We start from the raw sequence: 55,210 nt of genomic DNA, 5'->3' as shown, positions 1-55,210 counted from the left end.
AGGAACGGGATGCCACGCTCGCGCAACGCATCGGCGACGGGGAAGGATTCGGTGCCCGCCAGGTTCACGTCCACCACCGCGAGGTCGATCTCGTTCGCCTCCAGGTCCGTCAGTGCCTGTTCCACCGACCCGGCGCTGCCGGCCACCGCGTAGCCCAGCGTCGGCAGCAGGTCCTCCAGCAGCATCACCAGCATGAATTCGTCTTCGACAATGAAGACACGGTTGGCGTCGGCTTCCGGCGTCATGCAGCGGCTCCTTCGGTGGCAAGCGGGGCGGTGATCCGGCAGGTCACGCCGGTGGGCAGGAAATCGAGCGATACATCGCCGCCCAGGTCATGGCGCAGGCCGCGTTCGATCAGGCGCGAGCCGAAGCCGCGCCGGGTGGGGGCGACCACGGGCGGTCCGCCGCGCTCCTCCCAGCGCAACACCAGGCACTCTCCGCCGTCGCGCGTTTCGCGCGTCCAGCGGATATCCACGTGCCCGCCTTCGGTGGACAGTGCGCCGAACTTCATCGCGTTGGTGAACAGCTCGTGCAGCGCCATGGTCAGCGCCAGCGCGCGTTGCGGTTCCAGTTCCACGGGGAAGCCCTGCAGCGTGAAACGGCCGGGATCGTCCGCGCAGGGCGCGATGGCCGTGCGCACGATCGCCTCCAGCGGCGCGTGCACCCACTGCTTGACGGTCAGCATGTCGTGCGCCTGGCTCAAGGCGTGCAGGCGGGCCTCGAAGCGGTCGTACCCGGGCGACGCGTCGCCGTTGGTGCCCAGCGTCTGCAGGGCGATCGACTGAACGATGGCCAGCGTGTTCTTGACCCGGTGGTTGAGTTCGGCGAGCAGCAGGCGCTGGTGTTCCTCGTGGCGCTTGCGCTCGCTGATGTCGGTGGCCGCGCCGAACCATTCGGTGACCTGGCCGCCGATCGGGCGGATCGGTACCGCGCGCGAGGACACCCACGACCAGTCGCCGCGGTCGTTGCGGATGCGGTGCTCGGCCGCATAGGGCGTCTGCGTGGCGCGCGCATGGGCGATGGCATGGCGGACCTGTTCGCGGTCATCGGGGTGCACCAGCACCTCCAGCCAGTCGGGGGTCAGCGAGCCATGCCGGCCCAGCAGCAGGCTGCCGCCGACGATGTCCACCTCGCTCCAGTCCTCGTTGGTGCGGTAGACCAGGTCGGTGGTGGCGTCGACCATCGCGGCCAGCCGCTCCTCGCTGCGACGGCGGGCGTCCTCGTGCAGCTTGCGCTCGGTGACGTCGCGGGTGGTGCCGGCGACCGCCTCCACCTCGCCGTCCGGGCCGATCACCGGCATCAGCAGGTAGTCGTAGATGCGGCGCCCGTTGGTGCCATTGAACGGCACGTCGCCGCGCACCGGCTGACGGGTGGCGACGACCTGCTCGATCTCGCGGTCGTGCATGGCCGCATGCCACGGCTCGTAGCCGATCTCCAGGCAGTTCTTGCCGATGGCCTCGTCCCAGGTCATGCCCCACATCGCGAGCAGTGCGGCATTGGCATAGGTGAAGCGGTGTTGCAGATCCCACATGTAGACCAAGTCGGGCGTGACCTGCAGCAGCGTCTCGTACAAGCGGACGCGCTGTTCCAGGGGATCGTCCGGTCCGGCTGCCGTCATCGAGTTGTCCACGCGTATTCCTACCCAGCAGCGACGCATTCAGCTTATCGTCGGCGCGCGTGGCAATACCGTGAAAACGCGCGCGCCGCACACCTGCGGTTAATGATCGATACCCGGTTGGCGCATGCGCGTTCGCGTAGGGCGGGCTCAAGCCCGCCATCGCACGACATCACTCCGCACGGCAAACGAGCGGCAAAGACAACCTGCACGCCAGCCCCGCGACCCCATGCCGATCGATCGGCGAACGGAACCGCCGCGCAGCGACTAGACGACCGCGGCGGCCACGCGCGGCGGACGCTGCCCCGGCGGCAGGTCGGCGATGCGATAGCCCGCGCTCTGCACCGTATGCAGCAGCGGCGTATCGAACCCGCGGTCGATGGCCTTGCGCACGTTGTAGAGATGGCTGCGCAGGGCGTCCGAATCGGGCAGATCGTCGCCCCACAGTTCGCGCTCGATCTCGCGGCGGGACACCACGCGCGGCGACTCCCGCATCAGGATGGTCAGCAGCTTCGCCGACACCGGCGACAGCTCGAGTTCGCGGTCGCCGCGCCGCACGCGGTGGCAGGTGGGATCGAACGACAGATCGCCGACCTTGAGCACCTGCCTGGCCACTTCCTTGCGGTTGCGGCGGATCACCGCGCGCAGCCGCGCCTCCAGTTCCTGCGTGGCGAAGGGCTTGGTGAGGTAGTCGTCCACGCCGTCCTCCAGGCCCGCGAGCTTGTCGTCGAGCGTGTCGCGTCCGGTCGCCATGATGATCGGCGTGGAAATGCGCGCCTCGCGCCGCAGCGCCCGCACCACGTCCAGGCCATCCATGCGCGGCAGATGGCCGTCGAGGATGATGGCGTCGTAGCGGTTCTCCACGGCCAACCGGTAGCCCTCGCCGCCGTCCGCCGCGTAGTCGACCTCCATGCCGCGACTTTCCAGGTAGAAGCCCACCGATTCGGCGAGGCTCCGGTTGTCTTCGATGATGAGGACGACAGCCGACATGGACATGGCAGTACCTGTTGGAGTTCAGTTTGGTGAAGTTGCCTCAGCCGGTGTCGAGTCGGCGTGAAGGCGCGTCGCGATCACGCGATGCCGACGCGTGTTCGCGAAGATCGTCACCGGCGCCGATTCGGGCAGAAGTCGCGGCGTTCGGCCAGGACAGCGCGATGGGCCGCCCGGCGCAGCCGGAGGAACTGTCGCCGGCCTTCGTCTTCCTCGCCTCGCCGGTGATGTCGTCGTACGTCAACGGCATCGTGCTGCCGGTCATGGGCGGCCCCAAGGGCTGATCGCCTCCGGCGACGGCCTCAGCGCGGCCCGCGCTCCTCGCGCGAGCGGGCGCGATGATCGCTGAGCAGCGAACTGACGATGATGCCGCCGCCCAGCGCCACGCCCAGCAGGAACAGCACCAGCGCCACCACGGGATAGCCCCACAGCGTGTGCGATGACGGCACGCGCATCATCATCGCCGAGGCGAGGATCAGCGCGGCGGTGATGACGCCGACCGAAATGCGGTTGGCGATCTTCTGCAGGTTCTCCATCAGCCTGGATTCCTCCAGGCCGGTGACCCGCATCTGGAACCGGTTCTCGGCGACCAGCGATAGGATGTCCGACAGCTTGCGCGGGCCGTCGCGCAGCAGCGCCTGCACTTCCATCATCTCGCTGGCCAGGTTGGGCGAGGACAGCGACTTGCGCAGGCGCGCACGCATGACGTGCTGCAGCTGGTCCTCGACCACGCGCTTGGTATCGAGATCCGGCGCCAGCAGGTGGCAGGCGGTGTCCAGGTTGAGCAGCGTCTTGCCGAGCAGGCTGAGTTCCGGCGGCGGACGCAGGCCGCACTGGGTGGCGATGCGCACCAGGTCCAGCACCACCCTGCCCTCCGACATCGACGCCTGGTGCGCGCCATAGCGCGCGATCAGCTGGCCCACCTCGCGCAGGAAGCGCGGCTCGTCGTAGTCCTCCAGCCGGATGCCCAAGGCGATGCACTCTTCCGCCACCTGCTCGCCGCGCCCGTCGACGGCGGCGAACAGCAGCTTGAGCAGGCGATCGCGCTGGCGCGGCGGCACGTTGGCGACCATGCCCAGATCGAAGATCGCCAGGCGTCCGTCTTCCGTCACCCGCAGGTTGCCCGGATGCGGATCGGCATGGATCTCGCCATGCACGAACACCTGATCCAGGTAACCGCGCAGCAGATCCTCGGCGAGCGGCGTCATGCCCTGTTCGGTACGGCGCAGGCCGGAAATCTGGTCGACGCGGCGGCCGTCGGCCAGTTCCATGGTCAGCACGCGCTTGGCGGTGTAGTCCCACACCGGCGCCGGCACCCACAGCTGGCGGAACGGCGCCAGGTGTTCGCGGAAGCGTTCCAGGTTCTCCGCTTCCGCCACGTAGTCGAGTTCGGCGGTGAGCGAGCGCGAGAACTCGCCCAGCCATTCGGAGAAGCGCACATGGCGTCCCACGTCGGTGAAGCGGTCGGCGGTGCTGGTGATGCCGCGCAGCAGGTCGAGATCGGCCATCAGCTGCTGCGCCACGCCGGGCCGCTGCACCTTCACCGCCACCTCGCGGCCGTCGCGCAGCGTCGCGCGATGGACCTGCGCCAGCGAGGCGCAGCCGAGCGGCGTCTCGTCGAAGCTGGCGTAGGCCTTGCTGATGCGCACGCCGAGCGCATCCTCGACCTGGTCGCGGATCACGTCGAACGACACCGGCGTGACCTTCTCCTGCATGCGCTCGAGCGCCGTCGCATAGGGCGCAGGCACCAGGTCAGGCCGTGTCGACAGCATCTGCCCCAGCTTGACGAAGGTGGGGCCCAGCGCTTCCAGCTCGTCGGCGAACTTGTCCGGACTGCCGTCGTCGGCCAGCTCCTCGTCCAGCATCGCCGGTTCCAGCGACAGGCCGTTGAACACGCCGGATTTGCGGTAACGGAACAGGAAGCCCAGGATCGCGGCGCGGCGCGTCAGGCGGTGTTCGCCGGGCGAGGTGGACGTGGACGGTGTGGACGGGGAAGCGGCATCGGTCATGACCCTGTTTTTCGCGCGCTTCCCGTGATCGGGGAGTGAACCGCAGCACTCGTGTCTCACGCGACGATCACTGCGCGGGCGCTGGAATCGTCACTGTCCACGCTGGAGCCGACCCCATGAGCCGACCGATGACGCAGAAGCCCAACCCGCACAGTGACGGCGAGAAGGCCAATACGCCCGACAAGCATCGCAACGACAAGGCGCGCTGGAAGGACCACGACCAGCCCGACGACCCGCGGACCGGTCGTCCCGATCCCGACCAGGACTATCCGGACGCGCGCGACAGCGTGCCGCGCTGACGCCGGCGCCGCGTCAGAGCGGCGGCATGACCGGCCGTTCGCGCACCACCGTGCCCGGTGCCGCCGCATACGTGTCGGCGACGATCTGCTGGCGCTGCGCGACCGTGGCCAGCAGCTCGTTGGTCCTGCGCTGCTCCTCGATCTGCCGCCGCAGCAGGCCCTTGATGCCGAAGACCGCGAACGGCACCAGGATCCACAGGATCGAGAGCACCAGCCCGAGCGCGAGCAGGAAGAAACCAAGGAAGGTGTAGCCGGCAGTCAGGTGGTCCATGGGGATCTCCGTGTGGATGGAATCAGGTGGGCGGTCTCGACGCGCGCGAAGGCATCACGCCAGCGTGCGGACCTTTTTCTCGCGGTTCCACTGGCGCGTCCGCGCCGCGGCGAGGAATGCCTCGGTCAGGTCGGCATCGACCACGCCCGCATCGCGGCCGACGCCCGCGGCCTTCAGCAGCGCCTGCGCACCGGCATCGACACCGATCGCCTTCAGGTGGCCGAAGGCGTCGCGCACGAAATCCACGGCGGCGGCTTCCTTCGCCAGGCGCTTGCCGGCGTCGGCATCGAGCACCAGCGCCACGGCGTCGAACAGCACCGACGGCGTGCCGGCCAGCTGACCGTCGGCCGGCAGCCGCGTGCCGTCGTCGAGTGTCGCGCCGCCGACGCGCGGCGCGACGATCTTCACGGTGGCGCCTTCGCGCTCGATCGCCTTGCGCAGCGCCTTGACCCGTTTCGCGTCGGAGCCGTCGTCGACCAGCAGGCCGACCGCGCGTCCTTCCAGCGTGTCGCGCATGCGGTCGATGATGCGCAGCGCCGGCGATGGCGGCATGTCCCTGGGCGGCACCGCGGCATCGGGCGCTTCCGGCAACGCGTCCATGCCCAGGCCCTTGGCCACGCGTTCGGCCAGCGCCTGCTCGATGTGGCGCAGGTGGCCGACCACCGCCTCGCGGACATGCGGCGTCTCCACCTTCGACAGTTCGAACACCAGCGCCGAGGCGAGATGCGCCTGCTCGTGCGCGCTCTGGCTGCGGAAGAACAGGCGCGCCTGGCTGTAGTGGTCGGCGAACGATTCGGGGCGCAGCCGCTGTTTGCCGCCCGGCTCCACCGGCGTGGCATGGCTGCGGAATCCCGCGGGCGTCTCGCGCGGCGCGTCGGCCTGCAGCGAACTCGGCTCGTAGTTGACGCGTCCCTTCGGCACCGCCATCTGCATGTACCCGTCGCGCTGCAGGTTGGCGAACGGGCACTTGGGCGCGTTGACCGGGATCTGGTGGAAATTCGGGCCGCCCAGGCGCGAGAGCTGCGTGTCGAGGTAGGATAACAGCCGCCCCTGCAGCAGCGGATCGTCGCTGACATCGATGCCGGGCACGATGTTCGCCGGGCAGTACGCCACCTGTTCGGTTTCGGCGAAGAAGTTGTCCGGCCAGCGGTCCAGCACCATGCGGCCGATGACGGTCAGCGGGATGGTTTCCTCGGGGATCAGCTTGGTCGGGTCGAGATGGTCGAACGGGAATTCCGCCGCCTGTTCCTCGGTGAACAGCTGCACGGCGAGATCCCAGGCCGGATACGCGCCGGCCTGGATCGCCTCGAACAGGTCGCGGCGATGGAAGTCGTTGTCGGCCGCCTGCAGCTTCACCGCCTCGTCCCAGACCGTGGACTGGATGCCGAGCACGGGCCGCCAGTGGAACTTCACGAAGGTCGAGCGTCCCTGCGCATCGAGCAGCCGGAAGCTGTGCACGCCGAAGCCCTCGATGGTGCGCAGCGAACGCGGGATCGTGCGGTCGCTCATCGCCCACATGATCATGTGCATGGTCTCGGGCGTCAGCGACACGAAATCCCAGAACGTGTCGTGGGCGCTGCCCGCCTGCGGGAAGCCGCGGTCGGGCTCCATCTTCACCGAGTGCACCACGTCCGGGAACTTCATCGCGTCCTGGATGAAGAACACCGGGATGTTGTTGCCCACCAGGTCCCAGTTGCCCTCGCCGGTGTAGAACTTCACCGCGAAGCCGCGCACGTCGCGCGGCGTGTCGACCGAGCCCGCACCGCCGGCGACGGTGGAGAAGCGGGTGAACACCGGCGTGCGCACGCCGACCTCGGTCAGCACCTTCGCGGTGGTGTACTTGGCCAGCGACTTCTTCAGCTCGAAGTAGCCATGCGCCGCCGTGCCGCGCGCATGCACGATCCGCTCCGGGATGCGCTCGTGGTCGAAGTGGGTGATCTTCTCGCGGAGGATGAAGTCCTCCAGCAAGGTGGGGCCGCGCGGACCCGCGCGCAGCGAGTTCTGGTTGTCGGCGACCGGGATGCCCTGGTTGGTCGTCAGCGCGGGATGCTTGCCGCCCGCGCTGCCGTGGCGTTCGTCGCCCGCGCCTCGTGCGGCGGGTCGTGGCGTGCGGGCGGACTTGGCGGGCTTCTTCTGGCTGGCCATCGGAACTCCAGGGGGGACGTCGGCGAAGGGAGGCATGCGATCGACGCAGCGCGATGACGGCGCGTCGTTGCGATGCACGGCATGCACCGGATCTTCCATGCGACGCGTGACCGCGATGTGCACCGCGGGTCATGTTGGTGAACACCGTGTCGGCGGCCGTCGCGCCAGCATGAATGCGCGGCGCTCCGCATCACGTCCGCATCACCCGCTTCACCCTGGAATGCCGACTGATGGCAGTGCATGACCGCGACATCGTCCAGCTTCGCCCCGAGGGCCTGTATTGCCCGGCGGGCGATTTCCATATCGACCCCTGGCGGCCGGTCGCGACGGCGGTCATCACCCATGGCCATGGCGACCATGCCCGCATCGGCATGGGGTGCTACCACGCCGTCCACGAGTGCATGCCGGTGCTGCGCTGGCGGCTGGGCGAGCAGACGTTCCATCCGCACGCCTACGGCGAGTCTTTCAAGCTGGGATCGGCGCGTGTGTCGCTGCATTCGGCCGGCCATGTGCTGGGCTCGGCGCAGGTGCGGATCGAGGTGGACGGCAGAGTCTGGGTCGCCTCCGGCGACTACAAGCGCCAACCCGACCCCACCTGCGCGCCTTTCGAGGTGGTGCCCTGCGATGTCTTCATCACCGAAGCGACCTTCGCCCTGCCCGTCTACCGCTGGCCCGACACCGGCGCGGAAGTCGCACGCATCGTCGACTGGCGTCGCGCCTGCGCGGCGCGCGGACGCACCGCCGTGCTGTACGCGTATGCGCTGGGCAAGGCGCAGCGGATCCTGGCCGAGCTCGCGCGCTTCGACGAACCGCCGGTCTTCCTGCATGGCGCGGTCGATATCGGCGTGCAGGTGTACCGCCAGGCCGGCATCGACCTGATCGCGACCGAGCCCGTCGGCGAGCAGCCCAAGGGCAAGGATTACGCCGGCCGGTTGGTCATCGCGCCGCCGTCGGCGGCCGGCTCGACGTGGATACGCCGCTTCCGCGATGCCGAGCACGGCTTCGCCTCCGGCTGGATGCGCCTGCGCGGCAACCGGCGGCGGCGCAACTACGACCGCGGCTTCGTGCTGTCCGACCACGCCGACTGGCCCGCGCTGCTGGACACCATCGAACAGACCGGTGCGCGGCGCGTGATCGCCACCCATGGCAGCACCGATGCGCTGATCCGCTACCTGCGCGAGCGCGGCCACGACGCGCACGCGTTCTCCACCGATTTCGGTGCCGAGGGATGAAGGCCTTCGCCGCGCTCTACCAGACGCTGGAGCACAGCACCGGCACGCTGGACAAGCGCGCCGCCATCGCCGCGTACGTGCGGACCACGCCACGCGCCGATGCCGCGTGGGGCCTGTGGCTGCTGGCCGGCAACAAGCTGCGCCGCATCGCCGCCAGCGGCGAACTGCGGAGCTGGTGCGGCGAGGTGGCCGGCTTGCCTGCCTGGCTGGTCGACGACAGCTATTCGCACGTGGGCGATCTTGCCGAGACGCTGGCGTTGCTGCTCCCACCGACCCCGTCGCCCGCGGCCGACGTGCCGCTGCATGCCTGGATCGAACAGCGGCTGCTGCCGGTGGCGGGCGCGGACGTGGACACGCGACGGCGCATGGTGGTCGACGCCTGGATGCAGCTGCCCGAGGGCGAGCGCCTGGTGTTCACCAAGCTGCTGACCGGTGCGCTGCGCATCGGCGTGTCGCTGCGGCTGGTGCAGCAGGCGCTGGCCGATCTCTCCGGGGTTCCCATCGCCCTGCTCGCGCAGCGCATGCTCGGCGACTGGCCGCCGACGCCGGCGTTCCTCGACGCGCTGCTGTCCACCGAGGCGCAGGACAGCGACCGCGAACAGCCCTACCCGTTCTTCCTGGCCTCGCCGCTGGACGGCACCGTCGAGCAGCTGGGCGACATCGGCGACTGGCTGCTGGAGTGGAAGTGGGACGGCATCCGCCTGCAGATCATCCGCCGCCGCGGCGAGGTCGCGCTGTGGTCGCGCGGCGAAGAGCGGCTGGATGGCCGCTTCCCCGAGATCGAAGCCGCCGCCGGCGCCTTGCCGCGCGATGCGGTGATCGATGGCGAACTGCTCGCATGGCAGCAGGGCGACGCGCCGTTGCCCTTCTCCGCGTTGCAGACGCGCATCCAGCGCAAGCGCCCCGGCAGCAAGCACCTGGCGGCGGCGCCCGCGCGCGTGCTCGCCTACGACCTGCTCGAGCTGGACGGCGACGACCTGCGCGAGTGGCCGCTGCACGCGCGCCGGCAGCGCCTGCGCGAGTTGCTCGAGGCCACCGGCGATCCGCGGCTGGTGCTGTCGCCGGACGCCGGCGCCGCGAGCTGGGACGACGCCGCCGCGATGCGCGCGACCTCGCGTGGCCGTGGCGTGGAAGGCCTGATGGTGAAGCGGCGCGACTCGCCGTACCGCAGCGGACGCCGGCGCGGCGACTGGTGGAAGTGGAAGATCGATCCGCTCACCATCGACGCGGTACTGCTGTACGCGCAGGCCGGCCACGGGCGGCGCAGCACGCTGTACACGGACTACACGTTCGGCGTGTGGGACGAGGCCGGCGAGCTGGTGCCGGTCGCCAAGGCGTACTCCGGCCTGGACGACACCGAGATCCTCGCGCTCGACCAGTGGATCCGCACCCACACGCGCGAGCGCTTCGGTCCGGTGCGTTCGGTGGTGGCCGAACAGGTGTTCGAACTCGGCTTTGAAGGCGTCAACGTCAGCAACCGCCACAAGTCCGGCATCGCCGTGCGCTTTCCGCGCATCCTGCGCTGGCGGCGCGACAAGCCGGCCGCCGAGGCGGACCGGCTGGCGACGCTGAAGGCGCTGGCGCGGTGACGCCGCTCGCGCGCCTGCGGGACTGGTTCGCGGCGCGCGGCTGGACGCCCTTGCCGTTCCAGCGGCAGGCGTGGCGGCACTACCTGGCCGGCGAATCGGGCCTGATCCACACGCCCACCGGCAGCGGCAAGACCCTGGCGGCCTTCGGCGGCCCGCTGCTGGAGGCGCTGGCGGAGCCGCCGGTCCCGACGGGCCGGAAGCGGAATCCACCGCGACCGCTGCGCGTGCTGTGGATCACGCCCCTGCGTGCCCTGGCCTCGGACACCACGCGCGCGCTGACGGACACCGCGCTCGCGCTCGGCCTGCCGTGGACGGTGGCGCAGCGCACCGGCGACGCCAGTGCGCGCGACAAGCGGCTGGCGCGCGGCGGCAAGCTGGACGTGCTGGTCACCACGCCCGAGTCGCTGTCGCTGCTGCTGAGTTATCCCGACACCGCGCCGATGTTCGCCGCGCTGCGCTGCATCGTGGTCGACGAGTGGCACGAGCTGATGGGCAGCAAGCGCGGCGTGCAGACGCAGCTCGCGCTGGCGCGCCTGCGGCGGTGGTCGCCGCAGGTGCGCCCCTGGGGGCTGTCGGCGACGCTGGGCAACCTGGACGACGCCCGCCGTGCGCTGCTGCCCCCGGGCGTGCCGCCGCAGGTGCTGTCGGCGGCGCGTCCGCGGCCGATGACCCTGGAGACCCTGCTGCCGCCGGACATCGTCCGCTTCCCGTGGAGCGGCCATCTCGGCCTGAGCCAGCTGGCCGGCGTGATGGCGCGCGTGATGGCCGTGCGCACGACGCTGCTGTTCACCAACACGCGCGCGCATGCCGAGCTGTGGCACCAGGCGCTGGCCGCCGTGTGGCCGGAAGATGCCGGCACGCTGGCGCTGCACCACGGGTCGCTGGATCCCGCCGTACGGCAGCAGGCGGAAGCGGGCTTGCGCGAGGCGACCCTGCGCTGCGTGGTGGCGACCTCCAGCCTCGACCTGGGCGTGGACTTCCCGTCCGTGGACCAGGTGATCCAGATCGGCAGTCCCAAGGGCGTGGCGCGCCTGCTGCAGCGTGCCGGGCGCGCGCGCCACCGGCCGGGCGAAACCGGCCACGTGCTCTGCGTGTCGACGCACGCGCTGGAACTGGCGGAGTACGCCGCCACCCGCACCGCCATCGCCGACGGCGCGGTCGAAGTGCGCCACCCGCCGCGCCTGCCGCTGGACGTGCTGGCGCAGCACTGCGTCACCATCGCGCTGGGCGGCGGCTTCGTGGCGGAGGCGCTGTTCGACGAGGTCCGCACGACCGGGGCGTTCGCCGCGCTCGACGCCGCCACCTGGCAGCGGGTGCTCGATTTCGTCGTGCGTGGCGGCGACGCGCTCGAGCACTATCCCGAGTACCGCCGCGTGGTGCGCGACGACGATGGCGTGTACCGCGTGCACGACCGCACCGTCGCCCTGCGCCACCGCCTGGCCATCGGCACCATCGCCAGCGACGGCAACGTCGCGGTCAAGTTCCTGCGCGGCGGTGGACTCGGTGCGGTGGAGGAAGCGTTCGTGGGCCGGCTGCGGCCCGGCGACCGGTTCCGCTTCGCCGGCCGCCTGCTGGAGCTGGTGCGGCTGCAGGACATGACCGCCTACGTGCGCCTGGTGAAACAGGGCGATGGCGTGGTGCCGCGCTGGATGGGCGGGCGCATGCCGCTGTCCACGCGCCTGGCCGGGCAGGTCTGCGCCACGCTGGCGAACGACCGCACGTCGCCGGAGATGCGTGCGCTGCAGCCGCTGCTGGATGTGCAGGCGCGGCTGAGCCGGATGCCGTCGCCCGACCTGCTGCTGGTGGAAACGGTGCGCCGGCGCGACGGGCAGCACGTATTCGTCTTCCCGTTCGCCGGCCGGCGCACGCACGAGGGCCTCGCGGCGTTGCTGGCGTGGCGGCTGGGCCGTCGCGCGCCCAACACGTTCGCCATGTCGGCCAACGACCTGGGCTTCATGCTGTCGCCGCAACGGCCGCTGGCGCTGGACGCCGATACGCTGCGCGACCTGCTGACGCCGGACGGCCTGCTCGACGACCTCACGCAGGGCGCCAACCTGGGCGAACTGGCGCGCCGGCAGTTCCGCGGCATCGCGCGCGTGGCCGGCCTGCTGCCGCCCTCGCTGCCGGGCCGCGCGCCGCGCAGCCTGCGCCAGTTGCAGGCGTCGAGCGGCCTGCTGTTCGACGTGCTGGCGCAGCACGATCCCGGCCACCTGCTGCTGGCGCTGGCGCGGCGCGAAGCGCTGGAAGACGACCTGCAGGTGGCCGGGATCGAGGAGGCCCTGCGGCGGCTGCAGGTGCAGGCGATCGCGGTGGAACAGCCCGAGAGCCTCACGCCGTTGGCGTTCCCGCTGTGGGCGGACGGCATGCGCGGCCACCTGAGCACGGAGGACTGGCAGGTGCGCGTGCGCCGGGCGGCGGAGCAGCTGGAGCGTCGGCATGGCCGCTAGCCTGGTGCGCGAACTGGCGGGCGAGCCGATGCGGCTGCTCGCGGACCGGGCGCTGTTCTGGCCCGCAGAGGCGGTGCTGTTCATCGCCGACCTGCACCTGGGCAAGGGCGAGGCCTTGCGGCGTGGCGGCATTGCCGTGCCCCGCGGCGGCACGCGCGAGGACCTGGCGCGGCTGCATGCACTGCTCGAGGCGACGGGCGCACGCGAGCTGTGCGTGCTGGGCGACTTCCTGCACGGCGCTGCAGACGGTGGCGCGTGGCAGCAGGAATGGCAGGCCTGGCGCGCGGCGCATGCGGCCTTGCCCATTTCCGTGGTGGCGGGCAACCACGACCGCCGGCTGCACCGGCAGGCCGAGGCGTGGCACCTCGCGCTGCTGGGCGAGAACACCCCGCGCGGTCCGTTCCGGCTCTGCCATCTGCCGAGGACCGACGCGGGGCATGTGATCGCCGGCCACCTCCATCCGCGCGTGCGCTATCCCGGCCTGCCCGGCCGATGGCCTGCCTTCCTGATGCGTCCGGGCCTGACCGTGCTGCCCGCGTTCTCGCGCTTCACCGGCGGCACGGATCCCGTCGCCGCGCCCGGCGACACCTACGTCGTCTGCCTGGACGGCCAGCTCGCCGAACGGGACGCCGGGCGGGCCGCGGGTAATGCATTTCGGCGCCGCTACGGGCGGTGACCGCGTGGGCGGGTAGCGCACGGCGCGGCGGCCAACGAAAAAGGCCCCGCATCGCGGGGCCTTCGGTTTGCGCAACCGGCAGGCTCAGACCTTGGGCGGCGTCTCGTCGGCCGCACGCCGGCGGCTGAAGCGCGAGGCGAGTTCGCGGCGAGCTTCGTCGACGCCCTTGTCCTTGCCGGCGACTTTCAGGACGGCGTAGACCTCGAGGGCGGCAGCCATGATGTCGCTGCCGAGGGCGAGTTCGGTGTCGGCCATGCGCTGCATCAGGTGGGCCATGCGCGCGGCGCGGGGCCGCAGAGCATCTAGGGCCAGGTGGTCCTGGCGAAAGGCCTCGATGTCGAAGTCGCGCGGCATGAGGCCGGCGTGCTGCTGGGCGATGTCGAAGGCGGAGGCGCAGAAGGCGCGTGACTTGTTGCCCATCTTCACCAGGTCCTGGCGTTCGTCGGTGGTGAGGGCGATCAGCAGGTCGAGATCGGCTTCGAGTGCGGTAAGGGAGCCGTCGATGCGTTCCAGACGGTCGGGGCCGAAGGCCATCGCGATGCGGTTCTGTGTCATGTGATTGCATCCTTTCAGGTTGTACCGGCCGGGTCCGGCCGGCACCCGCAGCCTACCCCCGCTCACCCTCCTTCCGAGCTGTCACTTTGCAAGTGGAGTACTTCTCACACTAAGCCGACCGATTGACCGGAAAACATGGACGCGACACCGGAAAACATCCGTCATCGGACCAAACACTTCCAACGTTGACCGAAAAACATCCAACGTTGGCCATTAGTGTGAGAAGAAACACTGGAAAACATGGAACGCTCGACCAAAAACATACGACGTTGACCGTTAGTGTGAGAAGAACGGCCGGAAAACATGGAACGTTTCACCAAAAAGGGGAAACGTTGGGGCTTAGCGTGAGAAGAAACACCGGAAAACATCCAGAGATGGATGTTTGTGCGAGAAGAGAGACCGAAAGCTACCCAAGTACGGCTGCCTGTGCCGACGTATTGGAAGGTTGATCCCAACTCACACGCCGATAGCTTGGCCGCAGCTACTCAACATAACTTCCGCTAGCAGTGCCAGCGACTGAACCGCCATTTCTTCATCCGTAGCTTCTATGTCCGAGTAGTGTCCAGCCATATAGGAACCGGCTTGCCGGGGAAAGCTTCGGGCCTTATAGCGGCGGCGTTGAGGTACCTGGCCACCCTCTCAACAGGAGCACACTCAACAGCTCGCCAGGAGGCCACGATGGCCGCAAGAAAAATGCAACTGAAACCGCACCCCTTGAAGATTGGTTATCAGCACTCTGCGAGATCCAACACAAAGATGAAGAGCGCCGTTGCCGACCAATAAAAGCTCCCTTCTTGCGCTTGGGCGGCGACTGGCAACAAGCCGCGGGGTTTACGGCGAGAAAGAAAGCGCTCATGCAAGTTACGGCGCGCGGCATCAAGATTGTTGCTGAAGAGTAGTGCATGTAATGCAGGGAGCGGACAACTGTCCGCCCCTAGCTCTTCTCGCTATACAGACCAATCCCGCCATCCGACTGATCGCAGTTCATTGCCACTACTCCAGCTGCAGCTTCGCGTCGAAGTACTGCATCAGACTCCTGACCAGGTTAATAACAAGAAGCGCCTCGTCGTGCGAAAGCAGCTCCTCATTAGCATGCGCGAGCGTGGCCCGATTTCGGATCGGGTCCAACTGCTCCAGCAACGTCGCAGCACTATTGAGTATGTTCTTCATAGCTGCTTGCTGTGCAATCGGCGCTTCGAAGCCTGGATGTTGCTGCCGAAGCACTTTGAAGTAGTAAACGATTCGCGGATCAGATGGCGCGCCTGAGAGATCCAGGCTAGCGGCCCGGCAGGCCGTTCTCAAATAGCCATGTAATGCGGTGTGCAATCGATCAATGGCGCTAGCCGGACCATGCGTGTTTAGAAGCGTCGTCGCCTCTGCAAGTGCTCGCTGAACAAGATCACTCGTTATTCTCGGCTCTCCACCCTCGACAGCGGCGACTTGCCGACATCGCTTGGCTAGCCCTACGAGCTTCTGATAGGCGGCCGTGCTGCGTTGCATTTCGGATCCGGGAGGAAACCTCCGAGCCACACCGATCAGAATTGCTGCCTGGGCACTGGGCTTAGAGGCGCTCAGGATGGCAGCAAATTTCTTTCTTGTGGTGTTCTCAGCGAACGCATCGACGTCAACATCAAGATCGCAATAGTTCGAATAGAACTCGCGATGGGACGCGTAACTGAAGTCGCCCAGGTAGCCACCCGACACACCGATGTAGTGGTTGACCACCCAATGAATCTCGCTTGGTTTAAGCCCCTCCATGGCGCCCTCCCCGGGCCACTCAAATAGTGGATGGCTGTCTCATTTAGGGGCACTATAGCCGCATATCAGCCGCCGGGGGCGGCCGGGGGATGGTGCGATGGAACGACTTGAGGCAGAGGTAGGCATACCCGCCAGCGAAAGTGGCTCGGTCCTGAGAGAAGCTGGCGCACTTGTAGATAAGGTCAACCGAGCACGGTTGGAGTTATTGGACCTGTCTACGCGAAATCGTCTGCTCAATACGCCCCGCAGTGGACGAGCCAAGACGGTCGAGATCATTAATGAGCTAGCCAAGGCGATGTATCAGACCTTGGTCATCGAAGGCAAACGGTTTACGTTCGTTGCGGGGCGAGCCGAACCGGCGCAAGTGGACGAAGAGCAACCAGTGCTCTCGATAGAAGTGATGCTCGACGACGAGCCGCTACCCGACGTACTTGAATCACCAGAAGACTCTGAGCTCCTCGCCCAGCCGGATCTTGAGCTAGATGAGCATGGTCGTTTGGTTAGCCAGTGGGATGCTCATCTCACCACGCGACTCACCCCCACCGGCTTGCAGAAGCGCCTTCTTGATCTCTACATCGACGCACGCACCCTCCAAGAGGAACAGGGCATCAACGTGCTCTACCTGGCCATTGGCTACCTGAAGTGGCGTGCGCCAGGTGCCCCCAAGGTCGATCGGTACGCACCTCTTGTTCTAGTCCCGGCTGCGCTGGAGCGCAGTAATGCTGGTGAGAAGTTTCACCTTCGCTGGCAGGGGGATGAAGTCCAAGCCAACCTCTCGCTTCAGCTGTTCCTGCAGCGGCAGTTCGGCATGAAGCTGCCGGACATCGAGGATTTTGAGTCTCTCGACATTGATGCTTACATGGCTTCGGTGGCGAAGTTGGTCGATGGCACTCCGGACTGGGAGGTACTCCCCAACGATGCTGTGCTTGGCCTATTCTCGTTCGCCAAGTTCATGATGTATCGCGATCTCGATCCGTCGCTTTGGGCCGAGTCCGGGGGCATGGAGTCCATTCCCATGCTACGGGGGGTGGTATCGGACGGTTTTCCGGGAGCAGCGCTCTCCGGCGAGAACTTTGATATTGATAAGGAGATCACTCCCGCTCGCATGCGACACGTCGTCGACTCGGACAGTTCGCAATCGCTGGTGGTGCATGACGCACTGAATGGACACAGCATGGTGGTGCAAGGACCTCCAGGCACCGGCAAGTCCCAGACAATCGCTAATGTCATCGCCGGAGCCGTGGCTGCCGGCAAGAAGGTCCTGTTTGTAGCCGAGAAACTGGCCGCTTTGGAGGTGGTCAAGCGCCGCCTCGACCAGGTCAGGATCGGTAACGCATGTCTTGAGCTCCATAGTAATAAAGCGAACAAGCGGACCCTGCTTGAGGACCTTCGTCTTACATGGCAGCTGGCACAGATGCCACAGGACTCAGACGACACGATTGTCGAGCAGCTTGCTGAGCGCCAGGCGGAACTGAACGCTCATGCGCAGCGGTTGCATCAAGTTCTACTGCCTTCCGCAATGACACCCTATGCCGTCTTCGGCGAGCTCGTCAGACTGCGCAGAGAAGGCTTCACTACAGAGCATCTCCCACTATCAGACCCACTGAAGTGGGCGCCCCACGAAGTCGATGCGCGACGCAAGTTGCTGGCAGATATCTGTGACCGCATCAGAACCATGGGGGTGCCCGCTAACCATGCCTGGTCGGGCGTGGACAACGATGTACTTCTTCCTAATGACGTTGAGCGGCTAGGCAAAGAAGTCGGAGCCTTGAAGCAACGCTTGGAGTCATGGCGTGAGTCAGCCATGTGCCTCCACGACGAACTTGCATTGCCCCCACCTGATCAATTGAGTTCATGCATACAAGCCGTCGCGCGCTGTGACCTGCTACTCACCGCGCCACCTCTCGATGCGACCGCCTTCTCAAGCACGGCTTGGGAGGACAATGCTGCCGTCGAGGAGGCTCTTCAAGCCCTGCGCCTTGCGCAGACATTTAGTGAACGCACTCAGTCGCTGGTGGCGGACGAAGCCCGTGACTTGGACTGGTCTGGGGCGAAGACTAGCGCTGATGACCTACTGCCGTCCTTCACTGTCGGATCGGAGTTTCAGAGCCTTGCCGCTGCGTATCGAGATCTGACCTCTATAACACCCGATCTGGGGCGCCTTGGTCAGCTTCTATCAGAGCGCACTGAACTTACCTTCGCCAGCGCCAGCAGGCTTGTGGCCATCGGTGAGCGCGCGGCCACGATCCCCGAGCTCGATCGCGACGCCTTGGTAGCCCGTATCTGGGAGCGAGGTGTGGATACGGTGGAAGGGGTCGTCGAATCCGTCGAACGTGTGCAGAGTGCTCGCAAGCAAATCGCCGGGATATTCCGTGACAGTGCATGGTCTAAAGACTTTGAAACGGCGCGGGAAGAGTTGGCGAGCCGGAGCGGGAGCTGGCTGAGATTTCTCAGCGGCCAATGGCGCAACGCAAATCGATCGGTTCGCGCACAGCTTGCTAACCCGAAGCTTCCTTCTGATCAGATGCTGGCCGCACTCGATCAATTGCTAGATGGTCAGGCCGCGCTGCAACGTGTTCAGGACAGCGACGCCCAAGGCCTCGAGGCATTTGGATCCAGTTGGGAACGGGATCGCTCTCACCCAGCCTACATGCGCGGCGTCGTCGCCTGGATGCGTACTCTGCGTCCTCTTGGTACGGGCGTTCGTGAGCAGCTCGCGGATATCTCCGACAGGCGCTTGGCGGTCGAACTTGCCGCCCGCATTCGTCCTACCTTGGAGCGTTCCCAGAAGTCACTTGCGCTGGTGCATGAGGCTCTTCTTGCTGGTGAGAAGAAGCTGTGGGATGAAGAGACATCGCTCACGGCGTTGCCGCTTTCAGTTGTCGCCAAGCGGCTCGCTCCTTTTGCGTCTTCGTTCGATGACGTCCAGCACTTGGCGGATCACAGCGAACTGACAGTTTCTCAGGTGGCTGAACGCCTTGGCCTGCTTGAGCAGGACCAAGTCGCTCGTAAGCACCTGACTGACGTGGCGCCGACCGGTCGGGCCGCATTCGGACCGTTGTGGCTGGACATAGAATCGGATGCCTCCGCACTGGGCTCTGCGTTGTCGTGGATGCATAAGAATGGCGACCTGCGCGGCCTAGCCGCAACCATCCGAGATCCGGCGGCGACGCGCGAGCAGGCTCTTGAGCTGCTTGCCGCGGGTGAGGGGCTGGCGGGCGAGCTTATGGAACTATTTGCGACGCTCGCCTTTTCCGGCACGAAGCTGTTAAGTGCGGATCCTGCTAAGGCCTCCGTCGCAGAGGCAATCAAACAACTCAATGCCTGGGAGTCGGACCCTGAAGGGCTGCCGCAATGGGTTGGCTATCTTGCTCAAGCCAAGCGCGCTCAGCGGCAAGGGCTTAGTTCCATCATCAAGGAGCTTCAGAGCGGGAACTTAGAGCCGGACCGCACACGAGGAAGCTTCGATCTGGCCTACATGGAGTCCTTGCTGGCTGCGATGATCGCTCGAGATCGTGAGCTAGGTCAGTTCGACGGCAAACGGCAGACAGCGCTCGTAGAAAGCTTCACCACCCTAGACCGTGATCGCATCGATCTGGCACGACGCCAAGTCAGCCAGATCCATCGCGCAAATATCCCACAGCGAGGTGGAGCCGCCGGCCCTACGGCGGTACTCATGGGTGAAATGGCGAGAAAGCGCGGTCACCTGCCTATCCGAGTCCTCATGGAGCGTGCGGCACCTGCTATCCAAGCGCTCAAGCCCGTCTTCATGATGAGCCCACTGTCGGTCGCCCAGTTTCTCGCGCCCGGCAAGATTGCCTTCGATCTACTTGTGGTCGATGAAGCCAGCCAGGTCCAGCCAATCGATGCACTGGGTGCGATCGCTCGCTCCAAACAGCTCGTCGTTGTGGGTGATGAACGCCAGCTGCCGCCAACTCGCTTCTTCTCAAAAACACTTGGCGATGGCAACGATGGTGCAGACGACGATGGCGCTCAGGCGGCCGATGTCGAGAGCATTCTTGGACTATGCAGGGCGAGAGGCCTGCCCGAACGCATGCTGCGTTGGCATTACCGCAGCCGCCACCAGTCTCTGATTGCCGTCTCCAACCAGCAGTTCTATGAGAACAAGCTCGTCATCGTACCCAGCCCCTATACGGGCGAGGCTGGTGTCGGCCTTCGTTTCCATCACCTCCCCGACGCCATCTACGATCGTGGCAACACTCGCACCAATCCCAAAGAGGCTAAAGCGATAGCCCAGGCGGTTATTTCACATGCCATGACAACGCCCAACCTAACTCTCGGCGTCGCTGCTTTCTCCACGCAACAGCGGCGAGCGGTCTTCGATGAGATTGAGCTTCTGCGGCGGCAGCACCCAGAGACTGAGGGCTTCTTTGGAGCGCATGCTCACGAGCCGTTCTTCGTGAAGAGCCTTGAGAACATTCAGGGCGATGAGCGCGATGTAGTACTCATCTCCATCGGTTACGGCCGCGATGCACACGGCAATGTCAGCATGAACTTTGGCCCGGTGAGTAACGAGGGGGGCGAGCGCCGCCTGAATGTTCTGATTAGTCGGGCGAAGTCCCGGTGCGAGGTCTTTTCTTCGATCACCGACGAGGATATCGACCTTGAGCGAGGAAGGGGCAAGGGTACTGCGGCACTGAAGCTCTTTATGCATTACGCGCGCACGGGCCGCATGCACATCGACAGAAGCGCAGAAGAACACAAGGATGGCGTGTTCGAGCAGGAGGTAGCTGCTGCTCTTCGTTCCCGGGGGTACGACTTCCACACCAACGTTGGTGAAGCTGGAATTTTCGTTGATATCGCTATATACGATCCATCCAAACCTGGTCGGTACCTTCTTGGCATCGAATGCGACGGCAATTCATACAGAGCGGCCAAGAGCGCGCGCGATCGTGATCGTTTGCGCGAGCAAGCGCTCCGGGATAAGGGATGGAACATCCACCGAATCTGGAGCTCAGAGTGGTTCCGTCGGCCAAAGGCGCAGCTCGATGAGCTTCTCGCCATCATTGAGGCAGCGAAGGCAGAACCTGATCCTTTAGCCACGAATCATGCGCCACGTACTCGAGCTGTACCAGTCGACTTCGAGACCATCGAGCACGAGGACTACGTAGAAGTCGGACTGGTCTCCGTCGAGACGCCCCTAGCCCAAGCGTATGTGGAAGCCTCGTTCTCCGTCCCGAAGCACCAGTACGAGCTTCATCTCGTTCCGCCCGCACGCATGGCAACCATCGTACGAGACGTAGTACACATCGAAGGCCCTATTCACTGCTCTGAAGTGGCCGTGAGGATTCGCTCCTTATGGGACCTGCAGCGGACGGGCGGAAGAATTCAGGCGGCAGTCGACGATGGTATCGAGCACGCGGTACGTGAGCGAGCGATCATTCGCGAAGGCGAGTTTCTTCTCTGGCCAGGTCGAGAAGTTGTCGCAAGAGATCGCAGCTCAGCTGAATCAAACACCCTGCGAAGGCCAGAACTTCTCCCACCCATGGAGATCGACGCAGCGATACTGCGCCTGATCAAAGAGAATCTCGGTGCGACGCTCGATGAGGTAGCAATCCATGTATCCAGAGGACTGGGCTACCGCACGACGAGCGCACAACTGAGGGCGGCCCTTATTGCGCGAACCGAAGCCCTGTTATCGAAAGGAGTTCTTGACCTGAAGGCAGGCAGTTTGTCGCTAGCCCCTAAGCATTGAAGCAGAAAGGGCGAATATGATGTTTCCAGACCAAGGCTTAGTGGCTGCGGACGATCAATCGCGCAACACCAACGTCGGCTGCTCATCAATCGTCCCATCCTCGTTCACCACCACGTAGCGATCCCCCTCGCGGTTGAACAGCACGGGGATCGGGGTCTTGAACAGCGGGCGGCGGACGAACTTCAGGCGCCAGTGGAAGGTTTCCATGGTCTCGATGGTCGCCTGCTGTGCCGGAGTGAGGCCGGCCAGCAGCGTGGCGTCGTCCATCTTCGGCGCGCCCTTGCGGCGCTCGGGACTGCGGGGAGCGGCGCCGGGGGCGTCTGGCTCGGCGGGATTGCGGGGGCGGTGCGGGTCCGTCATCCGGTGGGGGCTCCTGATGGCGTGGAAGTACACGCGCGTCGCCGACGCGCGCAGGGCTACACCCTGTATCGGCCGACAGGAACAAAACGTGAGGACGGATCCGGCGGATGTAGCGCCGGTTCAGCGATGTCGACGCGCCCTGCCCGCTCAGGCGCGCAAGGTCAGCGTGGGCTGCTCGTTGAGCGTGCCGTCTTCCTCGATGACCACGTAGCGCGTGTCCCCGCGGTCGAACAGCACGGGAATCGGCGCCTGGAACAGCGGGCGCCGCACGAAGGCGAGCCGCCACTGGAAGATTTCCAGCGCTTCCAGCGTCATCAGCTGCGCCGGCGTCAGGCCCGCGCGCAACGCCTCGGCGTCCGTCGCCGGCACGGCCTGGCGGCGCTCGGTCGTGGTGGGCGCCTTCGTCGGCGCGGAGGAAGGCCAGGGCCCGGTGATGACAGCGGCTCGGGCGGCAGAACGGTACATGGGGGACTCCAGCGGTTACCAGCGACACCTGCTCTCCGTAACGGCCGCGAACGGCCGCCATTGAGGGGCGTGATGACGTTGCAAGACCTGTGCCGCCACCGCGCTGCCGGCGCGGCGTGCGGCCTGCCTCACTGCCGCAGTTGCAGCGTGGGACGCTCGTCGATGCTGCCGTCTTCGCGGATCACCACGTAGCGCGTGCCGTCGCGGTTGAACAGCACCGGGATGGCGGCCTTGAACACCGGCCAGCGCACGAAACCCAGCCGCCAGTGGAAGCTTTCCATCGTTTCCAGCGTATCGAGCTGTGCGCGCGACAGGCCCGAGCGCAGGGCGACGGGATCGTCCGCAGGCGTGGGGTCGCGACGGTCGAGGAGCGTGGCGGCCGACGCGGCGTCGTCCGCGTCCAGGTCGTGGTGGTGCGCAGGGTCGTTGGGCTCGTACATGGGAAGCGTCTCGGCGGAACAGGCGCGCACGCGCACGGACGGCACGGAATGGCCGACGCGGTCGCAACCAGGGGAAGGAGGACATCTGCAAGCGGGACGCCGCGAAAAGCGGCCAGCCCTCGTCGCACAAAAAAAGCCCCGCGCTCGCGGGGCTTCCTTTCACTGCGGCGTGCATCCGTGCACCCCTGATATGTCGCGCCGGCGTCGCGTCACAGGACAACGCGCGCCGGAACGAATGACCGGTTACGCGAACGGATCCTGCAGCACCATGGTGTGGTCGCGGTCCGGGCCGGTGCTGACGATGGCCAGCGGGCAGCCGGACAGTTCTTCCAGCGCGCGCAGGTAGGCACGCGCGGCCGGCGGCAGCTTGTCCCACTCGGTGATGCCGTGGGTGTTCTCGTCCCAGCCCGGGAATTCCAGGTACACCGGCGTGCACTCTTCCCAGCCGCCCGCATCCAGCGGCGCGTATTCGGTGCGCTTGCCGCGGTACTCGTACGCGATGCAGATCTTCAGCGTCTTCATGCCGTCCAGCACGTCGAGCTTGGTGATGCACAGGCCGGAGATGCCGTTGATGGCGACGGCACGCTTCAGCGCGACGATGTCCATCCAGCCGCAGCGGCGCGGACGGCCGGTGGAGGCGCCGTATTCCTGCCCGCGGTCGCGGATGCCCTGGCCGACGTCGTCGTCCAGTTCGGTCGGGAACGGACCGCCGCCGACGCGCGTGGCGTAGGCCTTGCAGATGCCCAGCACGTAGTCGATCGCGTCCGCGCCCACGCCGGTGCCGGCGAACGCGCCGCCGACGGTGGTGTTGGAGCTGGTGACGTAGGGATACGTGCCGTGGTCGATGTCGAGCAGCGCACCCTGCGCGCCTTCGAACAGCACGCGCTTACCCTGCTTGCGCAGGTCGTGCAGGATGCCGGCGACGTCGGACTTCATCGGCTGCACGTATTCGCCGAAGGCGAGCGCTTCGTCGTAGGTCTTCTGGAAGTCGACCGCCTCGACGCCCAGGTACTTGGTGAGCACGAAGTTGTGGTAGTCCAGCGCCGTGCGCAGCAGCTCTTCCAGCTGCTTGGGGTAATGCAGGTCGGCCACGCGGATGCCGCGACGCGCCACCTTGTCCTCGTAAGCCGGGCCGATGCCGCGGCCGGTGGTGCCGATGGCCTTGCCGCCGGCGGCCTTTTCGCGGGCCTGATCGAGGGCGATGTGGTACGGCATGATCAGCGGCGTGGCCGGGGAGATCTTCAGGCGCGAGCGCACTTCCACGCCGGCCGATTCCAGTTCGTCGATCTCCTTGATCAGCGCGGCCGGCGACAGCACCACGCCGTTGCCGATCAGGCACAGCGCGTCGGGGCGCAGGATGCCGGACGGGATCAGGTGCAGGACGGTCTTCTTGCCCCCGATGACGAGCGTGTGGCCGGCATTGTGGCCGCCTTGGAAACGGACGACGGCCCCGATTTCCTCGGTGAGCAGATCGACGATCTTGCCCTTGCCTTCATCGCCCCACTGGGCGCCGAGAACGACGACTGACTGACCCATGACGGGTAACTCCTCGATTGGTGGCGGCCATCGGGGCCGCCGGAAGGGTCGCGCTGGGTGGTGGCGCCACCGATGCCGGCAGGCTCCATCGGGGAGCCGCCCGCCACGCCAGGCCCAGACACGGAAAAAGCCGGCGGTCTTCCCACGCAGGGAGCCCGTCCGGCTTTTGTGCATTATCCGGGTTTAGAGGGACGGGGGCTACCCTGGCGGGGGAAAGCTGGCGTGTTCAGGAACGGCGCGAAACGCTGCCCCTCATCCGCCCTCCGGGCACCTTCTCCCCGCAGGCGGGGAGAAGGAAACACCAAGCACCGGCTCCATCCCTTCTCCCTGCGAAGCGGGGAGAAGGTGGCCGAAGGCCGGATGAGGGGCGCTTTCCTATCCGATCCCGCGCCGTTTCCCGATGCTCAGCACGATCCCAGCCAACGACGCTGTCTCCAACCCACCGGAGACCGCCCATGCGCAGCACCCTGGACCACGAACGCGAACGCCACCTCCGTCGCGAGCAGACCGAAGCCGAGCGGCGACTGTGGTGGCGATTGCGCAACCGGCGCCTGCAGGGATGGAAATTCCGCCGCCAGCACCGCATCGGCCCCTACTTTGCCGACTTCGCCTGCGTGGAAGCGGGGCTGGTGATCGAACTGGACGGGAGCCAGCATCTCGAGCGCATTGCGCACGATGCGTTTCGGACCGCTTATCTGCAACGCGAAGGCTTCAGCGTTCTACGCTTCTGGAACGACACCGTGCTGCGCGAGACGGACGCGGTACTGACGGCGATCCTCACCGCGCTCGCCCCTCATCCGCCCTCCGGGCACCTTCTCCCCGCAAGCAGGGAGAAGGAAACTGCGAAGCCCTAATTGCTTCCTCCTCCTTACGAAGCGGGGAGAAGGAAAAGCGAAGCCGTGATTGCTTCCTTCTCCCTGCGAAGCGGGGAGAAGGTGGCCGAAGGCCGGATGAGGGGCGCTCTTCCGTCAGCAAACGACTCCCCCCCTCAGCGCTTCACCACCCACAGCAACGTCAGCCCGAAGATCAGGATGAACCCGCCCACCGCGCGCACCTGGCCGTCTGACATGCGCAACAGCTGCACCGCGGCGCGCTTCCAGCTGGCGGGAATGGCGAACAGCACCAGGCCTTCGAGGATGGCGACCAGGCAGAGGGCGGACCAGAGTTCGGACATGGAGGCTTCCTTCATCGCGGCGGCGGGCGATGGCGGCGGGCGTTACGGACGGTGGAACGGAACCGGCCGCCCTTGGGCGGCCGGTGCGGGACTGCTCAGCGATCGCTGCGCATGTACTGGAGGAACGGGTCGTTCTTGTCCAGCACGATCACGCCCTGCCCGTCCTTGAACGAGGCGCGGTAGGCCTCGAGGCTGCGCTGGAACGCGTAGAACGACGCGTCGCGGTTGGCGGCCTCGCCGTAGATGCGGGCGGCTTCGGCATCGCCTTCACCGCGCAGCTTCTGCGCGTCGCGCTCGGCCTCGGCCAGCAGCACCGCGACATCGCGGTTGGCCTGCGCCTCGACGATCCGCGCCTGCTCGGCGCCCTGCGCGCGCAATGCGCTGGCGACCTGCGTGCGCTCGGCGCGCATGCGGTTGTAGACCTGGTCGATGACCTCGCTGTCGGTCGGCAGGTCGATCTGCTTGAAGCGGATGTCGACCACCTGCATGCCCAGGTTCTTGGCGCCGGCGTTGATGCCCGGCAGCTGCTTCTCGATCAGTTCGTTGCGGTTGCCCGACACCAGCTGGGTCAGCGTGCGCGAGTTGATCTCGTTGCGCAGCGACTCCTTGATGATCGGCGCCAGACGCTCGGTGGCCAGTTCGGCCTGGCCGCCGGTGGCGCGATAGAAGTCCGCCGCGTTGACGATGAAGCCGATGGCGATGAAGTCGACGCTGACGTCCTTGCGTTCGGAGGTCAGCGAACGCTCCGGCGGGAACTCGTTGGCGGTGAAGCGGCGGTCGAAGACGCGCGCGGTTTCCACCAGCGGCAGCTTGAAATGCAGGCCGGGGCCGATCTCGCTGCGCACCACGCGGCCGAGGTTGAGCACCAGGCCCACCTGCCCTTCGCGCACCACGTACACCGAGCCCATCAGGCCCAGCAGCAAGGCCACCAGGATGCCGACGATCAGGGAATTCCTCATGGCTGCGCCTCCTCACGGCCGGCCGGGCGTGGGCTGCGTGCCGAATTGCGGGAACTGGACGGAGTGCTTTCGACCTGCGGCAGCACTTCGGTGGGAATGACACCGGCCGGCGGCTGCGCCGTCGCCGGCGCGTTGCCCATCGGCACGTAGATCAGCTGGCGGCTGTCGCCGCCGACCACCTTGCGGTTGCCGGCGAGCACCTGCTGCACGGTATCCAGCCACAGGCGCTTGCGGGTCACTTCCGGGGCGTTGCGGTACTCGTCCAGCAGCAGGCTGAAGCGGGTGGCGTCACCGGTCGCCTTGGCGATGGCGGCGGTCTTGTAGCCTTCGGCCTGGGTGCGGATCTGCTGCGCGTCGCCGCGCGCCTCGGGCACGATGCGGGCCGCGACGGCACGCGCCTGCGAGACCAGGCGCTCGTTTTCCTGCTGCGCGCTGTTGACCTCGTCGAAGGCCGGCTTGACGGCTTCCGGCGGGCGCGCGTCCTGCAGGCTCAGTTCGGTGACGACCAGGCCGGTGCGGTAGGCCTCAAGCGAGGCCTGCAGCGCGGTGCCGGCGGTGGCGGACAGCGGACCACGGTTGTTCAGGGCGGCGTCCAGGTCGGAGCGGCCGATCACTTCACGCACGGCGCTCTGGGCGGTCTGCTCCAGCACGCGGGTGGCGTCGGTGGTGCCGAACAGGAAGAGCTTGGGGTCGCCGACGCGGTACTGCACGTTGAACGACACGGTGATGATGTTCTCGTCGCGCGTCAGCACCGGCAGGCTGTTGCTGAAGGTGCGCACGCCGGTGGCGTTGACCTTGGTGACGCTCTCGATGGGCCAGGGGAACTTGAAGTTGGGACCCGGCTGCATGGTGCGCGCGTACTGGCCGAAGCGCAGCACGACGCCGCGGTCCTGTTCGCCGATCAGCTGGAAGCTGGAGAACAGCACCAGCAGGCCGATGCCCAGCAGGACCCAGCGCAGCGGATTGCCACCGCCGCCGACACCGCCGAACAGGCCACGCAGGCGTTCGACCACGTCACCGATGCCACCGCCTCCCTGCGGGGTGCGCGGCTTCCAGTTGCTGTTCCGGTTGCCGTTGTTGCCAGATCCGCCGCTGCCGCTGCCAGGGGTGTTCCAGGCCATGCCCACTCCATTCTGAAAGATTCGCGCGGCCGGGGCCGGCGCAGGTTTCGATTCTACTAGATAGGGACGGCCCGGCCGGGAGGCAAGGCCGGGAGGTCATGGCCCGCCGCTCTTCTGTAGGAGCGACGTCAGTCGCGACCGCACGGGTTGACGGACAGGATCATTGATCGTGGCGGGGACACGCCCCGGTCGCGACTGACGTCGCTCCTACATAAAACAGCCAGCCCCTACTGCCAGTCTTCGCTTTCCACCTGCGGCAGCAACGCTTCCAGCGGATGCCCGCCCGCCTGCGAAGCCAGCCGCTGGGCATCGGCCAGGGCGAGGTCGACGGTGACGCGCCAGCCGTTCTCTTCGAAGTCCTCGGCCAGTACCGCGCCCAGTGCATGGAGGCGCGACCGCAGGCGCGCGGAGTTCGCCGGCAGGTGCAGTTCGCCGCGCACCCGCTGGAAACCCAGCCGCTGCGCCAGTGCACCGCGCAGCAGGTCGATGCCCTGCCCGTCGCGCGCGGACAGCCACACGCGTTCGCGGCCCATGCCGGCGCTGGGCGCCTCGCCTTCCTCGACGCCGGGATCGGGCTGGTCGTGGCGCGGTGCGGCGCCTTCGATACGGTCGATCTTGTTGAACACCAGCATCTGCGGCAGGTCGCCGGCGCCGATCTCCTGCAGCACTTCGTCGACCTGCGCGATGCGTTCCTCGCGGTGCGGATCGGCGGCGTCGATGACGTGCAGCAGCAGGTCGGCTTCGCGCGCTTCGCTGAGGGTCGAACGGAATGCCGCGACCAGTTCGTGCGGCAGGTCGCGCACGAAACCGACGGTATCGGCCAGCACCACCGCGCCACCGGGCAGGTCGATGCGGCGGACGGTGGGGTCCAGCGTGGCGAACAACTGGTCGGCCGCATAGGCCTCGGCACCGGTCAGCACGTTGAACAGCGTGGACTTGCCGGCATTGGTATAGCCCACCAGCGCCACGCGCGGCAGTTCGCTGCGCACGCGGGCGCGACGCATCTGGGTGCGTTGCACTTCGACTTTTTCCAGCCGCTTCTGCAACTGCTCGACGCGCTTCTGCAGCAGGCGGCGGTCGGTTTCCAGCTGGGTTTCGCCGGGGCCGCGCAGGCCGATGGAACCGCCGCGCTGGCGTTCCAGGTGGGTCCAGCCGCGCACCAGGCGCGTGGCCATGTGGCGCAGCTGCGCCAGTTCCACCTGCAGCTTGCCTTCGTGGCTGCGGGCGCGCTGGGCGAAGATGTCGAGGATCAGCCCGGTGCGGTCCAGCACGCGGCGCTCCAGGAACTTTTCCAGGTTGCGCTCCTGGCCCGGCGACAGCGGGAAGTTGACCAGGATCAGGTCGGCGCCGGTGGCATCCGCGGCCGCCTTCACTTCCTCCAGCTTGCCGCTGCCGATCAGCGTGGACGGATTGGGCCGGTCGATGCGCGCGGTGAGCAGCGCGGCGATGGTGGCGCCGGCCGAGCGCGCCAGGTCGCTGAACTCTTCGGTGAGGCCGTCGTCGGGACGGCCGCCGGCATGCGGCTGGATCAGCAGCGCATGCTCGCCCTTGCGGGATCTTTCAAACAATGGGGTCGTGCCTCTTCAATCGAGGCACGCATTATCACGCGGTTTCGTCGTCGACGCCTTCCGCGTCCTCGTCACCCTGCTGCACGTAGCCGCCGCCCGGGCCCACGCGCACGTTGCGCGCCGGCACCACGGTGGAGATGGCGTGCTTGTAGACCATCTGGCTGACCGTGTTGCGCAGCAGGACCACGAACTGGTCGAAGGATTCGATGGTGCCCTGCAGCTTGATGCCGTTGACCAGGTAGACCGACACCGGGACGCGCTCGCGCCGCAGTGCATTCAGGAAAGGATCCTGCAGGGATTGCCCCTTGGACATGACGTACTCCCGCCTTGCGTTCTTATAGTTAGGTATGTGCTGCCGTACCGGGCCGGCGAACTGCTCCCCTGCCGCCCGGAAGCCCCGATGTTACACAACATCGACCCGATGGGGCGTTGCCGAGTCCGGCAACTGGTCCCAATTCCGGAGAATGCGAGCCGAACGGCTCACGAAATGGGCAGGAACAGCCGCAATGCCGTGTCCAGGCCGGCGCGATCGGTGGCGGGATCGAACCAGCGCGCGTCCAGTTCCCCGCGCAGCCAGGTCAGCTGGCGCTTGGCGAGCTGCCGCGTGGCGGCGATGGCGCGTTCGCGGAATTCCGCCGCACTGCCCTGCCCGTCCAGATACTCCCAGGCCTGGCGATAGCCGACGGCACGTACCGCCGGCAAATCCAACGGCGCGGCCACCGCCTGCAGGGCGGGCAGCGCGCGCAGACGATGGACTTCGTCGAGGAAACCCTGCTGCAGCATCAGGTCGAAGCGTCGCGCGATGCGGTCGTGCAGGACGGCGCGGTCGCTCGGCGCGAGGATCAGCTTCAGCACCCGGAATGGCAGCCGCACACGGCGGGCGTCCTGCTGCCACTGGCTGATCGGCCTGCCGGTCAGGCGGTACACCTCCAACGCCCGCTGGATGCGCTGGGGGTCGGTGGCGTGGATGCGGGCCGCCGCTGCGGGGTCGACCTGGGCCAGCTCGGCATGCAGCGCGGGCCAGCCGTGGGCCTGCGCCTGTGCGGCGATGTCGGCGCGCAGTGCGGCGTCGGCGGCGGGCATCTCGGCCAGGCCTTCGAGCAGGGCCTGGAAGTACAGGCCCGTGCCGCCCGCCAGCACCGGCAGGCGACCGCGCGCGACGATGTCGTCCATCGCGCGTCGTGCATCCTGCGCGAACTCGGCGGCGGAATACGACTGCCAAGGATCGCGCACGTCCAGCAGGTGGTGTGGCACGCGCGCCTGTTCGTCCGCCGTCGGCTTGGCCGCCCCGATGTCGAGGCCGCGATAGACCAGCGCCGAGTCGACACTGACGATTTCCCCGCCCAAACGCTCGGCCACGTCCAGCGCGAACGCCGTCTTGCCCGACGCGGTCGGGCCCATGATGGCGATGGCGAGCGGGCGGGCGTCGAGTGGCATGCGGTCATTGTCGCACCCCTGCGCAGGCGCCCTGCGACGAACCCACGCGACGGGGTATCCGGGGAGGACGGTCCACTCCCGGGCCGGGCCGCGCTTCATCGGAGGTGCGACATGTGGTCGCACGGGTCCGCCAGGGCCCGCAGGGAACCGTCGCACGCCACCGCCGCCGACGCGGCATCGGCAACATGCCGCACGCCACGTGAGTGCACGTCGGCAAGCGCGCACGTGGCGCACGTGGCAATCGCGATGGCCCACACACTGCGGGCAATGCGTCCCGATGATTTGTGGCGCAGTCCGCGTTATGGAAAACCAGGGCTGGCTATTTGAAGAAACCCCTTTATCCTGCGATGGCGCGTGATGGGCCGCTTTTTTTACGGCTCATCCGGTCCGACGGGGGCTTCCACATGTGGAAGCAGGACGGACTGAAGCGTAGACCTGCACCCGCTGCCATGCGCCAGGGATCCGTGCCGACACGGATCCTCGATGCCTGGGGGTGTGTATGCCACCCCCGTGAAGACCTTTGCCTGCATGATCCGAAACACGCTCGTTGTCCTGCGCAACACCGCGCTGATCCTGGCCCTCGGCACCCTGCTGACCGCCTGCACCGGCTCCGAACCCCTTGTCGAGGAAACGGCAACCGCCGCCAGCGCGCCAGCCCAGGCCACGGCGCAGGCCGCGGAGGCACGCGTCGCGGCCAGCGCCGCGGTCGCGACCTCGGCACCCACCACGCCGATCATGTTCGTCGCCCAGGTGCCTACTGCCGGCGACATTTTTGCCGGGCGCCTGTCGGCGTTCGCGAACCACATGACCGACATGGCCGCGGTACCGCGCGGCGGCGATCTGATGATCCGCTATCCCGATGGGTCCCTGCGCAACCTCACCCGGGAAGCCGGCTTCGGCATGGAAGGCCGCCAGGGCGCGAATGCGATCGCCGTGCGCGAGCCCACGGTGCACTGGGACGGCAAGAAGGCCGTCTTCAGCATGCTGATCGGCGCGCCGACCAAGCAGTACGAGAGCGTCAACACGCGCTGGCAGCTCTATGAAGTCGCCAATCTGGCGCAGGGCCAGACCGCGGTGATCACCAAGGTCGCCGGCCAGCCGACGTCCTACAACAACGTGTCCCCCCTGTACGCCAGCGACGATCGCATCCTGTTCGCATCGGACCGCCCGCGTACCGGGGAAGCTCACCTGTATCCGCAGCTGGACGAGTACGAGAGCACGCCGACGCTGGTGGGCCTGTACAGCCTGACGCCTTCCACCGGCGAGCTGCGCCTGCTCAACCACACGCCGAGCGGCGCCTTCTCGCCGACGATCGACAGCTACGGACGCGTGATCTTCACCCGCTGGGACCACCTGCAGCGCGACCAGCAGGCCGACGCCGGCACCTTCGGCGCGACCAACTACGCCAGCGAGGCGGCGGGCGCGGCCAACATCGGGCGCCAGGCGGAGAACTTCCCCGAATCGCGACTGGGCCAGACGTCGGCGGCGTACGGTCGCGTCAACGCGTTCACCTTCAACCTGTTCACGCCGTGGCAGATGAACCAGGACGGCACCGAGGAGCTGACGCTCAACCACATCGGCCGGCACGAGCTGATGTTCGGCTACATCGAGCGTTCGTTCGCCACCGATAGCGCGATGTCGGACAACACCAACACCTCGATCATCGCCAACAAGAAGTACATCCGCAACGACGGCGGCGTTTTCCAGATCCGCGAGGATCCCCGCACGCCGGGTACGTACTACGGCATCTACGCGCGCGAGTTCGGTTCGATGACCAGCGACCAGATCGTGCGCTTCACCGGCGCGCCGACGCTCAACGCCGAGCAGATGGTGTTCGAGGACGCGTCGCCCGCGGCGGTCAGCAACAGCCTGTCCGCGGGCCGCTTCCGCAACCCGCTGCCGATCAGCACCGGCCAGCTGCTGGCGAGTTACACGACCAGCCCGATGGTGCAGACCTCCACCCAGTTCCGTCTGTACCAGTTGCGGACCGACGCATCGAACATGCTGGTCGCCGGCAGTGCGCTGACCTCGGGCGTCCGCAAGACGCTCTCGTGGTGGAGCCCGGACACCCTGAAGAGCTTCGACGGCCTGTTGTGGGAAATCGAACCGGTGGAAGTGCTCGCGCGCCAGCGTCCCACGGCCGGCAGTTGGGCCCTGGAAGCCCCCGAGCGTGCCGTGCTGGCCGAGGAGCAGGTCGACGAAGCGGCGTTGCGCAACTGGCTGAAGACCAACAACCTGTCGTTGCTCGTCACCCGCAACCAGACCAGCCGCGACCGCGGTGACCTGCAGCAGCCCTTCAACCTGGAAGTCCCGGGCGGCGTGAAAACCGCGAAGGCCACCGGCAAGGTCTACCAGATCAGCCACTACCAGATCCTGCAGGGCAACCAGGTCCGCGGCTATCCCGGCGTGGAAGCAGGACGCCGTGTCCTCGCCCAGCCGATGGCCAGCAGCCAGTACAACGTGGCCAATACGGGCGGGCCGGCGGGCAGTACCAAGATTGCCGCCGACGGCTCGACCGCGGTGTTCGTTCCCGCCAACCGCGCGCTTGCCTGGCAGACCACCGACGCCAGCGGCGAACCGGTCGTGCGCGAACGCGTGTGGGTGACGATGCAGCCCGGCGAGATCCGCACCTGTGCGGGCTGCCATGGCGAAAACAGCGTCAACCAGGTCAGCCGCGCGGAGTCCACCAACAAGCCTGAAGCCCTGCGCGCGCTGCTGCGGCAGTGGAAGCAGGCCACCGGCGGCGGCCCGACGCTCGTCAACGGTTCGCAGCCACTGACGCCGACCCGCAACACGAGCGCCACGTCGCAGCCGGTCGTCGCCGGCAGCGCTCCCAGTACCCAGACGCTGTCCTCGACGGTGATCGAGCAGACGCGTCCGCTGACCCGCGGCACCGCCACGCCGCCGCGCACGGCCCGCGCAAGCCTGACCCGTTGAGCAGGATCCGGCGCGTGGCGCCGGCGATGCACGACCCTGACCGCCAGCGGCGCATGCCCCTGGCGGTTTTTTTGTTGGGCGCCCGTCAGTCGTCGTCGGGCCAGCGGATGGACGGTGCGACGGCGGCCTGCCGCGGCAGCGGTACCGCGGCCACGGCGTTCCAGACCTTCAGCGCATCCACGGTGGCCGCCACATCGTGCACGCGCACGATGGCCGCGCCGCGCTGCGCGGCGATCAGGTGCGCGGCGACCGATCCGGCCACGCGCTCCGCCGGCACGTCGCGGCCGGTGAGCTGGCCGATGCTGCGCTTGCGCGACAGGCCGGCCAGCACCGGCACCCCGAGTTCGACGAAGCGCTGCAGCTGTGCGAGCAGTTGCAGGTTGTGCGCGGTGTCCTTGCCGAAGCCGAAGCCCGGGTCGACGACGATGCGCTGCTTCGCGATGCCCGACATCTCGGCCGCGAAGATGCGCTCGGCGAGGAAGCGATGCACCTCGCCGACGACATCGTCGTAGCCGGGTGCAGCCTGCATGGAACGCGGCTCGCCCTGCATGTGCATCAGCACCACCGGCACGGCGAGCGCGGCCGCCGCTTCGAGTGCACCATCGCGGCGCAACGCGTAGACGTCGTTGATCATGCCCGCGCCCGCCTGCACGGCTGCACGCATCACCTCGGGTTTGGACGTGTCGACGCTGATCGGCACCTCCACGCGTGCGGCGAGTTGCTCGATCACCGGCACGACGCGACGGAGTTCCTCCTCCAGCGGCACCTCGCCGGCGCCCGGCCGCGTGGACTCGCCACCGATGTCGAGCAGGTCCGCGCCCTGCTCTACCAACGAAAGCGCATGCGCCACGGCCGCGTCGGTGGTGTCGTGCGCGCCGCCATCGGAGAAGGAATCCGGCGTGACGTTGACGATGCCCATCACCTGCGGGCGGTCCAGCTTGAGGATGCGGCCGGTGCAGTCCAGTTGAGGTACGGTGTCGAACATGGGTGTGGTCCCGTTGTGATGCGCAGGTCGCGTCAGCGAAGGTCGCCGAGTTGGCCACCGTCGACCGGGTTGTTCAACCACCCCGCCACGTCCTTGCCGATGGCATTGACGGTCCGTTCCAGCACCGCACATGAGCCCTTGAATCCGCCGGCGAATCCGCCTCCGGAGTTCCGGCGCGCGACGAACTTCGCGACCTGCTGTCCATCGCGGTAGAGCCAGCCTTTCACGGTGACCGACTTGCGATGGCCCATCCAGGCGTTGCCCGCACTCTGCGCGTCATGGAATTCCAGCTTGAGTGCCTGCCCCGACGCGGTGTCCAGCGTCTCCACCAGTTCAACGCGATGGCCCCCGGCGGAGGCGAAGCGCACCAGCGCATCGGTCAGCTGGGTGCCGATGGGGCACTCCCGCTTGATGTTTCCGGCGACGATCGAATCCTCTGCGAATGGCACGGAGCGCTGCGCAGTGAAATCCGCGGCGTGCGCAAACGGCATCATCGACACGGACCCGAGCAGAAGGACTCCCCTCCGGATCGCTTTCATGGCATCCCCTTTCACGACATCTCCCCGTGGTCGGCGTGTTGGCTCTTCGGCACCCCTGCCGACGACGGCCATGGCCAAAAAAAAGGCCAGACACCAGTCTGGCCTTTCGTCATCACGCTGGCAACGCGCCTCAGGTCTGCGCGGCGGGCCCGCCGATCGGCGGCAGCGGCCGCGACTCGGACTTGTCGTCGTCCTTGCCGTTCTTGCCCCAGCCCATCGGCGGCGGCGGGTCGCGGCCTTCCATGATGGCGTCGATCTGCGGCGCATCGATGGTCTCGTACTGCAGCAGCAGGTTGGACATCGTGTGCAGCTTGTCGAGGTTGTCGGTGAGGATCGTCTTGGTCCGTGCGTACGCGCGGTCCAGGATGAGGCGCACGACTTCGTCGATCTTGCGCGCGGTCTCGTTGGAGACGTTCTTGTGCTGCGTCACCGAGCGGCCCAGGAAGACTTCATCCTCTTCCTCGCCGTAGGCGATCGGGCCCATCTCGTCGCTCAGGCCCCACTTGGTGACCATGTTGCGGGCCATCTTGGTGGCGCGCTCGATGTCGTTGGACGCACCGGTGGTGACCTTGTCGGCACCGAAGATCAGTTCCTCGGCCACGCGGCCGCCGTACAGCGAGCACAGCTGCGATTCGATGGCCACGCGGTTCAGAGAGTACTTGTCGCCTTCCGGCAGGTACATCGTCACGCCCAGCGCGCGACCGCGCGGAATGATGGTGACCTTGTAGACCGGGTCGTGCTCCGGCACCAGGCGGCCGACGATGGCGTGGCCGGCCTCGTGGTAGGCGGTCAGCGTCTTTTCGTCTTCGCTCATCGCCATCGAACGACGCTCGGCGCCCATCAGGATCTTGTCGCGGGCGCGGTCGAAGTGGTCCATGCGGACTTCCTTCGCGTTCTCGCGCGCGGCGAACAGCGCCGCCTCGTTGCAGAGGTTGGCCAGGTCGGCACCGCTGAAGCCGGGGGTACCGCGCGCGATCACCATCGGCTCGACGTCGTCGGCCAGCGGCAGCTTGCGCATGTGCACGCGCAGGATCTGCTCGCGGCCCTTCACGTCGGGCAGGCCCACGACGACCTGGCGGTCGAAGCGGCCCGGACGCAGCAGCGCCGGATCCAGCACGTCGGGACGGTTGGTCGCGGCGATCACGATGACGCCTTCGCCGCCCTCGAAACCGTCCATCTCGACCAGCAACTGGTTCAGCGTCTGCTCGCGCTCGTCATGGCCGCCGCCCAAGCCGGCACCACGATGGCGGCCGACGGCGTCGATCTCGTCGATGAAGATGATGCAGGGCGCGTGCTTCTTGGCCTGCTCGAACATGTCGCGCACGCGGCTGGCGCCGACGCCGACGAACATCTCGACGAAGTCGGAACCGGAGATGCTGAAGAACGGCACCTTGGCTTCGCCGGCGATGGCCTTGGCGAGCAGCGTCTTGCCGGTGCCCGGCTGGCCGACCATCAGCACGCCGCGCGGGATCTTGCCGCCCAGCTTCTGGAACTTGCCGGGGTCGCGCAGGAACTCGACGAGTTCACCGACTTCCTCCTTCGCTTCATCGCAGCCGGCGACGTCGGCGAAGGTGACCTTCACCTGGTCCTCGCCCTGCAGCTTGGCGCGCGACTTGCCGAAAGACATCGCGCCCTTCGCGCCGCCGCCCCCGCCCTGCATCTGCCGCATGATGAAGATCCAGAAGCCGATGATCAGCAGCACCGGCAGGAAGTTCAGCAGGATGGTCGTCAGGCTCAGACCGCTCGGCGGGTCCTTCTGGATGATCTCGACCTGCTTGTTGCGCAGCACGTTGATCAGGTCGCGGTCGAACGGCGCATTGATCGTCTTGGTGTCGCCATTGCGGAGGGTGTAGGTGATCTCGCCCACGCCGCTGCGGGCATCGCCGCCGAACTCGACGCGCTGGACGTTGCCGCCATCGACCTGGTCGAGGAACGTGGAATAGGTGGTACCGCCGGTCATGGCCGCGGTGCTGGCACCCTTGGGCGAGAAGCTCTGGAAGACGACCATCAGCACGACGGCGACGACTACCCACAGCAGCAGATTCTTGGTCAGGTCGTTCATCCGCATCGGCTCCGCTGTTCCTCTTTGCTCATTCGCACGTTAAGCCACCTTACTTGATCTGGGCCCGCTTGCCCTGTCCCAGGGCGTACACCTCGGGGGAACGCTTGCGGGACGCGTCCGGTTTGCGGATCGCCACCTTGTCATAGCGGCGGCGAAGCTCGCGGATGTAGTCGTCGGAGCCGGTGCCCTGGAACAGCTTGATCAGGAACGCCCCGCCCGGCTTCAGGTGGCTGTCGGCGAACTCCATCGCCAACTCCGCCAGATGCATCATCCGCGGCTGGTCCACCGCATCCACACCACTCTTATTGGGGGCCATATCGGACAGCACAAGGTCCACGGGCGCGCCGTCCAGCATGGCTTCCAACTGGGATAGGACGCTGTCTTCCCTGAAATCCCCATGAAGGAAGTCCACGCCCGCCAGCGGGGGCATGTCCAGGATGTCCATGGCCACCACCCGGCCGCTGTCACCCATCGCCTGGCGGACGAACTGCGACCAGCCGCCCGGCGCGGCGCCCAGGTCGACGACCACCATGCCGGGCTTGAGCAGGCGGTCGCGCTCCAGCAGTTCTTCCAGCTTGTAGGCAGCACGCGAACGCAGGCCCTCGGCCTGGGCCTTCTTCACGTAGGGATCGGAGAAGTGTTCCTTGAGCCAGCGCTGGCTGCTCTTGCTGCGGGTGGCCATGTCGGCAAGGTCTCCGGGCACGCTGCGACGGGAGCCGCCGGAGCCGTTCGTGGGGGTCGCCATGATACCCTGATCCCCCTTTTCGACCCGTACCGTGCCGCATGCCTGTAGTCCTGACCGCTGCCCAGACCCGTTTCCTGCGCGGCCAGGCCCACGACCTGAAGGCGCTGCTGCAGATCGGGAACAAGGGCATCACGCCGGCCTTCATCGCCGAACTGGACGCGGTGCTTGAGCAGCATGAACTGGTCAAGGTCAAGGTCGCCGGTGAAGACCGCGAGGCACGCGACGCCATGATCGGGGAGCTGGCCGACCAGGCCGATGCTGCCCTGGTGCAGCGGATCGGCCATACCGCCGTCCTGTACCGCCCCAGCAAGGAACGCCGGCAGATCGTGCTGCCGCGCGGCTGAGCCCGCCACGCAGGCCGCCCGCCATGCAGCTCAGCCACGAACTTCCCGATTACGCCTTCACCCTGCGATCCGCCGACGGCCAGGTCGCCCGGGTGAACGACCGCACCCTGTCATCCAGCTTCATCCTCTCGCCGCAGCAGCTCATCGAAGCCTGGCCGGTCCAGGACAGCGCTGCGCTGACGCCGGACGATCTGCTTCCGCTGCTCGCGCTGCAACCGGAAGTAGTCCTGTTGGGCACGGGCGAACGCCAGGTCTTCCCGCCCGCCGCCGTCATGGCCGCCTGCCTGCGCCAGGGCGTGGGACTCGAAGTCATGACCAACGCCGCGGCCGCCCGCACCTTCAACGTGCTGGCCAGTGAGTCGCGCAAGGTCGTGGCCGGATTCCTGTTGGCGCCACGCTGACCTCTGCATGACGCAGCGCCCGCTTCTGCTGCTCATCGTCCTCGCCACCGCAGCCTGTACGCCTCTTCTCCCGGATGCCGCCGAGCGCTATGAAACGTGGCGACGCAGCAGCGACGCCACGGCGCTGGCCGACTACGAAGGCACCCTGGCCCGGGCCGGCGTTGGCAACGTGGTTCCGATGTCCGCCCTGTTGCGGTCCAGTCGCCGCTAGCGCACCTGCGGCCCGGAGTTCCTGCTGCCGCCACGCGAGCATGCGGACAAGATCGTGCCGACGCTACGCGTGGTGGCACAGTTGGAGCGCATGGGGATCGTCGAGGGCGGCAATGTCCGCTCTGGCTACCGCTCCGCCGAGGTGAACCGGTGCGCGGGCGGAAGCACACGCAGCCGCCATCTTCGCAACAACGCCCTCGATTTCGACCTGACCGACGACACGCGCACCGAAGCGCTGTGCGAATTCTGGCGCAGGCAAGGCCCTTCGCTGCGGATGGGCCTGGGCTTCTACACGCCGACGAGGATCCACATCGACACCGCCGGGCACCGCACATGGGGCACGGACTACCGCCGGGGGACGTCGTTGTGCGTCAGGTCTCCTGGCCGAACCGGAGCAGCCGCCAGCGGGCGGCTCCCCTGGCGACCCGCGCGCACGTGATGCCGCTCAGCGTGGCGGCAGGTACTGCAGCGGGTCGACGGGCTTGCCGTTGTGGCGGATCTCGAAGTGCAGCATCTCGCGCGACGCGCCACTGCTGCCCATTTCCGCGATCTGCTGCCCGGCCTTGACGCTCTGGCCTTCGTTGACGAGCCGCTTGCGGTTGTGGCCATACGCCGAAAGCCAGGCCTCGCTGTGCTTGACGATGATCAACTCGCCATAGCCCACCAGGCCCGCACCGGAATACACCACCACGCCGTCCGCGGCGGCGCGCACCGCCTGCCCGCTGCTGCCTGCGATGTCCACGCCCTGCTTGCTGGCGTCGCCCGCCACGAAGCGACCGATCAGGTGGCCATCAGCAGGCCAGCGCCAGGAGAAGCCACTGCTCGCAGGAGCCGGCGGCGCTGTGGGTCGGGTGACCGGCGCGGGCGGCGGGACCGGCCGCGTGGTCGTGCCGGTGGCCGGCTTCGTCGGCGTGGTCGTGGCGGTCGTCGCCGGAGGACGGCTGACGCCGCTGCCCGGGAACAGCTTGAGCGACTGGCCAGGATAGATCGTGTACGGCGCCGACAGGCTGTTCCAGCGCGCAAGATCGTTGACGTCCACGCCGTTGCGGAACGCGATGCCGTAGAGCGTGTCGCCGCGCTGCACACGCACCGTGGCGCCAGGCTTGCCCTGCGAGGTCTGCCGTGCAGGCGACGAAGCAGAGGGTTCGCGCACCACCGTCGTGGAGCAGGCGGCCAGCACGGCCATGGCGATGCCGATCAGGAGGGCGCGCGTGATGCGATGGCCGGAGCGGAGCGTCGTGGTCATGCGTTCGTTCGTTTCCTCACAGGGCGGAAGCCGCACGGCTCAGCCGGTCAATCGCTGGAACAGTTCGCGTGCCGCCACGCCGCCGCCACCGATCAGCACGCTGAAGTAGACGATCGTGCCGATGTTGGCCAGATGGCCCAGCAGGATCGCGCCCCCGTCGCGCTGGATGAAGCCGATGGCATACAGCAGCAGCGCCAAGGCTGGCAGGGTGTTGCTGAATGGCACGAATCCGAAGGGCGCCATCAGCAGCAGCGCGGCCAGGATGAAAGCGAGATTGTTGATGACGCCCTGCCCTGGCCCATCGACGAAGAAACGCAGCCGGTGCGGGCGGCTGATCTTCTCCATGCGGCGCACCCACACCAGACCCGCAGTCAGGCCGGGACGCAGGCGGTCGGCCGGCAACGCCTTGTCCTTGATCCGTTGCGGTAGCCAGAGCGGACGATTGAACAGGCGACTCACGCCGACCAGCAGGATGGCCGCACCGAACACGGTACTGACGCCGGGGATCGACACCGGGATCAGGAACACCAGCGTCAGCAGGATGGTCAGCAGCAACAGGCCTTCATCGCTGAAGACATCCAGCAGTTCGCCCAGGCTGAGCTTGTCGGGTGGCAGGCGTTCGATGATGCCGGCCACCTGTTCGCCCAGCGAGGCCGGGCTGTTAGCAAGTCCATCGTGCTGCGGAGAATTCGTCACTTCATTCAATCCAGGGTGCCCGACAGCAGCGGCACGAACACCACCGGCGCGAGCGTGGTTTCCTCGACGCTGCCATCGGCGCGCTTCACCAGCCGCACCAGCGACTGGGAACCGCTGCCGCCGACCGGGGCGACGAGTTGCCCGCCGACGGCGAGCTGTTCCACCAGTACCGGCACCAGCGCCGGTGCCGCGGCGGTGACGATGATGGCGTCGTAGGGGCCGTGCTCGGCCCAGCCGATGCGGCCGTCGTCGTGCTTGCTGCGCACGTTCATGCCCATCTGGCGCAGGCGCTTGCGGGCCTGGCGAAGCAGGTCGCCGATGCGCTCGACGGTGTAGACCTCCAGCCCCAGCACGGCCAGCACCGCGGCCTGGTAGCCCGAGCCCGTGCCGATTTCCAGCACCTTCTTCGGCTCGGTCTCCAGCAGCACCTCGGTCATCCTCGCCACCACCCACGGCTGCGAGATGGTCTGGCTGTGCCCGATCGGCAGCGCGGTGTCTTCGTACGCGCGCGTGGCGAGCGCCTCGTCGACGAACAGGTGGCGCGGCAGCGTGCGGATGGCATTGAGCACGCGCTCGTCGGCGATGCCGGCCTCACGCAACCGTTCGACCAGCCGGTCGCGCACACGCTGCGAGGTCATGCCCATGCCCACCGCTTCGGGCTGCAGCCGCAACCGTGGCGTCATGCCGAGCCCTCGAGCGCGGCGGTCAGGCCACCTACCCAGCCCGCCACCTTTTCCAGCGCCTGGTAGCGGGTCAGGTCGACGTGGATGGGCGTGATCGAGATGTGGCCCGTGCGCACCGCATGGAAGTCGGTACCTGGACCCGCATCCTGCTCGCGTCCGGCCGGACCGATCCAGTACACGGTATGCCCGCGCGGATCCGGTTGCGGAACGCAAGGCTCGGACCGGTGCCGATTACCCAAGCGCGTGACCTCGAAGCCGCGCACGTCGCTCCATGCCAGATCCGGCACATTGACGTTGAGGATGGTGTCAGCGGGCAGCGGATCAGCCTTCAGGCGCGCCACGATCTCCACGGCGGCACGCGCCGCGGTCTCGTAGTGCTTCGCATCGTGGTTCTTGGTGGCCAGCGACATGGCCACTGCCGGCAGGCCAAGGAAGCGGCCTTCCATCGCCGCCGACACGGTGCCTGAGTAGATGACGTCATCGCCCAGATTGGCGGTGTTGTTGATGCCCGACACCACGATGTCCGGCTCGAACTCCAGCATGCCGGTCAGCGCAAGGTGCACGCAGTCGGTCGGCGTGCCGGCGATGCTGCAGGTGTAGTGGTCGATGCGCTTCAGCCGGATCGGCAGGTCGAGCGTCAGCGAGTTGCTGGCACCGGAGCGGTCGCGGTCGGGAGCGACCACGTACACTTCGTGGCCCGCACTGCGCAGGCCCTCTGCCAGGATTCGGATGCCGGGGGCGTCGACGCCGTCGTCGTTGCTGACCAGTACGCGCATGGGTTTCCTCGGGGACGGCCCCATGATACCGGAACCGCGCGACGGCTTCCCGCGCTTGCGTCACGTCGCAATGCCGCTACGCTGATGGCATGTCCCGCTCCACGCCGCCCGATGACGATGACGCCGCGTTGTTCCGCGACGCGATAGGCGACGTGCGCAGGTTGCAGGAAGCGCCTCCACCGCCGCGCAAGGCGCCACCCCGACCGGCCGCGCGCATGGCCGACCGCGACGAACACGATGCGCGCAGCGAATTCCAGCGCGGCCTGGAGGCACTGGATCCGCATGCGGCCGGTGATGTGCTGAGCTATCGTCGCGACGCGCTGTCGCCGCGCGCCTTCCAGCGCCTCAAGCGCGGACAGTTCTCGGTGCAGGACGAACTGGACCTGCATGGCGCCACCGCCCTGCAGGCGGAAGGATTGCTGCGCCGGTTCCTCGCGGACGCACATGCGCACGATCATGGCTGCGTACGGGTGATCCACGGCAAGGGGCAGCGCTCGGACAGTGAGGCGCCGGTGCTGAAGAACCTGGTCGACCGGATGCTGCGCCAGCGTGCCGACGTGATGGCGTTCCACTCGGCGCCGCCCACGCAGGGCGGCACCGGGGCTGTGCTGGTGCTGCTCGCGTACCGTCGGTGACGGGCGCCGGCGGCATCAATCAGTTCGTCGACGCGATCGGCGTGACAACGGTTTTCTTGGGGGGATTCACCCAGACCACACGGGTACCGCGTCTCTTGGCGAAGGCGTCGACATAGCCGACATACAGCACGTCGACCTCCGTGGCGCGCTGCATCAGTGGCTTGTCCTGCCTGGCGCTTTGCGTGCTTGCGCACCCTGCGAGCGATCCCGCGATGACCAGGGCGATACAGAGGAAGCTCGAGCGTTTCATGACGACCTCCGGGCTGCGTGGTTGCTTCACCTCATTGCCGCCCGAGACGACACGCGTCCCTGGCTCACTTCCGGCTTATACGCCCACGGCGCTCGACTACCAGTCCCTTCAGCCGTGTTCCGACGGACGGTCGCCCTGCGATGCGTCGACGACCTCGCCCAGTTCGTGCAGCACCGCGGTGGCGTAGCTTCCCGGCGGCAGCGAGAACGCCAGGCGCAGCGTATCGGGCGATGGCCACGACCACGCCAGACCTTCAGGCCGCAGGCGCAACGCGCGACGCTCCTGTCGCAGTCCTTCCCGCTCGAGCCCCTGCCGCAACGCCAGCGCATCGTCGCCCTGCAGCGCGAGCACCTCGCGTTCACGGGCGTCCGCCTGCGTGCGCGGCTCGCCGGCGCCCCACAGAGGTCCGGTCGGATGGATGTCGAAGTCCTCGAGTCGCTGCGCCAGTGGCTCGCTCAACGGTTCGGGCCCGAACACGCTGCGGCTGCCCGCCAGCATCCAGACTTCGCCGTCGAGGCCACGATTCCAGCTGCCATCGGCCAGCCGCGCGGCCAGCACGCGGTTGAACAGCTCGGAACGCGCCGCCGAGATCAGGATCGAGCGCTGTTCGCGCCTGACCCGGCGCCCCGCGAACATCGCCAGCGCCGCTGCCACGTTGCCACCGTCGCGCCCGAAGCGCTGTTCGCCGAACCAGTTCGGTAGGCCATGCGCGGCGACATCGCGTAGCCGCGCCTCGATGGCTTCGTTGTCGCCGGACACATCGCGCAACACCAGTTCGAACCGGTTGCCGGCAAGCGCGCCGCGCGGCAGCTTGCGCGAATGCCAGGTCGATTCCAGCACCTTCAGCTCGTCGGAACCGAGCGTCGCCAGATCCGGCGCCACCTTGCGCGGCAGGTGCACACTGAAACGCTGTCGGGTGACGGCGTGGCGATCCTTGAGGCCGGCGTAGCCCACGCCCATCTCGGCGATCCCCGCCCACGCGGCGATGCGCTTGGCGGCGAACGCCGTGTTCATGCCGCGCTTCTCGACGGTCAGCAGCAGGTGCTCGCCTTCGCCCGAGGGTTCGAAGCCGGGCAGCTCTTCGACGACGAAATCTTCCGGCGCGCTGCGCATGCGCGCGCTCAGTACCGGCACGCCGAACGCACGCGGCAACGCCTCGCTCATGCGCGCACCAGCAGTACGACGGCCTGTGCCGCGATGCCTTCGCCGCGTCCGGTGAAGCCGAGCTTCTCCGTCGTGGTCGCCTTGATGCTGACCGCATCCAGATCGAGGCGCAGATCCTGCGCCACGCAGGCGCGCATCGCATCGGCATACGGCCCGACTTTCGGTCGCTCGCAGATCACGGTGACGTCGACATTGCCGACGCGCCAGCCTCGCTCGCCGATCAGCGCATCGCAATGACGGACGAAGGCACGGCTGTCGGCCCCCTTCCATCGATCATCCGAAGGCGGGAAGTGCCGACCGATATCGCCCAGCGCCAGCGCGCCGAGCATCGCGTCGCACAGCGCGTGCAGCACGACATCGCCGTCGCTGTGCGCCAGCACGCCGCGATCGTGCGGGACGCGGACGCCCCCCAGCATGACGTGGTCGCCGTCGCCGAAGGCATGCACATCGAAGCCCTGGCCGATGCGGATATTCAATGAGTCGGACATGTCGTTTCCGATGGCGCGTCAGCAGTCGCGCTGCGCCCGTTCGTAGGCGAACCTGGCCAGGTCCGCCGGCGTGGTGATCTTGAAGTTGCTTTCGGAGCCTTCCACCAACAGCGGGCGCAGGCCGAGGCGTTCCATCGCCATCGCCTCGTCGGTAACCTCGACGCCGTCAGTGGTGGCGGACTCCAGCGCACGGGTCAGTTGCAGGCGACGGAACAGCTGCGGGGTGAAGGCTCGCCACAACCGCTCGCGCGCCTCCGTGCCGTCGATACCGCCATCGTCGCCGGCGCGCTTCAGGGTATCGCGCACGGGCGCAGCCAGGATCGCACCGACGGGATCGTTGCGGCCACGCTCCAGCAGTTGGGACAGGTCGGTCAGCGACAGGTTCGGGCGCGCAGCGTCGTGCACCAGCACGAAATCGTCCGCACGCACGTCGTCCGGCAAGGCGCGCAACCCCGCCAGTACGGACGCGGCACGGCTCGCACCGCCAGTGCACGCGTGCACCGGCTTGCCGGCGAACTCCGTCCAACACGGCCAGTCGGGATCGTTCTCCGACACCGGCACGACCGCACCTTCCACGGCGTCGTGCGCGAACAGCGCCGCCAGCGTGTGCGCGATCAAGGGCAGCCCGTCCACCACCAGATACTGCTTGGGGAGTTCTCCACCGAAGCGGGTACCGCGCCCGGCCGCGGGCACGACGGCCCAGATGCGGGCCATCAGGGCGAGGGCTCCGCGGCGTCGCCATCGCTGCCTTCGCCGCCGGTCACGGGCAGCGGTGGCACCGGCTCGACCACCCGGTAGAACTTCTCGCCCGGCTTGATCATGCCCAGTTCGCTGCGCGCCCGCTCCTCGACCGCCGACTCGCCGGACTTGAGGTCCTCGACTTCGGCGGCCAGGGCGTCGTTGCGTTCCTGCAGACCGGCATTCTCGCGCTTCTGCGATTCGACCTGCTGCTCCAGCGCGACGACCTGGCCCGAACTGCCGACACCGAACCAGAACTTGTACTGGAGCCATCCCAGCAGCAGTACCAGTACCAGCAGGAGCCAGGGCGCCTTGCGCATGGATTACTGCTTCAGCGAGACGAAGGCGTTGCGACCGGCATAGCGCGCCTTGGCGCCGAGCGCCTCTTCGATGCGCAGCAGCTGGTTGTACTTGGCGACGCGGTCACTGCGGCACAGCGAGCCGGTCTTGATCTGCGTCGCCGTGGTGGCGACCGCGATATCCGCAATGGTCGTATCCTCGGTTTCGCCCGAACGGTGCGACACGACGGCCGCGTAGTTCGCATGGTGCGCCATGGCGATGGCTTCCAGCGTCTCGGTCAGCGTACCGATCTGGTTGACCTTGATCAGGATCGCGTTGGCGGTGCCGGACTCGATGCCTTCCTTGAAGATCTTCGGATTGGTGACGAACAGGTCGTCGCCGACCAGCTGCACTTTCTTGCCGATGCGGTCGGTCAGCAGCTTCCAGCCCGCCCAGTCGTCCTCGGCCAAGCCGTCCTCGATGGTGATGATCGGGTACTGCGCGGCCCAGTCGGCGAGGAAGTCGACGAACTGTTCGCTGGTCAGGCGCTTGTTCTCGCCGACCAGGTGGTACTTGCCGTTGTCGAAGAACTCGCTGGAGGCCACGTCCAGGCCCAGCAGCACGTCTTCACCGGCGGTGTAGCCGGCCTTGCCGATGGCCTCGAGGATGGTGTCCAAGGCTTCGACATTGCTGCGGAAGTCCGGAGCGAAACCGCCCTCGTCGCCGACCGCCGTGCTCAGGCCGTGACCCTTCAGCACCGACTTCAGCGAGTGGAAGATCTCGGTGCCGGCGCGCAGCGATTCGGCGAACGAATCGAAGCCGACCGGCAGCACCATGAACTCCTGGAAATCGACGTTGTTGTCTGCATGCGCGCCGCCGTTGATGATGTTCATCATCGGCACCGGCAGGGTGACGTCGTTGCCGTTGGCGAGGTACTGCCACAGCGGAAGCTTCTTTGAGGCAGCCACCGCATGGGCGTTGGCCATCGACACGCCGAGCAGCGCGTTCGCGCCCAGGCGGCCCTTGTTTTCGGTGCCATCGATGTCGATCAGGCGGCGATCCAGGCCTTCCTGGTCGATGGCATCGAAGCCCTTCAGCGCCGTGGCGATCGTCGTGTTGACGTTCTCCACCGCCTTGCGCACGCCCTTGCCCAGGTAGCGGGTCTTGTCGCCGTCGCGCAGTTCGACCGCTTCCTTGGTGCCGGTCGAGGCGCCGGACGGCACCATGGCGCGGCCGAAGGAGCCGTCTTCCAGCGTAACCTCGGCTTCGAGGGTGGGATTGCCGCGGGAATCGAGGATTTCGCGGGCGTGGATCTTGGCGATGTTGGTCATGGTGGGGTCGGTTTGGAGGATGAAAGGGAATGCTCGACTTCCGCCAGGGCGGAAAGGCTTTCGGGGCCCTGGTCGATCATCAACGTGCCGTAACGAGGCTCGATCTTGTCGCCGGACTCAGCCGTCGTCCGGGCAAAGATAAGGTAATCGCGCCCTTCCATCAGCACGACATCGCAGCTGGTGGTGCCACTGCCTATGGGCGCACCTTTCGGGATCGTTCCCTTCAGGCTGCGCATCACGGTGACATCGGCGGACTGGCTCGGCAGGCGGATCGGTAGGTTCAACGGCGGATCACTGAAGACGCGCTCGGTAAAGGCGGCTTCCTCGGCCGTCAGTGGATGGATGCGATCGACATGGACGATGGCAACCACGTCCGACGTTTGCACCAGTTCGGCGATCGGCGGCGCGCGCATGGGCGGGTTCGTCGTGCATGCGTCCGCGCGAAGCGGAACCCCTGCGAAGGTCAGCAACAGGCCTACGGATACCGTCCGCACCGCCCAGGATAGACCGCTCGCCGATCCCATCAGACCGAGCTCTCCAGGAACCCGTTCTTCTTGGTGATCGAATCCAGCGCCAGCAGCGTCTCCAGCAGCGCTTCCATCTTGTCCAGCGGCCAGGCGTTCGGGCCATCGGACAGCGCCTTGGCCGGATCCGGATGGGTCTCGGCGAACAGGCCGGCCACGCCGACGGCGACGGCCGCGCGCGCCAGCACCGGCACGAACTCGCGCTGACCACCGGAACTGGTGCCCTGCCCGCCCGGCAGCTGCACCGAGTGCGTCGCATCGAACACGACCGGACAACCGGTGTCGCGCATCACGCTCAGCGAACGCATGTCGCTGACCAGGTTGTTGTAGCCGAACGACGCGCCGCGCTCGCAGACCATGATGTCCTGGTTGCCGGTGGATTTGGCCTTCTCGACCACGGGCTTCATGTCCCACGGCGACAGGAACTGGCCCTTCTTGATGTTGACCGGCTTGCCGGCCGAGCAGACCTTCCTGATGAAGTCGGTCTGGCGCACGAGGAAGGCAGGCGTCTGCAGCACGTCGACGACGGCGGCGACTTCGTCCATCGGCGTGTACTCGTGCACGTCGGTCAATACCGGCACGCCGACCTGCTTCTTTACCGCGTCCAGCACCTTCAGCCCCTCTTCCAGACCCGGGCCGCGGAAGCTGGTGCCGGAGGTGCGGTTGGCCTTGTCGAAGCTCGACTTGAAGATGAAGTTCATCCCCAGCTTGCCGGTGATTTCCTTCAAACGGCCGGCGACATCAATCTGCAACTGCATCGACTCGATCACGCATGGACCGGCGATCAGGAACAGGGGCTGGTCCAGGCCGACGTCGAATCCACAAAGCTTCATTCAACCACCTCTCGATCTGGCCCCTCTCCCACCGGGAGAGGGGTTGGGGTGAGGGTACGGCGGAATCAGGAAGGCTGGAACATCTGGAACTTCGCCGAACCCTCATCCGCCCCTTCGGGGCACCTTCTCCCGGAGGGAGAAGGAACAATCATTCAAGCACGCGCTTCCTTCAGCAGCTTGCCACCCGCCTTCTTCTCGCGCGCGGCGCGGATGAAGCCGACGAACAGCGGATGGCCATCGCGCGGCGTGGACAGGAACTCCGGATGCGCCTGGCACGCCAGGAACCACGGATGCACTGTGCGCGGCAGTTCCACCATTTCCACCAGCAGGTCATCCATGGACTTGGCGGAAATGACCAGGCCGGCGTCCTCCAGCTGCGTGCGGTAGCGGTTGTTGAATTCGTAGCGGTGGCGATGACGTTCGGCCACCACGTCCTTGCCGTACAACTCACGCGCCAGCGTTCCGGGCTTCAGACGCTGTTCCTGCAGACCTAGGCGCATGGTGCCGCCGAGGTCGGAGCGCTCGTCGCGCTTCTCGACGTCGCCGGCGGCCGTGCGCCACTCGGTGATCAGGCCGATCACCGGATGCGGCGACTGCTTGTCGTTCTCGGTGCTGTTGGCGTTCTCCAGCCCGGCAACATGGCGGGCGTAATCGACCACTGCCGCCTGCATGCCGTAGCAGATGCCGAAGTACGGCAGCTTCTGTTCGCGTGCGAAACGCGAGGTCAGCACCTTGCCTTCGAAACCGCGGTCGCCGAAGCCGCCGGGCACCAGCACGCCATCCACGCCCTGCAGCAGGGCCATGTCGGTGCCTTCCAGTTCCTGCGCCTCGATCCATTTCAGGTTGACGCGCGTGCGCTGGCGCAGGCCGCCGTGCTTCAACGCCTCGCCGACGGATTTGTACGCATCCTGGTGGTCGACATACTTGCCGACGACGGCGATGGTCACCTCGTCCAGCGGGTTCAGCGTGGCATCGACCGCAGCTTCCCACTCGGACAGATCGGCCGCCTGCGCGTTCTCGATGCGGAACTGGCGCAGCACGATCTCGTCCAGCCCCTGACGGTGCAGGCCCATCGGGATGCGGTACAGCACGTCCACGTCCGGCACGCTGATGACGGCGCGCTCGGGCACGTTGGTGAACAGCGAGATTTTGCGACGCTCGGAATCCGGAATCGGCTGCTCCGAGCGGCACAGCAGCACGTCGGGCTGGATACCGATCGAACGCAGTTCCTTCACCGAATGCTGGGTCGGCTTGGTCTTCAGCTCACCCGCGGCAGCGACGTACGGCACCAGCGTCAGGTGCATGAACAGCGCCTTCTCCGGACCGCGCTCGGTGCGGATCTGGCGGATGGCTTCGAGGAACGGCAGCGATTCGATATCGCCGACGGTACCGCCAATCTCCACCAGCGCCACGTCGAAGCCTTCGGTGGCCTCGTCGATGCAGCGGCGGATCTCGTCGGTGATGTGCGGAATGACCTGGACGGTCGCGCCCAGGTAGTCGCCACGGCGCTCCTTGCGGATCACGTTCTCGTAGATCCGGCCGGTGGTGACGGAATTCTTGCGGCTCAGGCGCGTGCGCACGAAGCGCTCGTAGTGGCCCAGGTCCAGGTCGGTCTCGGCGCCGTCGTCGGTGACGTACACCTCGCCGTGCTGGAACGGGCTCATGGTGCCCGGGTCGACGTTGATGTAGGGGTCCAGCTTCATCATCGTGACCTTCAGGCCACGCGCTTCGAGAATGGACGCAAGCGAAGCGGCGGCGATGCCCTTGCCTAGCGAGGACACAACGCCGCCGGTAACGAAAATCAGGGGAGTCATGGGCGGGGCTCCGGAAAGCCATAGTCTACAGGCAACGCGTGTCGCCCGGAAGCGCGACACCCCGCCGAAGCGGGGTGTCAGTGAGTCGACTGCGCGCCTGAAACCCTTGTGCAGCAAGGGTCAGGGCGTAACGACGATGGTCAGGGCTTGCGCTCTTCGTCTTCTTCGCCGGCCTTCTTCTGCTGGCCTTCGGCAGCCTTGCGCTGCTTGGCGGCGGCTTCGTTGGCGGCACGGCGGCGAGCCTTCGCCTCCGGATCGGACGGGTCACTGGTCTGGGACTGGTCCTGCTTCGGCTTGTCGGCCTCCGTACCGGTACGGGACTGGGCAAACGCCTGGACCGCGAACAGCGCGCCGATGGCAGCGGCGGACAGCAGCAACAGGTTGCGGGACTTCATGGCAATGCTCCTCGTGGATGGCGGGAATCTGGGGGCGCCGGATGGCGTTCCCAAGGGCATCCATGTCCACGGCGCAAGCCTAGCGTCCGCTGCCCGGCCCTCGACTGAACATGGAAAAAAAGCCGTGCTGGCCGCACACTGCCGCCCGGTCCGAAAGGCCAGACAGGACACCCGGCGCGTCGCGCGCCCTGCGACGGCCCCGTGGCCGACTGTTCCCGCCCTTCGTCATCCTGCGGCGCCCCGGGGCGCTGCGCCGTATCGAGAACCTGAAGACCCATGAGCAGTCGTTACAACGCCGCCGACATCGAAGTCCTTTCCGGCCTTGACCCGGTCAAGCGCCGGCCGGGCATGTATACCGACACCGCGCGTCCGAACCATCTGGCGCAGGAAGTCATCGACAACGCCGTGGACGAAGCGCTGGCCGGCCACGCCGGCAGCATCGAGGTCACGCTGTACAAGGATGGCAGCTGCGAAGTCAGCGACGACGGCCGCGGCATGCCCGTGGACATCCATCCGGAGGAGAAGATTCCGGGCGTGGAACTGATCCTCACGCGCCTGCACGCCGGCGGCAAGTTCAGCAACAAGAACTACACCTTCTCCGGTGGCCTTCACGGCGTCGGCGTCAGCGTGGTCAACGCGCTGTCCACGCTGGTCGAAGTCCACATCAAGCGCGAAGGCAGCGAACACCGCATCACCTTCCGCAACGGCGACCGCGCCACGCCGCTGGAAGTGGTCGGCAGTGTCGGCAAGAAGAACACGGGTACGCGCGTCCGCTTCTGGGCCGACCCGAAGTATTTCGACACGCCGAAGTTCAACGTGCGCGCACTCCGGCACCTGCTGCGCGCCAAGGCCGTGCTGTGCCCGGGGCTGAACGTCACCCTGTTCGACGAAGCCACCGGCGAGCGCGACAGCTGGCACTACGAGGACGGCCTGCGCGACTACCTGCGCGGCGAGATGGCCGGCCGCGAGCTGCTGCCGCCGGAACTGTTCGTCGGCCAGCTGAAGAAGGACAGCGAAGTCGTGGACTGGGCCGTGGCCTGGGTGCCGGAAGGCGAGCTGGTGCAGGAAAGCTACGTCAACCTGATCCCCACCGCGCAGCACGGCACGCACGTCAATGGCCTGCGCAGCGGCCTGACCGATGCGCTGCGCGAGTTCTGCGACTTCCGCAACCTGCTGCCGCGCGGCGTCAAGCTCGCACCGGAAGACGTGTGGGACCGCGTGACCTTCGTTCTGTCGCTGAAGATGACCGACCCGCAGTTCAGCGGCCAGACCAAGGAACGCCTGTCCTCGCGCCAGGCCGCCGGCTTCATCGAAGGCGCCGCGCACGATGCCTTCAGCCTGTGGCTGAACCAGCACGTCGACCTGGGCGAGAAGATCGCGCAGATCGCCATCGAGCGCGCCAGCGCGCGCCTGAAGACCGAGAAGCAGGTCGTCCGCAAGAAGGTCACCCAGGGCCCTGCCCTGCCCGGCAAGCTCGCCGACTGCATCAGCCAGGACCTGTCGCGCACCGAGCTGTTCCTGGTGGAAGGCGATTCGGCCGGCGGCTCGGCCAAGCAGGCGCGCGACAAGGATTTCCAGGCGATCCTGCCGCTGCGCGGCAAGATCCTCAACACGTGGGAAGTCGCCTCCGGCAGCGTGCTGGCCTCGCAGGAAGTGCACGACCTGGCCGTGGCCATCGGCTGCGATCCCGGCAAGGACGACATCAGCGGGCTGCGCTACGGCAAGGTGGTGATCCTGGCCGACGCCGATTCGGACGGCCTGCACATCGCCACCCTGCTGACCGCGCTGTTCCTGCGCCACTTCCCCACGCTGGTCGCGTCGGGCCACGTGTTCGTGGCGATGCCGCCGCTGTTCCGCGTCGACGTGGGCAAGCAGGTGTTCTACGCGCTGGACGAGGAAGAAAAGCGCCTGCTGCTGGAGAAGATCGAGCGCGAGAAGATCCGCGGCCAGGTCAACGTCACCCGCTTCAAGGGCCTGGGCGAGATGAATCCCTCGCAGCTGCGCGAGTCCACCATCCACCCGGACACGCGCCGCCTGGTGCAGCTGACCGTCGACGACGACCTGCAGACGCGGGGCCTGATGGACATGCTGCTGGCGAAGAAACGCGCCAGCGATCGCAAGTCATGGCTTGAAGCGAAGGGCGATCTGGCGTCGCTGGAAGTCTGATCGCCGCCCGTGACCGACCCGGGCCGTTGTGGCGGCCCGGGCAGCGTCGGCGGCGTTGAACACCGCGTTCACTCCTCCGGTGCGATAACCGGGCCATGTCGGCGGAACGCTACGCACACCCCTATACGTTCGGCGTGGAGGAGGAGTACTTCCTCATCCGCCGCAACGGGCGCCGCCTGCGGCACATGCCGCGACACTTCTTCAGCGCGTGCCGCGACGCGCTCGGCGGACGTTTCGGCAGCGAGATGCTGCAGACCCAGGTGGAAGTGCAGACCGCCGTGCACGACGATCCGCATGCCGCCGAGCAGGACCTGCGCACGCTGCGCCGTACCGTGGGCGACATCGCACGCCGGCATGGGCTCGGCATCCTGGCGGCGGGCACGCATCCCTCCGCGCAATGGCGCGGACAACGCAGCACCGACAAGCCCCACTACGACCAGGTGATGGGCGAACTGCAGATGCTGGGGCAACGCAACCTGCTGTGCGGCCTGCACGTGCATGTGCAGCCGATGGATCCGGGGCGCCGCGTGGAACTGATGGCGCGCATGCAGCCCTTCCTGCCCCTGCTGCTGGCGCTCAGCACCTCCTCGCCTTTCTGGATGGGGCATGCCACCGGCCTGATGGGCTACCGGCAGACCGCGTATCAGGAAATCCCGCGGACGGGATTGCCGCCGTTGTTCCGCAACCAGGCCGAATACGAGCACTATGTGCAGCGCATGACCGACGGCCGCGCGATCCAGGATGCGCGCTTCCTCTGGTGGGCGCTGCGACCGTCGCTCGCGTTTCCCACGCTGGAGCTGCGCATCACCGATGCCTGTACCGACCTGTGCGATGCACTGGCCATCGCACAGGTGTATCGCTGCCTCGTGCGGCACCTTGAACGTCGGCCCACCCTGCACGCCGGCCTGCACGCGGGCGACCAGGCGATCGTCGCCGAGAACCTCTGGCGCGCCCAGCGTTACGGCTTCGACGCCGGCCTCATCGATCTCAGCAGCCATCGCCTGGTATCGGCGCGCGAGATGCTGGAGAACACGCTGGAGGCGCTGGACGATGACATCCGCACGCTGGGCTGTGCGCCGCAGGTCGAACGCGTCTGGCATATCCTGGAAAACGGCACCAGCGCGCATGCGCAGCTGGAACGGTACCGCGAGCGAAGACAGGCCGGCGACAGCCACGCCGACGCGCTGTCGCACGTGGTCCAGTGGCTGGCCGACGCGAGCGTCGTCGCCTAGCGCGCCCGGTCAGCGGGCGACGGTCTTCTGCTGCGAGACCACGAACACGCCCGCCATCACCAGCACGGTGCCGGCTACCTGCCAGGGACCCATCGGTTCCCCCAGCAACAGCAGACTCAGCACGATGGTCGAGACCGGACCGATCATGCCGACCTGCGCGGCCAGGGCGGAACCGATGCGTGCCACCGCCATCATCACTGCAAGCACCGGCAGCACCGTACACAGCGTGCCGTTGACCAGCGACAGCGCATAGACCTCCCACGGCAGCACCAGGGCCTGCATCGGTCGCAGCACGACGAACTGCACCAGGCACAGCACGCTGGCCACGCTGCTGGCATAGGCCGTCAGGCGTACCGCACCGACGCGCGCGACCAGTTCGCCGCTGCCGACCAGGTACAACGCATAGGCCAGCGCGCTGCCGAACACCAGCGCACCACCCAGCATGATGTTGGGGCCGCCGGTCTGCAGGTCGTGCCCGAACGCCAGTGCCACGCCCGCGTAGCTGACCAGCAGCGCCAACGCCTGCCGCCGCGAGATCCGTTTGCCGAACGCCAGCCAGCCGATCAGCGCCACCAGCGTCGGGGTCAGGTAGAGAATCAGCCGTTCCAGCGTGGCCGTGATGTAGGCCAGGCCGGCAAAATCGAGGAAGCTGGCCAGGTAGTAACCGAGGAAACCCAGCAGCACGATCTTCCGGCGGTCCGCGTTCGACAGCCGCGCACTGCGGCGGGCGGCCCAGAATCCCATCAGCAGGAAGAACGGGAACGCCACCAGCATGCGCAACGCGAGCAGTGTCACCGCGTCCGCGCCATAGCGGTAGCCCAGCTTGACGATGATCGCCTTGCCCGAGAACGCGATGGCGCCGAGCGCCGCAAGCACCAGGCCGGCGCGGCTGACGGCATGCAGGCCCGGCCGCGGATGCGGCGCCTCCAGCGCTTCCGCCGGCGCCACGTCGAGCGGTTGCGCCAGTTCGTCTTCCGCCTTCGATCGCGTCATCGCGAGCGCATCACGCCAGCGCGCGTTCCAGCAACCGCCGGATCAGCGCCTGCGTCCGCCCCGCGCGCTCGGGCAGGTAGGCGAAGGTGTCTTCGTCCATGTAGTTGAGCTGCGCCAGCTCGAGCTGCACGGTCTGGATGCCGCGGGCGACGTCGGCATAGTGGCGGGTGGTGTAAACGCAAGCGAAGCCCGGGCTCACGGCGAAACGGGAATACCGAACAGCCGCCCGATTGGCGGCCAGCACATGCCGCCAGGTGGGCGAGCAGGACCCGCGGCCGGCGCCGCCGGGGATGAAAAGCGGACGGGGGAGACTGGACGGGAGCGGTGCCGCGCCTCCGAGCGGCGGGACGCCCCCCAACACCGACGCGCGCCGGGTCCAGGG

53 protein-coding genes and 1 pseudogene (1 of these 54 cut by a window edge) are annotated in these 55,210 nt (G+C 67.1%); 16 read left to right on the top strand and 38 right to left on the bottom strand.

The features are described 5' to 3' along the window. The 3 genes from CSC78_RS02030 to CSC78_RS02020 all read right to left on the bottom strand — a co-directional run. Positions 1 to 245 carry the 5' portion of a response regulator gene (locus CSC78_RS02030; RefSeq protein ID WP_162336249.1) on the bottom strand. The gene continues 124 nt to the left of window position 1, outside the view, so the window shows 245 of its 369 coding nt (coding positions 1-245); its start codon is at positions 243 to 245; its stop codon lies beyond the left edge, outside the window. After that, positions 242 to 1,630, bottom strand: a complete 1,389-nt coding sequence (locus CSC78_RS19255; RefSeq protein WP_407072265.1) for a sensor histidine kinase — start codon at positions 1,628 to 1,630, stop codon at positions 242 to 244. The genes CSC78_RS02030 and CSC78_RS19255 overlap by 4 nt, the downstream gene beginning before the upstream one ends. 252 nt (positions 1,631 to 1,882) lie before the next feature. After that, positions 1,883 to 2,611, bottom strand: a complete 729-nt coding sequence (locus CSC78_RS02020; RefSeq protein ID WP_162336247.1) for a response regulator transcription factor — start codon at positions 2,609 to 2,611, stop codon at positions 1,883 to 1,885. Between the two features lie 107 nt (positions 2,612 to 2,718). Between CSC78_RS02020 and CSC78_RS02015 the strand changes: the two are divergent. Next, a pseudogene (locus CSC78_RS02015) lies at positions 2,719 to 2,889 on the top strand (SDR family oxidoreductase); the annotation flags it as partial. A gap of 18 nt (positions 2,890 to 2,907) precedes the next feature. On the opposite strand, the gene CSC78_RS02010 reads toward CSC78_RS02015, so the two are convergent. Further along, entirely contained in the window at positions 2,908 to 4,614 is a 1,707-nt protein-coding gene (locus CSC78_RS02010; RefSeq protein ID WP_162336246.1) for an ABC1 kinase family protein, read from the bottom strand. 116 nt (positions 4,615 to 4,730) lie between these two features. Between CSC78_RS02010 and CSC78_RS02005 the strand changes: the two genes are divergently transcribed. Further along, positions 4,731 to 4,913, top strand: a complete 183-nt coding sequence (locus tag CSC78_RS02005) for a hypothetical protein (RefSeq protein ID WP_162336204.1) — start codon at positions 4,731 to 4,733, stop codon at positions 4,911 to 4,913. Positions 4,914 to 4,926: 13 nt separating this feature from the next. On the opposite strand, the gene CSC78_RS02000 is transcribed toward CSC78_RS02005, so the two are convergent. Further along, complete coding sequence (locus tag CSC78_RS02000; protein ID WP_162336203.1) at positions 4,927 to 5,184, bottom strand: hypothetical protein; 258 nt, start codon at positions 5,182 to 5,184, stop codon at positions 4,927 to 4,929. A 54-nt stretch (positions 5,185 to 5,238) separates the two neighbouring features. Beyond that, positions 5,239 to 7,329 (bottom strand): catalase, encoded by a 2,091-nt coding sequence (locus tag CSC78_RS01995; protein ID WP_162336245.1) that lies wholly within the window; start codon positions 7,327 to 7,329, stop codon positions 5,239 to 5,241. A gap of 230 nt (positions 7,330 to 7,559) precedes the next feature. On the opposite strand from CSC78_RS01995, the gene CSC78_RS01990 reads away from it, so the two are divergent. Genes CSC78_RS01990 through pdeM form a run of 4 tightly spaced genes read left to right on the top strand, consistent with a single transcriptional unit; the run spans position 7,560 to position 13,273 of the window. Continuing rightward, entirely contained in the window at positions 7,560 to 8,561 is a 1,002-nt protein-coding gene (locus CSC78_RS01990; RefSeq protein WP_162336244.1) for a ligase-associated DNA damage response exonuclease, read from the top strand. After that, positions 8,558 to 10,150 carry an ATP-dependent DNA ligase gene (locus CSC78_RS01985; RefSeq protein WP_162336243.1) on the top strand — a complete coding sequence of 531 codons (1,593 nt, stop codon included), beginning with the start codon at positions 8,558 to 8,560 and terminating at the stop codon, positions 10,148 to 10,150. Before CSC78_RS01990 ends, CSC78_RS01985 begins: the two co-directional genes overlap by 4 nt. After that, complete coding sequence (locus tag CSC78_RS01980; protein WP_162336242.1) at positions 10,147 to 12,597, top strand: ligase-associated DNA damage response DEXH box helicase; 2,451 nt, start codon at positions 10,147 to 10,149, stop codon at positions 12,595 to 12,597. Before CSC78_RS01985 ends, CSC78_RS01980 begins: the two co-directional genes overlap by 4 nt. Continuing rightward, positions 12,587 to 13,273 (top strand): ligase-associated DNA damage response endonuclease PdeM, encoded by a 687-nt coding sequence (gene pdeM, locus CSC78_RS01975; RefSeq protein WP_162336241.1) that lies wholly within the window; start codon positions 12,587 to 12,589, stop codon positions 13,271 to 13,273. Before CSC78_RS01980 ends, pdeM begins: the two co-directional genes overlap by 11 nt. 84 nt (positions 13,274 to 13,357) lie before the next feature. On the opposite strand, the gene CSC78_RS01970 is transcribed toward pdeM, so the two are convergent. Continuing rightward, complete coding sequence (locus CSC78_RS01970; protein WP_202924103.1) at positions 13,358 to 13,828, bottom strand: hypothetical protein; 471 nt, start codon at positions 13,826 to 13,828, stop codon at positions 13,358 to 13,360. A gap of 993 nt (positions 13,829 to 14,821) precedes the next feature. Next, entirely contained in the window at positions 14,822 to 15,586 is a 765-nt protein-coding gene (locus CSC78_RS01965) for an abortive infection family protein (protein WP_162336240.1), read from the bottom strand. A 97-nt stretch (positions 15,587 to 15,683) separates the two neighbouring features. Here CSC78_RS01965 and CSC78_RS01960 point away from each other — a divergent pair, with 97 nt between their 5' ends. Next, positions 15,684 to 21,302, top strand: coding sequence for a DUF3320 domain-containing protein (locus CSC78_RS01960; RefSeq protein ID WP_162336239.1), 5,619 nt, complete (start codon positions 15,684 to 15,686; stop codon positions 21,300 to 21,302). A gap of 54 nt (positions 21,303 to 21,356) precedes the next feature. Here CSC78_RS01960 and CSC78_RS01955 read toward each other — a convergent pair whose 3' ends face one another. From CSC78_RS01955 to CSC78_RS01940, 4 genes are all read right to left on the bottom strand, one after another. After that, positions 21,357 to 21,662, bottom strand: a complete 306-nt coding sequence (locus CSC78_RS01955) for a hypothetical protein (RefSeq protein WP_238391135.1) — start codon at positions 21,660 to 21,662, stop codon at positions 21,357 to 21,359. A 147-nt stretch (positions 21,663 to 21,809) separates the two neighbouring features. Continuing rightward, positions 21,810 to 22,127 carry a hypothetical protein gene (locus tag CSC78_RS01950; RefSeq protein ID WP_238391134.1) on the bottom strand — a complete coding sequence of 106 codons (318 nt, stop codon included), beginning with the start codon at positions 22,125 to 22,127 and terminating at the stop codon, positions 21,810 to 21,812. Between the two features lie 128 nt (positions 22,128 to 22,255). Next, complete coding sequence (locus CSC78_RS18930) at positions 22,256 to 22,567, bottom strand: hypothetical protein (RefSeq protein ID WP_162336202.1); 312 nt, start codon at positions 22,565 to 22,567, stop codon at positions 22,256 to 22,258. Positions 22,568 to 22,810: 243 nt separating this feature from the next. Then, the gene (locus CSC78_RS01940; RefSeq protein WP_162336238.1) at positions 22,811 to 24,103 is read right to left on the bottom strand and encodes an adenylosuccinate synthase; all 1,293 of its coding nucleotides are present in this window, start codon (positions 24,101 to 24,103) and stop codon (positions 22,811 to 22,813) included. 455 nt (positions 24,104 to 24,558) lie between these two features. Here CSC78_RS01940 and CSC78_RS01935 point away from each other — a divergent pair, with 455 nt between their 5' ends. Beyond that, positions 24,559 to 24,957 (top strand): endonuclease domain-containing protein, encoded by a 399-nt coding sequence (locus CSC78_RS01935; RefSeq protein ID WP_162336237.1) that lies wholly within the window; start codon positions 24,559 to 24,561, stop codon positions 24,955 to 24,957. 134 nt (positions 24,958 to 25,091) lie between these two features. Here CSC78_RS01935 and CSC78_RS01930 read toward each other — a convergent pair whose 3' ends face one another. The 6 genes from CSC78_RS01930 to miaA all read right to left on the bottom strand — a co-directional run bounded on the left by CSC78_RS01930 (position 25,092) and on the right by miaA (position 30,362). Then, positions 25,092 to 25,277, bottom strand: coding sequence for a DUF2065 domain-containing protein (locus CSC78_RS01930; protein WP_162336236.1), 186 nt, complete (start codon positions 25,275 to 25,277; stop codon positions 25,092 to 25,094). A 95-nt stretch (positions 25,278 to 25,372) separates the two neighbouring features. Beyond that, complete coding sequence (gene hflC / locus CSC78_RS01925) at positions 25,373 to 26,236, bottom strand: protease modulator HflC (RefSeq protein ID WP_162336235.1); 864 nt, start codon at positions 26,234 to 26,236, stop codon at positions 25,373 to 25,375. Further along, a complete protein-coding gene (hflK, locus tag CSC78_RS01920) occupies positions 26,233 to 27,357 on the bottom strand; it encodes an FtsH protease activity modulator HflK (protein WP_162336234.1) in 1,125 nt (374 codons plus the stop codon). Before hflK ends, hflC begins: the two co-directional genes overlap by 4 nt. Positions 27,358 to 27,584: 227 nt before the next feature. After that, the gene (gene hflX / locus CSC78_RS01915; protein WP_162336233.1) at positions 27,585 to 28,925 is read right to left on the bottom strand and encodes a ribosome rescue GTPase HflX; all 1,341 of its coding nucleotides are present in this window, start codon (positions 28,923 to 28,925) and stop codon (positions 27,585 to 27,587) included. A 34-nt stretch (positions 28,926 to 28,959) separates the two neighbouring features. Beyond that, positions 28,960 to 29,238, bottom strand: a complete 279-nt coding sequence (gene hfq, locus CSC78_RS01910) for an RNA chaperone Hfq (protein ID WP_162336232.1) — start codon at positions 29,236 to 29,238, stop codon at positions 28,960 to 28,962. Positions 29,239 to 29,405: 167 nt separating this feature from the next. Then, a complete protein-coding gene (miaA, locus tag CSC78_RS01905) occupies positions 29,406 to 30,362 on the bottom strand; it encodes a tRNA (adenosine(37)-N6)-dimethylallyltransferase MiaA (protein ID WP_162336231.1) in 957 nt (318 codons plus the stop codon). 528 nt (positions 30,363 to 30,890) lie between these two features. Between miaA and CSC78_RS01900 the strand changes: the two genes are divergently transcribed. Further along, positions 30,891 to 33,299 carry an HzsA-related protein gene (locus tag CSC78_RS01900; RefSeq protein ID WP_202924102.1) on the top strand — a complete coding sequence of 803 codons (2,409 nt, stop codon included), beginning with the start codon at positions 30,891 to 30,893 and terminating at the stop codon, positions 33,297 to 33,299. Positions 33,300 to 33,384: 85 nt separating this feature from the next. Here the strand turns inward: CSC78_RS01900 and folP are convergent, their stop codons facing one another. The 4 genes from folP to rlmE are packed head-to-tail and all read right to left on the bottom strand — an operon-like array spanning position 33,385 to position 37,567. Next, the gene (gene folP, locus CSC78_RS01895) at positions 33,385 to 34,284 is read right to left on the bottom strand and encodes a dihydropteroate synthase (RefSeq protein WP_162336230.1); all 900 of its coding nucleotides are present in this window, start codon (positions 34,282 to 34,284) and stop codon (positions 33,385 to 33,387) included. 32 nt (positions 34,285 to 34,316) lie between these two features. After that, positions 34,317 to 34,895 carry a hypothetical protein gene (locus tag CSC78_RS01890; RefSeq protein WP_162336229.1) on the bottom strand — a complete coding sequence of 193 codons (579 nt, stop codon included), beginning with the start codon at positions 34,893 to 34,895 and terminating at the stop codon, positions 34,317 to 34,319. 58 nt (positions 34,896 to 34,953) lie between these two features. Then, a complete protein-coding gene (gene ftsH, locus CSC78_RS01885) occupies positions 34,954 to 36,885 on the bottom strand; it encodes an ATP-dependent zinc metalloprotease FtsH (RefSeq protein WP_162336228.1) in 1,932 nt (643 codons plus the stop codon). 49 nt (positions 36,886 to 36,934) lie between these two features. Beyond that, on the bottom strand, positions 36,935 to 37,567 hold the full coding sequence (gene rlmE, locus CSC78_RS01880) for a 23S rRNA (uridine(2552)-2'-O)-methyltransferase RlmE (protein ID WP_162336227.1): 633 nt from the start codon (positions 37,565 to 37,567) through the stop codon (positions 36,935 to 36,937). A gap of 101 nt (positions 37,568 to 37,668) precedes the next feature. Here rlmE and yhbY point away from each other — a divergent pair, with 101 nt between their 5' ends. From yhbY to CSC78_RS01860, 4 genes are read left to right on the top strand one after another with little or no spacing between them, the layout of a single operon-like run. After that, on the top strand, positions 37,669 to 37,974 hold the full coding sequence (gene yhbY / locus CSC78_RS01875; RefSeq protein WP_162336226.1) for a ribosome assembly RNA-binding protein YhbY: 306 nt from the start codon (positions 37,669 to 37,671) through the stop codon (positions 37,972 to 37,974). Between the two features lie 23 nt (positions 37,975 to 37,997). After that, positions 37,998 to 38,375, top strand: coding sequence for an Mth938-like domain-containing protein (locus CSC78_RS01870; protein WP_162336225.1), 378 nt, complete (start codon positions 37,998 to 38,000; stop codon positions 38,373 to 38,375). A 7-nt stretch (positions 38,376 to 38,382) separates the two neighbouring features. Then, positions 38,383 to 38,586, top strand: a complete 204-nt coding sequence (locus CSC78_RS01865) for a hypothetical protein (RefSeq protein WP_162336224.1) — start codon at positions 38,383 to 38,385, stop codon at positions 38,584 to 38,586. 54 nt (positions 38,587 to 38,640) lie between these two features. After that, a complete protein-coding gene (locus CSC78_RS01860; RefSeq protein WP_162336223.1) occupies positions 38,641 to 39,024 on the top strand; it encodes a D-Ala-D-Ala carboxypeptidase family metallohydrolase in 384 nt (127 codons plus the stop codon). A gap of 6 nt (positions 39,025 to 39,030) precedes the next feature. Here CSC78_RS01860 and CSC78_RS01855 read toward each other — a convergent pair whose 3' ends face one another. From CSC78_RS01855 to surE, 4 genes are read right to left on the bottom strand one after another with little or no spacing between them, the layout of a single operon-like run. Further along, on the bottom strand, positions 39,031 to 39,831 hold the full coding sequence (locus CSC78_RS01855; protein WP_162336222.1) for a peptidoglycan DD-metalloendopeptidase family protein: 801 nt from the start codon (positions 39,829 to 39,831) through the stop codon (positions 39,031 to 39,033). Positions 39,832 to 39,870: 39 nt separating this feature from the next. Further along, on the bottom strand, positions 39,871 to 40,527 hold the full coding sequence (locus CSC78_RS01850; RefSeq protein ID WP_162336221.1) for an exopolysaccharide biosynthesis protein: 657 nt from the start codon (positions 40,525 to 40,527) through the stop codon (positions 39,871 to 39,873). 5 nt (positions 40,528 to 40,532) lie between these two features. Next, positions 40,533 to 41,210 carry a protein-L-isoaspartate(D-aspartate) O-methyltransferase gene (locus CSC78_RS01845; RefSeq protein WP_162336220.1) on the bottom strand — a complete coding sequence of 226 codons (678 nt, stop codon included), beginning with the start codon at positions 41,208 to 41,210 and terminating at the stop codon, positions 40,533 to 40,535. Further along, complete coding sequence (gene surE, locus CSC78_RS01840) at positions 41,207 to 41,986, bottom strand: 5'/3'-nucleotidase SurE (RefSeq protein ID WP_162336219.1); 780 nt, start codon at positions 41,984 to 41,986, stop codon at positions 41,207 to 41,209. Before surE ends, CSC78_RS01845 begins: the two co-directional genes overlap by 4 nt. Positions 41,987 to 42,075: 89 nt before the next feature. Between surE and CSC78_RS01835 the strand changes: the two genes are divergently transcribed. Then, positions 42,076 to 42,621 (top strand): Smr/MutS family protein, encoded by a 546-nt coding sequence (locus CSC78_RS01835; RefSeq protein ID WP_162336218.1) that lies wholly within the window; start codon positions 42,076 to 42,078, stop codon positions 42,619 to 42,621. Positions 42,622 to 42,640: 19 nt separating this feature from the next. Here CSC78_RS01835 and CSC78_RS01830 read toward each other — a convergent pair whose 3' ends face one another. The 10 genes from CSC78_RS01830 to CSC78_RS01785 form a co-directional block, all read right to left on the bottom strand. Next, a complete protein-coding gene (locus CSC78_RS01830; protein ID WP_162336217.1) occupies positions 42,641 to 42,871 on the bottom strand; it encodes a hypothetical protein in 231 nt (76 codons plus the stop codon). A 108-nt stretch (positions 42,872 to 42,979) separates the two neighbouring features. Beyond that, on the bottom strand, positions 42,980 to 44,035 hold the full coding sequence (truD, locus tag CSC78_RS01825) for a tRNA pseudouridine(13) synthase TruD (RefSeq protein ID WP_162336216.1): 1,056 nt from the start codon (positions 44,033 to 44,035) through the stop codon (positions 42,980 to 42,982). Continuing rightward, positions 44,032 to 44,523: a 2-C-methyl-D-erythritol 2,4-cyclodiphosphate synthase gene (ispF, locus tag CSC78_RS01820; RefSeq protein WP_162336215.1), complete on the bottom strand. Its 492-nt coding sequence runs from the start codon at positions 44,521 to 44,523 to the stop codon at positions 44,032 to 44,034. The genes truD and ispF overlap by 4 nt, the downstream gene beginning before the upstream one ends. Before the next feature lie 18 nt (positions 44,524 to 44,541). Then, positions 44,542 to 45,237 (bottom strand): 2-C-methyl-D-erythritol 4-phosphate cytidylyltransferase, encoded by a 696-nt coding sequence (gene ispD, locus CSC78_RS01815; RefSeq protein WP_162336214.1) that lies wholly within the window; start codon positions 45,235 to 45,237, stop codon positions 44,542 to 44,544. After that, the gene (gene ftsB / locus CSC78_RS01810; protein ID WP_162336213.1) at positions 45,237 to 45,581 is read right to left on the bottom strand and encodes a cell division protein FtsB; all 345 of its coding nucleotides are present in this window, start codon (positions 45,579 to 45,581) and stop codon (positions 45,237 to 45,239) included. The genes ispD and ftsB overlap by 1 nt, the downstream gene beginning before the upstream one ends. A gap of 3 nt (positions 45,582 to 45,584) precedes the next feature. Beyond that, complete coding sequence (eno, locus tag CSC78_RS01805) at positions 45,585 to 46,871, bottom strand: phosphopyruvate hydratase (RefSeq protein WP_162336212.1); 1,287 nt, start codon at positions 46,869 to 46,871, stop codon at positions 45,585 to 45,587. Continuing rightward, positions 46,868 to 47,284 (bottom strand): hypothetical protein, encoded by a 417-nt coding sequence (locus CSC78_RS01800; protein WP_162336211.1) that lies wholly within the window; start codon positions 47,282 to 47,284, stop codon positions 46,868 to 46,870. The genes eno and CSC78_RS01800 overlap by 4 nt, the downstream gene beginning before the upstream one ends. A gap of 110 nt (positions 47,285 to 47,394) precedes the next feature. Continuing rightward, positions 47,395 to 48,228: a 3-deoxy-8-phosphooctulonate synthase gene (kdsA, locus tag CSC78_RS01795; protein ID WP_162336210.1), complete on the bottom strand. Its 834-nt coding sequence runs from the start codon at positions 48,226 to 48,228 to the stop codon at positions 47,395 to 47,397. A gap of 152 nt (positions 48,229 to 48,380) precedes the next feature. Further along, on the bottom strand, positions 48,381 to 50,042 hold the full coding sequence (locus tag CSC78_RS01790; protein WP_162336209.1) for a CTP synthase: 1,662 nt from the start codon (positions 50,040 to 50,042) through the stop codon (positions 48,381 to 48,383). Positions 50,043 to 50,182: 140 nt separating this feature from the next. Further along, complete coding sequence (locus CSC78_RS01785) at positions 50,183 to 50,437, bottom strand: hypothetical protein (protein WP_162336208.1); 255 nt, start codon at positions 50,435 to 50,437, stop codon at positions 50,183 to 50,185. A 276-nt stretch (positions 50,438 to 50,713) separates the two neighbouring features. On the opposite strand from CSC78_RS01785, the gene parE reads away from it, so the two are divergent. Both parE and CSC78_RS01775 read left to right on the top strand, forming a co-directional pair. Beyond that, on the top strand, positions 50,714 to 52,603 hold the full coding sequence (gene parE / locus CSC78_RS01780; RefSeq protein ID WP_162336207.1) for a DNA topoisomerase IV subunit B: 1,890 nt from the start codon (positions 50,714 to 50,716) through the stop codon (positions 52,601 to 52,603). A 95-nt stretch (positions 52,604 to 52,698) separates the two neighbouring features. Then, on the top strand, positions 52,699 to 53,835 hold the full coding sequence (locus CSC78_RS01775; RefSeq protein ID WP_162336206.1) for a carboxylate-amine ligase: 1,137 nt from the start codon (positions 52,699 to 52,701) through the stop codon (positions 53,833 to 53,835). Positions 53,836 to 53,844: 9 nt separating this feature from the next. Here CSC78_RS01775 and CSC78_RS01770 read toward each other — a convergent pair whose 3' ends face one another. Together CSC78_RS01770 and CSC78_RS01765 are read right to left on the bottom strand one after the other, a co-directional pair. Further along, positions 53,845 to 54,828, bottom strand: a complete 984-nt coding sequence (locus CSC78_RS01770; protein WP_162336205.1) for a DMT family transporter — start codon at positions 54,826 to 54,828, stop codon at positions 53,845 to 53,847. 10 nt (positions 54,829 to 54,838) lie between these two features. Next, positions 54,839 to 55,027 (bottom strand): N-formylglutamate amidohydrolase, encoded by a 189-nt coding sequence (locus CSC78_RS01765; RefSeq protein WP_202924101.1) that lies wholly within the window; start codon positions 55,025 to 55,027, stop codon positions 54,839 to 54,841. Positions 55,028 to 55,210 lie beyond the last annotated feature (183 nt).

The organism is Pseudoxanthomonas japonensis (assembly GCF_010093445.1).
GTDB lineage: Bacteria > Pseudomonadota > Gammaproteobacteria > Xanthomonadales > Xanthomonadaceae > Pseudoxanthomonas_A > Pseudoxanthomonas_A japonensis.
The sequence above is the reverse complement of the archived record's forward strand: the minus strand, read 5'-3'. Positions and strand labels throughout refer to the sequence as shown.

Excerpts from the sequence above, each read along its gene's own strand:
- CSC78_RS02020 (WP_162336247.1), bottom strand. The coding sequence starts at position 2,611 with ATGTCCATGTCGGCTGTCGTCCTCATCATCGAAGACAACCGGAGCCTC.
- CSC78_RS02010 (WP_162336246.1), bottom strand. The coding sequence starts at position 4,614 with ATGACCGATGCCGCTTCCCCGTCCACACCGTCCACGTCCACCTCGCCC.
- CSC78_RS02005 (WP_162336204.1), top strand. The coding sequence starts at position 4,731 with ATGAGCCGACCGATGACGCAGAAGCCCAACCCGCACAGTGACGGCGAG.
- CSC78_RS02000 (WP_162336203.1), bottom strand. The coding sequence starts at position 5,184 with ATGGACCACCTGACTGCCGGCTACACCTTCCTTGGTTTCTTCCTGCTC.
- CSC78_RS01995 (WP_162336245.1), bottom strand. The coding sequence starts at position 7,329 with ATGGCCAGCCAGAAGAAGCCCGCCAAGTCCGCCCGCACGCCACGACCC.
- CSC78_RS01990 (WP_162336244.1), top strand. The coding sequence starts at position 7,560 with ATGGCAGTGCATGACCGCGACATCGTCCAGCTTCGCCCCGAGGGCCTG.
- CSC78_RS01985 (WP_162336243.1), top strand. The coding sequence starts at position 8,558 with ATGAAGGCCTTCGCCGCGCTCTACCAGACGCTGGAGCACAGCACCGGC.
- pdeM (WP_162336241.1), top strand. The coding sequence starts at position 12,587 with ATGGCCGCTAGCCTGGTGCGCGAACTGGCGGGCGAGCCGATGCGGCTG.
- CSC78_RS01970 (WP_202924103.1), bottom strand. The coding sequence starts at position 13,828 with ATGACACAGAACCGCATCGCGATGGCCTTCGGCCCCGACCGTCTGGAA.
- CSC78_RS01965 (WP_162336240.1), bottom strand. The coding sequence starts at position 15,586 with ATGGAGGGGCTTAAACCAAGCGAGATTCATTGGGTGGTCAACCACTAC.
- CSC78_RS01960 (WP_162336239.1), top strand. The coding sequence starts at position 15,684 with ATGGAACGACTTGAGGCAGAGGTAGGCATACCCGCCAGCGAAAGTGGC.
- CSC78_RS01955 (WP_238391135.1), bottom strand. The coding sequence starts at position 21,662 with ATGACGGACCCGCACCGCCCCCGCAATCCCGCCGAGCCAGACGCCCCC.
- CSC78_RS01950 (WP_238391134.1), bottom strand. The coding sequence starts at position 22,127 with ATGTACCGTTCTGCCGCCCGAGCCGCTGTCATCACCGGGCCCTGGCCT.
- CSC78_RS18930 (WP_162336202.1), bottom strand. The coding sequence starts at position 22,567 with ATGTACGAGCCCAACGACCCTGCGCACCACCACGACCTGGACGCGGAC.
- CSC78_RS01940 (WP_162336238.1), bottom strand. The coding sequence starts at position 24,103 with ATGGGTCAGTCAGTCGTCGTTCTCGGCGCCCAGTGGGGCGATGAAGGC.
- CSC78_RS01935 (WP_162336237.1), top strand. The coding sequence starts at position 24,559 with ATGCGCAGCACCCTGGACCACGAACGCGAACGCCACCTCCGTCGCGAG.
- CSC78_RS01930 (WP_162336236.1), bottom strand. The coding sequence starts at position 25,277 with ATGTCCGAACTCTGGTCCGCCCTCTGCCTGGTCGCCATCCTCGAAGGC.
- hflC (WP_162336235.1), bottom strand. The coding sequence starts at position 26,236 with ATGAGGAATTCCCTGATCGTCGGCATCCTGGTGGCCTTGCTGCTGGGC.
- hflK (WP_162336234.1), bottom strand. The coding sequence starts at position 27,357 with ATGGCCTGGAACACCCCTGGCAGCGGCAGCGGCGGATCTGGCAACAAC.
- hfq (WP_162336232.1), bottom strand. The coding sequence starts at position 29,238 with ATGTCCAAGGGGCAATCCCTGCAGGATCCTTTCCTGAATGCACTGCGG.
- miaA (WP_162336231.1), bottom strand. The coding sequence starts at position 30,362 with ATGCCACTCGACGCCCGCCCGCTCGCCATCGCCATCATGGGCCCGACC.
- CSC78_RS01900 (WP_202924102.1), top strand. The coding sequence starts at position 30,891 with ATGATCCGAAACACGCTCGTTGTCCTGCGCAACACCGCGCTGATCCTG.
- folP (WP_162336230.1), bottom strand. The coding sequence starts at position 34,284 with ATGTTCGACACCGTACCTCAACTGGACTGCACCGGCCGCATCCTCAAG.
- CSC78_RS01890 (WP_162336229.1), bottom strand. The coding sequence starts at position 34,895 with ATGGCCGTCGTCGGCAGGGGTGCCGAAGAGCCAACACGCCGACCACGG.
- ftsH (WP_162336228.1), bottom strand. The coding sequence starts at position 36,885 with ATGAACGACCTGACCAAGAATCTGCTGCTGTGGGTAGTCGTCGCCGTC.
- rlmE (WP_162336227.1), bottom strand. The coding sequence starts at position 37,567 with ATGGCCACCCGCAGCAAGAGCAGCCAGCGCTGGCTCAAGGAACACTTC.
- yhbY (WP_162336226.1), top strand. The coding sequence starts at position 37,669 with ATGCCTGTAGTCCTGACCGCTGCCCAGACCCGTTTCCTGCGCGGCCAG.
- CSC78_RS01870 (WP_162336225.1), top strand. The coding sequence starts at position 37,998 with ATGCAGCTCAGCCACGAACTTCCCGATTACGCCTTCACCCTGCGATCC.
- CSC78_RS01865 (WP_162336224.1), top strand. The coding sequence starts at position 38,383 with ATGACGCAGCGCCCGCTTCTGCTGCTCATCGTCCTCGCCACCGCAGCC.
- CSC78_RS01855 (WP_162336222.1), bottom strand. The coding sequence starts at position 39,831 with ATGACCACGACGCTCCGCTCCGGCCATCGCATCACGCGCGCCCTCCTG.
- CSC78_RS01845 (WP_162336220.1), bottom strand. The coding sequence starts at position 41,210 with ATGACGCCACGGTTGCGGCTGCAGCCCGAAGCGGTGGGCATGGGCATG.
- surE (WP_162336219.1), bottom strand. The coding sequence starts at position 41,986 with ATGCGCGTACTGGTCAGCAACGACGACGGCGTCGACGCCCCCGGCATC.
- CSC78_RS01835 (WP_162336218.1), top strand. The coding sequence starts at position 42,076 with ATGTCCCGCTCCACGCCGCCCGATGACGATGACGCCGCGTTGTTCCGC.
- CSC78_RS01830 (WP_162336217.1), bottom strand. The coding sequence starts at position 42,871 with ATGAAACGCTCGAGCTTCCTCTGTATCGCCCTGGTCATCGCGGGATCG.
- truD (WP_162336216.1), bottom strand. The coding sequence starts at position 44,035 with ATGAGCGAGGCGTTGCCGCGTGCGTTCGGCGTGCCGGTACTGAGCGCG.
- ispF (WP_162336215.1), bottom strand. The coding sequence starts at position 44,523 with ATGTCCGACTCATTGAATATCCGCATCGGCCAGGGCTTCGATGTGCAT.
- ispD (WP_162336214.1), bottom strand. The coding sequence starts at position 45,237 with ATGGCCCGCATCTGGGCCGTCGTGCCCGCGGCCGGGCGCGGTACCCGC.
- ftsB (WP_162336213.1), bottom strand. The coding sequence starts at position 45,581 with ATGCGCAAGGCGCCCTGGCTCCTGCTGGTACTGGTACTGCTGCTGGGA.
- eno (WP_162336212.1), bottom strand. The coding sequence starts at position 46,871 with ATGACCAACATCGCCAAGATCCACGCCCGCGAAATCCTCGATTCCCGC.
- CSC78_RS01800 (WP_162336211.1), bottom strand. The coding sequence starts at position 47,284 with ATGCGCGCGCCGCCGATCGCCGAACTGGTGCAAACGTCGGACGTGGTT.
- kdsA (WP_162336210.1), bottom strand. The coding sequence starts at position 48,228 with ATGAAGCTTTGTGGATTCGACGTCGGCCTGGACCAGCCCCTGTTCCTG.
- CSC78_RS01790 (WP_162336209.1), bottom strand. The coding sequence starts at position 50,042 with ATGACTCCCCTGATTTTCGTTACCGGCGGCGTTGTGTCCTCGCTAGGC.
- CSC78_RS01785 (WP_162336208.1), bottom strand. The coding sequence starts at position 50,437 with ATGAAGTCCCGCAACCTGTTGCTGCTGTCCGCCGCTGCCATCGGCGCG.
- parE (WP_162336207.1), top strand. The coding sequence starts at position 50,714 with ATGAGCAGTCGTTACAACGCCGCCGACATCGAAGTCCTTTCCGGCCTT.
- CSC78_RS01775 (WP_162336206.1), top strand. The coding sequence starts at position 52,699 with ATGTCGGCGGAACGCTACGCACACCCCTATACGTTCGGCGTGGAGGAG.
- CSC78_RS01770 (WP_162336205.1), bottom strand. The coding sequence starts at position 54,828 with ATGACGCGATCGAAGGCGGAAGACGAACTGGCGCAACCGCTCGACGTG.